Origin of the sequence: Bartonella sp. HY406 (assembly GCF_025449315.1) — a bacterium.
In the GTDB taxonomy this organism is placed as follows: domain Bacteria; phylum Pseudomonadota; class Alphaproteobacteria; order Rhizobiales; family Rhizobiaceae; genus HY038.
The window spans coordinates 1-55,674 of record NZ_CP104895.1; the positions used below are offsets into that span (position 1 = coordinate 1).

Below are 55,674 nucleotides of genomic sequence, written 5' to 3' on the forward strand. Positions count from 1 at the left end.
TAAGTTTGATTGAGTGGGTTCCGGCTAGTTCTTGATGATCATTAGTTTTTAATGGTTAAAAACTTATCCACAGGGTACTGGTGTTAAATATTGAGTTAAATATAGTGTTAAGGGGAATCTTAGTTTTGTTAAGTTTTTGTTTTTAATGAAGAAAAAGGCGTTTTATTTTGCGGTATGGTACCTAATACCACGAACTTTGGTACCTAAAATCTTGCTATTGGCACCTGATAACACGAATCTTGACAACGGTACCTAAAAACACGAATATAGGCTATGGAACCTGATAACACGAATAGATTCTCTCAGCTTATACCCGATCGTCATCCGCAACATGATTTGTTCATTTGTGATGTGTCTGATGCTGTTTTAAAAGATGTGATGCAACATTTGGAGCATCCCTTTTATTCTCTATCCAAAAAGCCAGAAACCTGTGTGCGCCGTTATGAGCATAATGGCCATTGGTTGGAAATTACGCCAAGTGTTAAAGGCCTTGCGACTATTTATGATAAAGATATCCTGATTTATTGTATTTCGCAGATTATGCATAAGATCAAACAAGGAAAGCCGGTTTCACAGCGCGTTCGGATTAATAGTCGTGATTTATTGATGTTTACCAATCGTGGTACATCGGGGCGTGATTATATGGCACTGATTGAAGCCCTTGATCGGCTTGAAGGCACCCGCATTCGCACGAATATTGTAACAGGTGACGAAGAACAGATTGATGGTTTTGGTTTGATTGATGCTTCCTCTATTCGGCGTAAACACGGTCTTGATGGCCGTTTATTATGGTGTGAAGTTAAATTATCCGATTGGGTTTTTAGTGCAATTGAAGCACAAGAAGTTTTAACCCTGCACCGCGATTATTTCCGGTTGCGAAAACCACTTGAGCGGCGTGTTTATGAAATTGCCCGTAAGCATTGCGGCCAACAAGATAGCTGGAAAATAAGTCTTGCTTTATTGTTAAAGAAAACGGGTTCGCAAAGTTCAGAAAAGCGGTTTCGTCAAATGATCCGCAATCTTGCCCAACATGATCATTTGCCAGATTATCATGTTGCTTTTGAAGCTGAGCATGACATGGTAATGTTTAAAAACCGTGGCACGATGAAAATCACCCATCATGTTGAAAATCGACCAATATGGACTGGGCAACTTAGTAGTGCTGTCTATGTTGATGCACGCGAAGCGGCACCTGGTTGGGATATTTATATGTTAGAAGATGAGTGGCGGGCTTGGCTTGCAGAAAATGAGATTACGCCCAATTATCCAGAAAAGCATTTTCTAAAATTTTGTTCAAGTTGGTTTTCAAAAAGAGGAAAGCCGGCTTAAGCCCCCCTGCTCTAGGGTCAGGACCTAACGCTTGATCTTATCATTGCTAAAAATATTCTTTTCTGCTATGTAAGTATATATAATTATATATAATACAGGTGATTTATGCCCCGCACAACAATTATGACCGTTCGCCTTGGCGAAACATTAAGTGATTATGTATCCTCACAAGTTGGCGGTCATGGGTGCTATGATAATATAAGTGAATATGTACGTGATCTTATTCGTAAAGATAAGGCACAGCATGAAGCCCAAACCTTTGATCGCTTAAAAAGTGAATTACAATTGGCTTTTGCAGCTCCCGATGAAAGTTATTGTGCACTTTCAGCTGATGATATCATAAAGCGTAATCGCACGTAAGATGGCTCATTATCTCATTCAGGAAGCGGCAAGCTATCGTCTTGACGAGATTTACCGCTACAGCCAACATGTTTGGGGCGACACACAGGCAGAGGCTTATATTCGTGGTCTTTTTGATGCCTTTGATAAAATAGCCAATCAAACTCTTATATCGCGGGTTATTCCTGCAGAATTTGGTGTCAATGGCTATTTTTGCCGCTATCAGCATCATTATATCTATTGGAAACGACTTTCTTCAGGCGATGTTGGTATTGTGACCATCTTACATGAAAAGATGCATCAAAGTGAGCGGATACGAGAACTTTTTGATACGCCTTAGAGTGTGTTGTTTGATTGATTGTTGAAACAATAAAGCGCTTTTTTATTTTTTAATTTGTCGCACATCCAGCCCAAAAATTGAAACAACTTTTGGCAAAAATGCTTTTTAAAAAAAGCCCCCTGCCCTATTTGGCTTTATATTCTTTTTCTAGCAAGGCAACAGCTTTTTCCAATGTTTCACCAAGTCCCCATTCTTGACTATCGGCAATGGCACAAAAGGCTGAAATGGTTTCTGGTCGCGCTTTAAGATTGAACTGGGCATTGCGTCCAGTACGGCGGCGGCGAGGCAAAGCCACCTCTTCTTTTATGATTGGCGCTGCTTTTTTAGGTTCACGGCTTTTAAAGCCTGCAGCTTTTGCAGCTTGACTTGCTATTTCACTGGCTAGCTGTTTGGTATCTTCTTCTTGACCATTTGATGAAATATCTTTCGCCTTATCCGCTTTCTTTTCTTTAGGCGCCCATTCATCAAGATTGAAATCATCCAAACTATCAGCAAAGCCAAGACTTGCTCTTTGTTTTGTCATTTATGCCCCCTGCCCGCTTTCATTGACTTGCTTTAATTTAGCTATAACTTCACCAGTGAATTCTTGCGCATTGATACGGGCTTTTTCAATATTATTAACTTGCTCATTGGTTAAGGCAGATAAAAGCCCACCATAATCAAAAATATCACGATAGGCAGCGCGTTCGACAATTGAAGTTTGAAAAACATCAATGCCGGCTTGATTGAGTTGATCGCGTACATTTTTAAACGAACGGGATATAACAGCTGCACTTGTGCGCGTGAATAAGATACTATGGGGAATGGGTCTTCGCGCGAGACGCTCTTGATTGCGAATGAGCTTAATGGTTTTAGCCGCCCCTCTTGCATCCATAGAAGCGCCTTGAGCTGGAATAATCACTAAATCTGACATACCAATAGCATTAGCTACCATCAAGCTAGCCGTGCCTTCCAAATCGACAATAACAAATTGCGCTTTCTCTGCCGCCTCTTCTATGGCATCAACAATGCTATCTTCGCTCACATCAGCAATAATGGTAATATTATCGGGCTTGCCATCCAACTTACCCCATTGGGAAATCCACCGTTCAGGATCTGCATCAATGATGGTGACTTTTGCTCCTCGGCTAGCAAGTTCGCTGGCAAGAAGCAGCGCAGATGTCGTTTTTCCTGCCCCGCCCTTTGGATTTGCAAATGATATGGTTGGCATAATCATTCCCTTTTTTAATAATATTGACGCATAACTACATCATAGTAGCTAACAAATAGCTAACTGATATTAAAAAAGTATCAAAATCCTATCAATATATTATCAATAAGATATCTGATAGCTATCTAGTAGCTACTAAATAGCTATCAGATATCTTATTGGTCTTTACAAGATATTTGGTAAATATGTTTAGTCATGACAGTTAGAAGCAAAGCATAAGTTAGCACGAATTGATAATGATCCAATTGCTATCCATCATTTTATCATCACATAAATATAATCTTAGCCGTTAGCCAGTTTACTGTATTTGACACTTCTTCAAAGCGTCTGAGATCAACCTACCCAATTCCCCATCATCGGTAGTAAATGCGTGTGAATAATTTACGTCTCGATACGTCGTTTCAAATTTAACTGTTTTAGCTGTTTGTAAATATCCTATAAATTGACGAAATTTTTGGGCTTCAACGACTTTATCAGTAAACACGGCATATACCGTTTGGCTTCCTGGGTTTAATTCAATGGGTATGATCAAACTATTCATCTCGTCAAAAGTAACCTTTATATCTGTGGTACCACTTTTAAAACCGCCAAACTCCCATATTCTATACATAAACCGTCCACTATCACCAGGTGTACAATCAAAATAAATATCGGAACCACCAAAACCATCTACACCTTCTAAAACATTGACATTTTGAACAACATATACTGTTTTCTTAAATTCGTCATTATAGCGCGAATAAGTTTGGTAAAATTCTATTTCAAGATCATCGGCAGCAGCCAAGAAGGGCAGGTATGTAAATGCAAAGACAGCAGTTGCTATAATTTTAGCTATCATAATTCTTTCAACTTTTCTTTTTACGCTGATGCTTACTTAACAAGTTATATAACTTTTAAAAGCGACTGGCGAATAGTTTCACAATATATTTTAATTGAATTCCATAATTGATATCTAGTAGCTACTAGATAGCTATCAGATATCTTATTGATAATATATTGATAGGATTTTGATACTTTTTTAATATCAGTTAGCTATTTGTTAGCTACTATGATGTAGTTATGCGTCAATATTATTAAAAAAGGGAATGATTATGCCAACCATATCATTTGCAAATCCAAAGGGCGGGGCAGGAAAAACGACATCTGCGCTGCTTCTTGCCAGCGAACTTGCTAGCCGAGGAGCAAAAGTCACCATCATTGATGCAGATCCTGAACGGTGGATTTCCCAATGGGGTAAGTTGGATGGCAAGCCCGATAATATTACCATTATTGCTGATGTGAGCGAAGATAGCATTGTTGATGCCATAGAAGAGGCGGCAGAGAAAGCGCAATTTGTTATTGTCGATTTGGAAGGCACGGCTAGCTTGATGGTAGCTAATGCTATTGGTATGTCAGATTTAGTGATTATTCCAGCTCAAGGCGCTTCTATGGATGCAAGAGGGGCGGCTAAAACCATTAAGCTCATTCGCAATCAAGAGCGTCTCGCGCGAAGACCCATTCCCCATAGTATCTTATTCACGCGCACAAGTGCAGCTGTTATATCCCGTTCGTTTAAAAATGTACGCGATCAACTCAATCAAGCCGGCATTGATGTTTTTCAAACTTCAATTGTCGAACGCGCTGCCTATCGTGATATTTTTGATTATGGTGGGCTTTTATCTGCCTTAACCAATGAGCAAGTTAATAATATTGAAAAAGCCCGTATCAATGCGCAAGAATTCACTGGTGAAGTTATAGCTAAATTAAAGCAAGTCAATGAAAGCGGGCAGGGGGCATAAATGACAAAACAAAGAGCAAGTCTTGGCTTTGCTGATAGTTTGGATGATTTCAATCTTGATGAATGGGCGCCTAAAGAAAAGAAAGCGGATAAGGCGAAAGATATTTCATCAAATGGTCAAGAAGAAGATACCAAACAGCTAGCCAGTGAAATAGCAAGTCAAGCTGCAAAAGCTGCAGGCTTTAAAAGCCGTGAACCTAAAAAAGCAGCGCCAATCATAAAAGAAGAGGTGGCTTTGCCTCGCCGCCGCCGTACTGGACGCAATGCCCAGTTCAATCTTAAAGCGCGACCAGAAACCATTTCAGCCTTTTGTGCCATTGCCGATAGTCAAGAATGGGGACTTGGTGAAACATTGGAAAAAGCTGTTGCCTTGCTAGAAAAAGAATATAAAGCCAAATAGGGCAGGGGGCTTTTTTTAAAAAGCATTTTTGCCAAAAGTTGTTTCAATTTTTGGGCTGGATGTGCGACAAATTAAAAAATAAAAAAGCGCTTTATTGTTTCAACAATCAATCAAACAACACACTCTAAGGCGTATCAAAAAGTTCTCGTATCCGCTCACTTTGATGCATCTTTTCATGTAAGATGGTCACAATACCAACATCGCCTGAAGAAAGTCGTTTCCAATAGATATAATGATGCTGATAGCGGCAAAAATAGCCATTGACACCAAATTCTGCAGGAATAACCCGCGATATAAGAGTTTGATTGGCTATTTTATCAAAGGCATCAAAAAGACCACGAATATAAGCCTCTGCCTGTGTGTCGCCCCAAACATGTTGGCTGTAGCGGTAAATCTCGTCAAGACGATAGCTTGCCGCTTCCTGAATGAGATAATGAGCCATCTTACGTGCGATTACGCTTTATGATATCATCAGCTGAAAGTGCACAATAACTTTCATCGGGAGCTGCAAAAGCCAATTGTAATTCACTTTTTAAGCGATCAAAGGTTTGGGCTTCATGCTGTGCCTTATCTTTACGAATAAGATCACGTACATATTCACTTATATTATCATAGCACCCATGACCGCCAACTTGTGAGGATACATAATCACTTAATGTTTCGCCAAGGCGAACGGTCATAATTGTTGTGCGGGGCATAAATCACCTGTATTATATATAATTATATATACTTACATAGCAGAAAAGAATATTTTTAGCAATGATAAGATCAAGCGTTAGGTCCTGACCCTAGAGCAGGGGGGCTTAAGCCGGCTTTCCTCTTTTTGAAAACCAACTTGAACAAAATTTTAGAAAATGCTTTTCTGGATAATTGGGCGTAATCTCATTTTCTGCAAGCCAAGCCCGCCACTCATCTTCTAACATATAAATATCCCAACCAGGTGCCGCTTCGCGTGCATCAACATAGACAGCACTACTAAGTTGCCCAGTCCATATTGGTCGATTTTCAACATGATGGGTGATTTTCATCGTGCCACGGTTTTTAAACATTACCATGTCATGCTCAGCTTCAAAAGCAACATGATAATCTGGCAAATGATCATGTTGGGCAAGATTGCGGATCATTTGACGAAACCGCTTTTCTGAACTTTGCGAACCCGTTTTCTTTAACAATAAAGCAAGACTTATTTTCCAGCTATCTTGTTGGCCGCAATGCTTACGGGCAATTTCATAAACACGCCGCTCAAGTGGTTTTCGCAACCGGAAATAATCGCGGTGCAGGGTTAAAACTTCTTGTGCTTCAATTGCACTAAAAACCCAATCGGATAATTTAACTTCACACCATAATAAACGGCCATCAAGACCGTGTTTACGCCGAATAGAGGAAGCATCAATCAAACCAAAACCATCAATCTGTTCTTCGTCACCTGTTACAATATTCGTGCGAATGCGGGTGCCTTCAAGCCGATCAAGGGCTTCAATCAGTGCCATATAATCACGCCCCGATGTACCACGATTGGTAAACATCAATAAATCACGACTATTAATCCGAACGCGCTGTGAAACCGGCTTTCCTTGTTTGATCTTATGCATAATCTGCGAAATACAATAAATCAGGATATCTTTATCATAAATAGTCGCAAGGCCTTTAACACTTGGCGTAATTTCCAACCAATGGCCATTATGCTCATAACGGCGCACACAGGTTTCTGGCTTTTTGGATAGAGAATAAAAGGGATGCTCCAAATGTTGCATCACATCTTTTAAAACAGCATCAGACACATCACAAATGAACAAATCATGTTGCGGATGACGATCGGGTATAAGCTGAGAGAATCTATTCGTGTTATCAGGTTCCATAGCCTATATTCGTGTTTTTAGGTACCGTTGTCAAGATTCGTGTTATCAGGTGCCAATAGCAAGATTTTAGGTACCAAAGTTCGTGGTATTAGGTACCATACCGCAAAATAAAACGCCTTTTTCTTCATTAAAAACAAAAACTTAACAAAACTAAGATTCCCCTTAACACTATATTTAACTCAATATTTAACACCAGTACCCTGTGGATAAGTTTTTAACCATTAAAAACTAATGATCATCAAGAACTAGCCGGAACCCACCGATAAAGGGTAGGAACTGAAACGCCAAGATTTTTTGCTACATCTTTTGGTGGAATACCACTAGCTAAAAGGCTTTTGGCAGATTTGAGCTTACTATTGGTCATTTTGCGCGGACGACCACCAACACGACCCATTTGTCTTGCTGTCGCTAAACCTGCCCGTGTGCGCTCAATAATCAATTCTCGTTCCATTTGTGCCAAACTTGCCATAACATGGAAAAAGAACCGACCAGAAGCACTACCCGTATCAATCGAATCCGTTAGACTTTTAAAATTAACACCTTGTTTTTGTAACTCACCAACAAGATCAACCAAATGCTTCACTGAGCGGCCTAAGCGATCAAGCTTCCATACAACAAGCGTATCACCTTCACGCAACATCTCCATAGCTTTGGTTAAACCTGGTCGCTCCGATTTGCTTCCACTCATTTTATCTTCATAAATTCGCTCGCAGCCTGCTTTCAACAAAGCCTCTTGTTGTAATTCTAAATTTTGATCTTGTGTTGATACCCGGGCATAACCAATCAGCATGCTCTCTTTTCCTTCAAAGCCAAATTAACATTCTTAAAACTCAATTAAACTTACTAAAAAGAGAATAATATTTCAAGAATGGTTTTCAAGAATAAAAACTGCTAAACCATCCGCATAAAAGCTAATTAAATTAATTTTTCTCAAAAACGCTGATTTATCATAAGCAAAATTTAACTTTGCGCCGTCAGCATATTGCGTTGCGATAATGCGATCTGCTTTATCATAGCTATAATTTTGAACAAGTCCGGCAAAGTCTATTTCTTTAATGACGCGGCCAGCCGCATCACGTTCAAAAAGCCATTTTTGCCCTAACTGATTGCTTAGGATTGATCTTACTCATGGCGCAAAAATATCACGCCATTATTCAAATGCAAAGTTATTCTGGCAATGCCCTTATTTAATTATTGCCCATTCCCAATTACTGGAAAGAACATCTTTTTTTGTAACATGAAACTTGGGGTCTTGATTATCACCGAACCAAATGCCGTTAGATACTTTATCATTGGCTGTAAATTCAAAACCACATTTTAAACATTTAAAATTTGACTCGTTTACAACTTCTTTTATATTGTCGGGGTTAAAGAAAAAACTTCCCCCATCATATTCATATAGATATATTGTTTTGCATTTAGGGCATTTAAAAAAATAAAAATCACAGCAATAGAGTACTTCGCCTATTTTTTTCTCTAATTCTTCATAGTTAAAGTTAATATCATTATTGAACATTTAAAAATCCTTTTTGGCCTTGTCGCAAAGTTTAAATTTGATGCATTTACGCCCTTGAACGCCTAGTTTTTAGGTATTGTTAACTTGTCTGATTACAAATATATCGTGTAGCAATTGTTTTTTCTTTAATTTTCATACACCTTGTGACCCAAATGCTTTTAAAAACCAAAGCATCACTTCGTAGCCACTTATCGTTCGCTTAGCTGTCCTGAATGATTAAAAGCCATCACTGCGCGACATTGGTCTTTTAAGCCGAGAATGATCGCTTTCAATGCCTTATTGTAATATCTTGGTCGCATAATGGATGTGCTTTTTAAAAACACATTATCTCCAGTTAATGACTGCAAGGCACTAGGAAAAGCCTTTGCTTTATCTGTTCCAATCTTGCCAAAGGGGATTAAACTGCAAAGAGCCTATCATCTTTGAACGCTTTGCGGAAAAAGCGCATAGTAGCACCTTTATCCCTCGATGATTTTGTCAAAAAATCAATGGAAACGCCGTGTTTATCATGAGCTAAGATAGAGATATTTCCGCAAATTTAATCCTAGGCCTTTAACCTTGATGTAGGTCTCATCAATGCGAACAGAACCGTAATGGGGATATACTCATTAGAAAAATAGAAAAATTATTAAAAGACAATAAAAATAATAGCCTTTATGTATTGCCTAATAATTCAGTTTTTTCACGATTAGAATTTTATAGTTTTTGCGAAAATTTTTCAAAAAACTTAGAAATATTCTCTAAAAACATCGATATAAGTGTATTTAACAATCTTAAAAAAGGATTTTGGCGTGCAACGAATAATGAAGATGAATTCTTAAGTACAATTAAAAGTAAAAAATTTATTGGCGGAGGCGTAAGTGATTTTATTACAGATACATTTTTTTATAAGTTATTTGATAAAACACTTAGCAAATCTGACACAATATGTAGTTGTCTCTATGACGCATTATATTCTCTAACAGCGTCGAAAAATATTACCATATTTTTGATGCAAGAAATGATTGATTACCAAGTTGATTTTACGCCTTATTATAAGATATGGCAAAGTAGCGGTGATATCTGGTATTCTGCTAACGGTTGGTATGTTTTAGAAGGCAATATCATTAATTAACCGTTAGTTATAATGATTAAAAACTTAGTTTCAATGCAGCGACCTTTAATCGCCGCGACGATCATATTGGCCAACACCATTTAGAACATCATCAAGCCACATATCTAACCAGTCTGCAAAACTTGTATTTGCACCTTCATTTAATGGATATATACCACTTCGCCTCATGCGATCATCGCGCCAAATATCGCCACGCCGCATTCCATTGACAATTAGTAGTGCAATTTCTCCACATCCAAAAATACCAATTGGTATAGAACCGCTAATTTTTTTTATAGCCCAATAATTATCAAATACATCGTTGGGCAATCTATCGTCATATTTTAAAACACTATTATCATTCCAAGCACTCTCAAATGGAAAGTTTGCAGCCAGATCAATCTCAGACGATTCACCATCATCAATTATTCGCGGATCTTTTACACCATTTAAATCAAGTGCGATCATTTCCATGCTTGGTCCTAAACCACCATTGGCGATATTTGTAAGATAAAATATATAATCTTCTGGCAATTCGACACTAAATTTTTTTTGAAAAAATATAATATCTTTTTCTGACAAAACGGGATTTAACGTGCGCGGTGTGCCAACTATATCAGGCACAAGCTTGCGTGAATTAACTTCTTCAAATTTTGCTTTTACAATTTCCATATCAGCCATATTTAACACTCCTTATTATTGGCAACACCTAAGGAATTTTCCAGTATTACCCCATATATACGTAGTTTTAAGTCCTGTATTTTTATCATAAATCTATACTCAATATTCATACCATATTTGGTGGAGAAGTATTTAATTCCTTGTGAATAATATTTGCAAGCTGCTAGTTCTGCTCTGTATGCTTGAAGCATTACTATTTTAATCTCCTAAGGTATCATTTTTCAAAGTACTTGCAGATAATTGTTCAAGTGTATAGTTATTGACGAGATATTATAATATTTTTGCTTCACTATCACCTGCATGCTCAAAGCCATTAAATGAATTGTTTCCTGAGCCTGGTGTATTTTTCCAAATGATTGGTATTGATAGCATTCTGCACAAGAGAACGCCAATATAATGGTTAGCACTAATGAAGATAGCGTTGAACAGGTGACAAAAGAGCTTCAAACTTTAAGTGTCAAGGCTAAGGTGGTCATTTGTGATGTTGTGGACAAGGAAAGTGCGCGTACGCTTTTTGATGTTGCTGAAAAAGAATTTGGTGCGTCAATGTTTCAATTCACAATACCGGTGTCATTACCATTGCTAAAGTAGAAGATATGAGCGATCAAGAATGGGCTAAGGTGATGGCAGTAAAGAGCATTTTGCTTATGATTATATAATCGATATTGCCTATTTCAACGTGGAAAAGATGATATCAAACGTTAAAATGCCCTATTGCAGCAGATATACCGATGGTTGATTTTATCAATGATTGGGTATAAAACTTGAAGATTATAATCAGGTATATTATTGAAATCATCAATAGGTAGCGGCATGGAAATTATCGAAACTGCCGGATTAACGATCATGTTTGACACAATGAATGTCAAGCGCGACTATAAATGGCGCTCGCTTATGGATGAAGGTATTTGGCTGGGGGTCGTGGTTGAAGGATTGGTTGAGGTGGACCACACTGAATTTGGCAATCATATTTGGCAAAAAGGCCAAATGACCATATTTAAAAGCGAAGAACCTTCAGAAAGTTGTCATCGCTCGCTAGCTGATGGTGCTTTAAGTGCGGTATTTTTGCACTTTGACCCTTTAAAAGCACAAGTACAATTTGGCGAACAAACCGTTTCCAGTATAATGAATGCGGTTGGCAAAATGCAACATACTGCTTCCCATATAGTCAATACAATCTCGAGCCAAATATTGCTTTGCCCCCTTAAAGGGCAATCGCGCCAGCTTTATATGACAGGCAAGGCGCTTGAATTAATGGCTTATTTATTACCAGAAGCTGGTGATAATATGGATAAGCAAACCAAATGGTCACTGCGGGATATAGAATGTTTTCATGCTGCCAAAGCAATTTTATTGGCAGATCTTGCCAATCCACCAACGGTTATAGAGTTAGCACGCATGGTTGGCACCAATGCCCGCAAACTTGGTGCGGGATTTAGTGATATTTTTGGCATGCCAGTTTATAGCTATGTCAAGGCGCGCCGTTTAGAAGAAGCGCGTCAACTTTTAGAGGCAGGCGAAACCTCTATTTCACGCGTTGCCCATGATATGGGATATAACCCTGCCCATTTTACCACCGAATTTCGCAAAAAATTTGGCTTTTCACCATCGCAAATTAATCGGTCTTGATGGCTGAGATAACCGCGTTAATCTAGGGTCAGGACGCGGTTTCAAATTTGGCTAAAAATATCTTTGATAGAAAGACAAAGAAAAATGGACACCCCATACAAAGATATTGATCTACCAAATTGCGATAGTATTATAATGGTGGATGACATTGTCGCTCGCCACGAAAACTGCGATCCATCCGTTGATTTTTCAAATAGTGGTGATTTTGAGGGACGTTATCGCGGCAAGTTACTAACTCCTAATATTCAATATTTTGATTGCGACCTTACCACAACAAAACCTTTCCAAGCAGCAATGGATCTTAAGCCAGGTTTATTTATCGGCCAAACCATTAAGGGTAATTGGGTCAGCTATGCCGAAGACCAGCCGATAATCATGGACAATACCAATGAGCTTACCCTATGTGGTTGCGGTAAAATATGTCAGCATCATGAAAGACAGGAAATTGGTCAGCATGTTAAAATGACTTCATTTTATATTAATGCGGATTTCTTTGAACAAATAGCCAAGGATGAACCTATACCCGATGAATTACTTAAACTCATTGCTGGCAATGCGCCATGCTTAAGCAATTTGCCGCTAACCAAAACCATGCAAACAATTCTTGAGCAAATTTATGCCTCACCTTTAAATGGCTATGTTACGCAAATAGAGATCACCGGACTTGCACTTGCCCTCATTGCAGAATGTATTACAGCTCTAAGTGCCCAGCCAATAAAAAGCAATTTTAACCGCCGCCATCATGAACTTGCTTATGAGGTTAAATTCTATCTTGATGAGCATCTTAATCAACGGCACTTAATTGGCGATATTGCGAACCGTTTTGCCACCAATGAAAGCACATTAAGGCGGGCTTTTAAATCAACCTTTGGTGTATCTATTACCACTTATTTGCGCGGCAAATTATTGGAAATGGCCCGTATGCAAGTGCGTTTAAACCAATTGCATATTGCAGAAATTGCCTATCAATGTGGCTTTTCTGATCCAGCAAATTTTACCAATGCCTATCGCAATTATTTTGGCCATGCACCAACAGTTGATCGATTTAAATAGAGCTATCATCTTAAAAATCTATAAGCATGAGACTGCTTAAATATAAAGTTGATCGAATAACACAAGAATTATCCCGAAATCCACAAGCCGACTTTCTATATCCATTGAAGTAAAGATGTTACTCAACAAAGATATTAAAAAATCGCAAGCGGTTTCATCCTTTGGAGGACGGGGATTATCGTGTTTCAATCAATTGCAAAATCAATTGCGCCCACAGATGCGCCTACAAATGCGCCTTATGGGCAACGACGTTTGCGCTATTTATGCTATGGCGCATTTTATATTGTTACCGCCATTCCCATGTCTTATATATTTTATCTTTTGCCAGCATTGCTGCGCGAAGCTGGACATTCTGCCGCTTCTATAAGCCTGCTTTCACTAGTTTATTTACCCTATGCTTTGCGCGTTTTTTGGGCGCCCCTTATTGATAGCTATGCAAAAGGCGCACCTAATGCTTATCGCCATATTATTTTGCTAACTGCGTTCATTGCAACATTTACTTTATTGGCATTTTTATGGGTTGATCCGAGTGCTAATTTTGCGCTTTTAATGGTGCTTTCAAGTTTGCTTTTTATCATTTTGGCCACAGGCACCATTGCACTTGATGGCTTTGCGGTTATTACCGAAGATGAACAAGGCTATCGCTATGCCAGTATTTGGCAAGTAATCGGCTTTACCATCGGTGGTATTATTTTAGGGTTGATTGCCTTTTTCGCCAATGGTCAAAGCTGGTTTATCATTCTTAGCGCAATTATTATTTGCACGGCGCTTGCAACCGGCTTTTTATTTTTAGTAATCCCAGCAAGGCCGGCATTAGCAATAGAGCTGAATAGCCCTAAAGACGCAAAAAGCCACGGAGAAACCCAGTCTTTTTTGGAATTTTTAGCCTTTTTGCGCCATAAAACCATTTGGCATTTTATCCTCATTGCGCTTTTTGCTAAAATGGGCTTAGGCTTAGTCACAGCCTATCTTCCAATTATGCAAGTAGATTTTGGCGTTTCTGCTGGCCTTGCTGGATTTTTTGGCGCATTTGGCAGCAATGCTTTGGGGCTGGGTGCTGCCCTTATCAGCGGCCATATATTATTGCGCTATAATGGCTTAAAGCTTATCGGGTGGATGAGCCTTGCCACCGCAATCATATTTTTAGGAACAGCAATCTGTGTCAATCAATGGCAAAATGCGCCTTTTGCTATTTTTATATCTCTTATTTATATGGCGCTTGGCTATGCCTTTATAGCCCCTTTAAAGGCACTATCATTATGGTTAAGCCAGCAAATCGGCGATAGCCATACCGCCGCTAGCCGTGTGTCTATGCTTGCTTCAATTGATCTTACTCTTTCGCTATTAACCGCATCAATGGCTGGTAGCATTGTTACCTTTATCGGCCTATCGGCATTTTTTGGTTTGGCTTTTTTATTAAGCCTTATTGCCATGGTGCTGGTTTTTCTTAATCCGGCCAAAAATCTCGCAGCCCTCTATTCTTGTTTAACCCGTTCCCTTTAGCCATGAAAGGTTTTCCATGTCTTTAACGAAGTCTTTAACGATGTCTTTATCCTTGAAAAATCTTATAACCTATAAAATGGCTGGACGATTATTATTAGCAAGTTGTTTGGTGTCCCCTGCCCTTCCACTTATATCGGCGAAGGCTCAAGATGGGGGACAAATTCAAGATGGGGCGCAAAGCCAACATCAACGACAAGATGAAGCAAGCACCACCCTTGAACCAATTATTATTACCGCCCGTAAGCGCGAGGAAAATATAAAAGACGTACCCGCATCAGTCCATGTTGAAACCGCCGAAAGTTTAGAGGAAAAACGCATTATTGATGGCGCATCGGCATTGCGTGATGTTGCAGGAGCAAGTGCTGGTATTTTTGGCGATCGGTCTAATTCATTTGTGGTGATGCGCGGCGTTGGCCCAATCTTAACCCCGCTTAGTCCCGATGACAGCTCGGTCTTAACCTTTGTTGACGGCGCACCGCTACCAATTGGCGCATCTTTTTCTTCCTATCTTGATTTAGCACGGGTTGAGGTTATGAAAGGACCGCAAAACACCCTTTTTGGCCGTAACACCTCCGGCGGTGCCATTAATTTAATTCCAGCAGAACCAAGCCACGAATTTGCCGCGACTATTCGCGGTGAATTTGGTAGCGATGGCATTTATCGCGCTGAAACCATGGTGAATGGCACGATTATTCCTGATGTTTTAGCCGGTCGCATCGCAATTCGTCGAAATGGAGAAAATGGCTTTATTGATAATCTTGTTGGCGACAAACTTGGCAAGGATAGTAGTTTTGTTGGCCGCGGCTCGCTGCTTTTCACCCCCAATGCGGAAAACCGCTGGTTAATTAGTATTCAAGGTGAAAATAGCAAAGTTACCCCCATCACTTATATTGCCTATCATCCTTTTGCACATAAACTTGGTGCACAAAATCTTGGTAAGGATGACAGCAAGATTTATTTAATTAATTCACGGTTTGAGCATGATTTTGAAACGGTAACTTTTACTGCACAAACCAGCTATTCAAAAGTCACTAATTACAATATTTATAACTATCCCGATGCTTTGCTTGCTGCCGATATTAGCGGTTTGTCACCGCAAGATTTTCTTGATCCCAAGACAAATTTTAGTAGCTATGATAAGCGTGACACACGCTTTTCTCAAGAATTTCGCTTAAGCTCCATGCCGCAAGCAAATATAAGCTGGCTTACGGGTTTTGTATTTTATCAAGATAAAGCAATGCGCGATAATAGCAAAGAAAATTGGTATTATGGCCCAAGCGCCACTGGTACGAGTATTTATAATACAACCACAACTGGCCAAGCCATTTTTGGCGAAATGACTTATCCAATAGCTGAAAAACTAAAATTATCGGTTGGTGGACGCGCTACCCATGAAAGCAAGAAATTCGATAGTCAATTCTTTAGTGATGGCTTAAATGGTGCCATTCCCTATTTTGAAGAGCATGGCAAGGAAGATTATAAATTTTTAACTGGACGTGCTGCCTTATCCTATGATTGGACAAAGGATATAATGAGCTATGCTAGCATTTCACGCGGCTATAAAAGCGGCGGCTTTGGCCAAGAAAATGCGTTAAATTGGCAAGGCGTTGCCCGCAAGCCCTATGGCTCATCTAACATTATAACTTATGAGCTAGGTAGCCGCGCTGCTTTGTTAGAAAATCGTCTTGAATTAACCGCAGCTGCATTTTTAAATGATATGCATGACGAACAAATCATGGTATGGGATTATCAAAATGTAAGCGGTTACAATGTCAATATTGACGCGCAAAGTGCGGGCTTTGAGCTTGATGGTAAATATTTGCTTGGCAAATATTTTATTTTAAGCGGCGGTGTTGCTTATACAACCAGTAAATTGCGCAATGTTTCTCAACAAATTTCTGATTTACAAGAAGGAATACGCAGCGGTAATAAGTTGCCAAGTGTGCCATTATGGTCGGGGAAAGCCGCTGTTGAATATAATGTTTTTGGCGAAGATCTTGGGATAAACGGCTTTTTTGCCAATAAGGAATTTAATGCGCGCCTTGGCTATAATTATTTAGGCACTCGCTATACCAATGCGACAAATACCGGCAAACTCAATCCAGCCCATATCGTGTCTGCCCGCTTTGGTTTAGATTGGGGATCAGGCGAATTTTATGTCTTTGGTGATAATCTTTTAAATAAGCAATATTTAAATATTAAAGAATATTTTGGCACCAATACCGATGGCCAATCTATCTTTGGTGTTTCCTATGCCCGTGGCGCAACCTATGGCGCCGGCATTGCAGTGCGGTTTTAAATTGTTGCAGCTATCTTAAAAAAAATTGGGCCAAAGTGCAATTTGGCTCAATTTAACGCGATCCCTAAAATCTTTGACGCGATCCCGAAAGTCCACCTGCTTGTTATCAAAAATAAACTATTTTAAAAAATATTAAACTTGAGGGGAATTATCATGATTAAGAGCCGGTTTAGATTTTTATGGCCAAATAGTTTAATTGCGGCGCTTTCTGCCGTTTTTTTGATAGATGGCGTGGCGGCGCAACCAATCAGCCATGCGCCCATTGCAGAGGATAATAATATGGTCTTAGAACCAATTATTATTACCGCAAGACGACGCGAAGAAAAAATTCAAGATAGTCCTGTGTCGGTAAGCGTTATACAGCAAGATCAATTGGTGCCGGGCCGTGTCTCCAATCTTGAAGATGCAGCCTTTCATGCACCAAATGTCAATTTTAACGACCAAGGTGGGCCACTTACCATACGCGGTGTTGGTTCTCTTGGCATATCAGGCGGTGTTGATCGCTCGCCGGCGATTGGCCTATTTATTGATGACGTCTTTGTCGCACGCCCTTTAGGCTATCCCACTTTGCTAGATGGATTGGAACGGGTGGAAATTATACGTGGTTCGCAATCGGTTTTATATGGCAAAAACACCTTTGGCGGCGCGGTTAATCTTTTAAGCCGTTTGCCGGGAGATAAGCCGGGCGCAGAACTTGATATAACCTATGCCAGCAATCACGAAAAACGCGTTAGAACCGCATTTGAAACACCGATAAAGAACACTGGCCTTGCCATGCGGGTTGATGCCTCATGGAGCTTAAATGATGGCTATATCGTCAATAATTATAATCATCACCATGTTAGTGATGTGGATTACTTTACTGGTCGCATTGTGGTTGCAGGAGAGATTAGCGATGCAACACGCATAAAAATTATTGGTGATTTTTCGCAAGATAAAAGTGATGGTGGCCTTTGGTATGCGCCGGTTGACTTCGCGTTAAGACATAAAGCCGACCATGATTTTACCCCTGAAAATAATGTTAAATCCGGTGGATTTTCTGCCCGAATTGATCATGATTTTGATGCCTTTGAATTGACTTCAATCACCGCCATGCGCGGTCATAATTTTTCGCAATATCTTGATGGTGATTTTACCCCATCGCCATCAATTATCCAAGCGCAGGTGGAAAAGCAACGCCAATTTAGCCAAGAAATCCGTTTGACATCGAAAAATAATGAGCGATTGCGTTGGATGGGTGGCTTATTTTATATGCATGAAAAATTTGAAGGCACGCAGTTTTTTGATTTTGCCTATTTACCGCGTAATCTGTTAAGCCGCGATGTTTTTGAACAAGCAAATGATACCTATTCGGCCTTTGGTGAAGTGGGCTATTTTATTGTGCCAAAGCTTGAATTATCAGCCGGTGGTCGTTTAACCTATGATCGTAAAGATACAACATCTAAAATTTCAACGCCAAGCGGTACCTATATGTTTGGTAATCCGGGTTTTGCCGCCGATGATGTTTCCTTTACCAATTTTTCACCAGAGATAAGCGCGTCTTGGCATTTTTCACCCGGCAATATTGCTTATGCAAAAATAAGCCGTGGCTATAAAGCTGGTGGCATAAGCCCCTATATTGAAGCCGATGGTCGCGCTAATAGTTATGATCCTGAAACCACAATGAGCTATGAAATTGGTGCCAAAACCACCATGCTGGATGGACGTTTAACCCTATCGGCCGCAACCTTTTATATTGATTGGAAAAACCAGCAAGCGGTTATTTATACAACGCCATTTACCCGTGTTTATCGCAATGCTGCTGCTGCAACCTCGAAAGGCTTTGAAATAGAGGGTACATTTGCAATAAATGATGAAATATCGCTAAGCGGCGGTTATGGTTATACAGATGCAAAATATGATGATTTCATTGATGAAATTTTAAAGCAAACCTATAGCGGCAATCCCTTGCCTTTTGCTCCCAAACACAGTTTTAACACTAGTTTAAATTGGCAGCACGAATTGCATAATAATTGGCTTATCCATGCTGGGGTCGATTATAGCTATCGCAGCTCTTATTCCTTTACTGCCAATAATGAATTTAGGCAAAAGCCAACCAATATTATAGACGCCCATATTGGCATTGAAAAAGATTGGTGGCGTGCAATTCTTTGGGGCAAAAACCTAAGCGATGAAACCTATCTTAAAAACTATTTCAACTATGCTGGCACCGATATGGGGGTTGCCGCTTTAGGGCGTAGCTTTGGCTTCACTTTAGCGGCTAAGTGGTAAATAAAATGATGAAAGAAGGCGCAAATAATACTATCAACCAAGATAAAACAGTTAAGAGCAAAACGGGGGAAAATAACCTTTTGCTCATGACGCTTATTGGTGCTTTATATTTTTCGCAAGGCCTGCCAATGGGATTAGCAATGGAAGCATTGCCGGTCATCATGCGCCAAAATGGTGTTTCGCTTGAATTATTGGCCTTTGTACCTTTGGCAGGATTACCTTGGGTGTTAAAAATATTTTGGGCACCTTTGGTTGATAATCATTGGAGTGCACGGCTTGGACGGCGGCGTAGCTGGCTATTAGCTATGCAAGCAATTTTGATCCTATCGATGATCATCTTAGCCTTTATTCCTATAACAAATGATAATGCTATTTTGATGATGATACTCATGGCGGTTGGCATGAATGCCAGTGCAACCCAAGATACCGCCACCGATGGGCTTGCAGCTGAGCGGCTTCGTGCTGGTGCCTTAAGCCGTGCCAATGCATTGCAAATTGGCGGCATGATGGCAGGTTTCATGGTTGGAAGCGGCGGTACTTTGTTATTTATTGATAGCCTTGGCCAACAAACCCTATTGTTTTTATTAACATTATTTCCAATTTTTGCCTTTGTCCTTGCGCTTATTTGGGGCGAACATTCCGTAGAACCTTTCTTATCACCTGCGGATCATGTGGTTTACAAAGCCCGCCTAAAAGACTGCTTTGCCCGCCGTGGCATCTGGTCTTTATTATTGCTTGCCTTTCTTTATGGCGGTGCTCATGCCGGCGGGGTCAGTGTTACCAAATTATTTCTTGTTGATCTTGGTTGGACAAGTCGCGACACTGGAATTGTTACCACCATGGGTGGGCTTGTTATAATTTTTATTGGTAGCCCAATAGGTAGTAAACTTGCCAACTATCGCTTATGGTTTGGGCTTAGCAGCGGCGTATTTGTTGTTATGCTGGGGCTAGCTTTCTGGGGTTTACTTGCACTTGGCACAGTAAGCGTTAATTGGGGAAGTGTTATTTGCGCAACCTTTTTACTCAATATTGGCAGCGGTATTATTGCCGTTTGTGCATCCACTCTTAACATGGCTTTTGGCGGCTCTGGCAAACAAGCTGGTACCGATGTCACCTTGTTGCAAAGTGTCAATGTCGTTGGCGAAATGATGTTGGCTGGCATGGTTATCAGCCTTGCAGCAATGCTGGGCTATGGCATGATGTTCCTGCTAGTTGCAGCGGGTTGTTTATTTATTTTGCTTGCCGCACGCTTAGTTAAAGCAAGGCTTTCACCAGCCGCCCTTGCACCTTTAAAAACCGGCAATTCTTAAGAGGATAGTGTATTTAAAATGGCAGAAGTGATAAAAGCAACAAAACGACAAACGGATAAAAAACCAGATTATCTCGCAAGTTTAAAACTCATCATTCGCTATAGCCAAAACTCGCGGGTTAAGATAGTTTCATCAGTGCTGCTTGCGTGTTTAGCCGTTGCCTGCGAATTAGTGCCGGTTTGGCTGGTCTATCAACTTGTAAGCGCGGCAATTGCTGGCACTGCTTCCTTAAGCACTTTTGTGCTTTATGCGTTTTTTGCTCTTATCAGCGTTATCATTAGTTTTCTATCACTTGGCTTTTCGATTAGTTTTTCCCATATTGCTGCTTATGACATCATCTACCAATTGCGAAGCAGTCTTGCCCGCCATATTGCCCGTGTACCACTTGGCATTTTTGCTAATCGCCGCAGTGGCGACGCAAAAAAACTAATGATTGATGATCCTGAAACTTTGGAAAAAATTGCCGCCCATGGTTTGCCAGAAGGCATCAGCGCCTTGGTAACTTTCATTGCCGTTTCCATTTGGCTTTTTATTGTTGATTGGCGCATGGCGATTGCCACTATTATCATCACGCCTTTATCTTTTGTACTGCTTACCATGGCGATGATGCGCGGCGGCCGCTTGGCTGGTGCCTATCAAGCTGCAAGCGCCCGCATGAATGCGTCAATGGTTGAATATTTAGCCGCGATGCCTGTGGTTAAAATTTTCAACCGCAGCGGAGAGAGTTTTTCTCAAACAGCAAAGGCAGTGCAGGATTATACCGATATTGAGCTTGCCTCGGCTAAGTTATATTTGCCGCTTGGCAGCACATTTTATTCGCTGGTTCTTGCCAATATAACGGTTATTTTACCCGTCGGCGTTATTTTGCTATATTATAACACTATTGATTTACCAACACTGCTATTTTTCTTAATTTTAGGCGGTAATTACGGCCAATCATTGCTTAAATTATTTAACCAATTTCACACCCTTGCCCATATCAGCATGGGGTCTATGTTAATTGGCGACTTGTTCAATACAGCCGAGCAAAAGGACAGCGGCGCGGTTATTGACTTAAAAAATAGCGATATATGTTTTGATGATGTTTGCTTTAGCTATCAAGGTCGTGAGGTTTTACATCATATAAGTTTCACCGCAAAAACCGGCAGTGTTACCGCGCTTGTTGGCCCATCAGGTTCTGGTAAAAGCACGATGGCAAGCCTTATTGCCCGCTTCTATGACGTTGATAGCGGCAAAATAACCATATCCGGTGTTGATGTGCGTGATATTGGTTTGCAACAATTAATGGATAATGTCGCTTTTGTCTTTCAAGATAGTTTTCTTTTTTCCGATACGATTGAAGCCAATATTCGTTGTGGCAATAAGACTGCCAGCCAAGCCGATATTGAAAACGCAGCTCAAAGCGCCCAAGCCCATGAATTTATTTTGGCCTTGCCACAAGGCTATAATACCCATTTAGGCCAATTGGGGCGGCGTCTATCGGGCGGCGAAAGGCAACGCATTGCCATTACCCGCGCTATTTTAAAAAATGCCCCAATTATTATTCTTGATGAAGCAACCGCTTTTGCCGACCCTGATAATGAAGCCGCTTTACAGCAAGCGCTTGGCGCTTTAATTGCCAACCGCACCCTTATTATGATTGCCCATCGCCTCAGCACCATTATTGCTGCCGATACAATATTGGTTGTTGACCACGGGCAAATTGTCGCCAAAGGCAATCATCAAAGCCTTGTTGATGAAGGTGGCATTTATGCACAATTATGGCAAGACTATAATTATAGCCAAGATCAAAAGGAAAAAGGTGGGCAAAATGATTAATCAAAGCACAAATAATCAACCACGCTCAGACGTGCAGAGCCTAAAAAGACTTTGGCAATTGGCAGGCCCGCTTAAAGGCAAGGTGCTAAGGGGTATTTTTTTTCGCTTTGCGCAATCCTTGGCGCTTGGTTTTGCTTTTGGGGTTATGATTTGGGTGGTAACAAGCCTCATTGATGGCCGTCCTTTAACGGCTGTTTGGATTGGGCAAATTATTGCTTTGATGATTGTGTCGCTTATCGGCCAAATGCTATTTGGCTATTTAAGCGCTGCCAATAGTTGGTCGGCTAGTTACGCATTAGCGAGCCAGTTGCGTATGACCCTTCTTGATCATTTACGTAAATTGCCAATGGGTTTTCACCTCTCGCGCCATAAGGGCGACACGGTAAACGCGCTTACCAGTGATATGCAAGCCATTGAAGGCTTTTTATCCGATGCTTTGCCGCGTATTGCCCAAGCCTTTGGTATTCCGCTGATGGTGTTGGCATTTTTAGCCTGGCGTGATTTTGCTGTGGCTCTTGCCGCCTTTATATCGATTTTACTATCAGTGCCGATATTTTTATGGTCAAATAAACGGCTTAGCGCTCTTGGTATTAAGCGACAAGATGGCCAAGCAGATGCAGCAGCCCATATGATTGAATATGTGCAAGGAATTAGCGTTATTAAGGCCTATAATCTGGTGGAAACGGGGCAACAACGCTTTTATAATGCCCTAAAAGCCTTTCGTGATATATCGATAAAGCTGGTTTTACAACTAACTGTACCGCTTATCTTATTTGCTGGCGTCCTTAGTCTTGGCATACCGCTTATTATGCTTATGGCTGGCTGGCGCTTTTTTAGTGGCGCCATTGACCTTGCAAGCTTGGTGACTTTTCTCATTTTAATTTTTAGCGCCTATGCGCCATTGCTAGCATTAATCAGTGTTATGGAACAAACGCGCATTGCAGATGCCGCCTTAATCCGTCTTGACCGCATTGCTGCTGCAAAACCGCTTTTAGAACCAACCACCAGCAAAGTGCCAACCGATTATGATGTTGCCTTTCAAAATGTTGGCTTTAGCTACATTGCGGGAAATGAGGTTTTGCAAGATGTGAGCTTTAAGGTAAAAGCTGCAAGCACAACGGCAATTATTGGCGCATCAGGTTCTGGCAAAAGCACAATCCTTAATCTTATTGCGCGTTTTTGGGACGTTAACCAAGGCAGCGTGACCATTGGTGGCATTGATGTGCGCGACATGGATGAAGCAACGCTAAATCAAATGATAACCGTTGTTTTTCAAGATGTTTATCTATTTGCCGGCACTATATATGACAATATTGCTTTTGGCCGCGAAGCGGCAAGCAAGGCTGAAATTGAGGCAGCAAGCAAAGCTGCCAATGCCCATGATTTTATTATAGCTTTACCCAATGGCTATCAAACATTAATTAGTGAAGCTGGCAGCAGCCTATCAGGAGGCGAGCGCCAACGCATTTCAATTGCCCGCGCCATTTTAAAAGATGCGCCGATTGTGCTTTTGGATGAAGCAACAGCAGCAATTGACGCCAGTAATGAACGCGCTATTCAACAAGCATTGGCATTTTTAGTAGCCAACAAAACCTTAATTCTTGTTGCCCATAAATTATCAACAATTCAATCGGCTGATGAAATTTTGGTGCTTAATAAGGGTAAAATTATTGAACAAGGTAGCCATCAAAGCCTATTGGCGAAAGACGGCACTTATAGATTTTTTTGGGAAAGGCGCAAACAAGCTGAAAATTGGCACGTTAGAGTTTGACCTAACTTTACCATTAATAATGTTATAAATTGCGTTTGTTTTCGATTTAAAATGTGAGTAATCGCAAACTAAATCCATTTGACTATTATCAGGCCTGCTAATTTATAGGATTAGATTTTTCTATATTCGTAATTTATTATCCTTCAAGGGCAAAGTGAATGCTATATATAAACTTATTTTCAATTGCTTTATGAGCGCTCGTATTTTGATGCTAGCCTATGTCATCAAGCTATTATCTTTTGCTTATCATGTTGCTGAACGTCCCCTACGCAAACGGGCGAAAAACTTGGTTAGAAGAGAAACATTCAATAAGCAAACTTACGCAATCTCCCATAAAATTGGAGATCGTCGATGATATAAAGTATATTCTAATATAATAAATATTAATATAAAAAATAAGTGTTAATTTACAAAATTAAGTTCTTATATCATAATTTAATTTATTAATATATAATATATTACTAATTATAAATTAAATCAATAATTAAGTATAAAGCTATTTTTATTGTTGACTGAAATGACATTGGCAATGTAATATGTATATATTACTTATTTGTAAATTATACTTCTATTGTAAAAGGGTATTTTGTTATAAATTGCTCCTGACTTAGGTGCAATAATTTAAAAGCGGTATTTATAATTATCTTGGAAAGATAATGTTTAGTAAGCATGACGTTCCAATCATAAACTTTAATTGAAATCGGGGTTTTCAATGGCTAGAGGCACAAAAGAGGGTAGTGTTGCACCAAAAGAGCGTGTGAATATAAAATATACGCCAGCGACATTAGGGCAACAGGAAGAAAAAGAACTTCCATTACGTATGGTCTTTGTGGGTGATTTTACAGGGCAAGAGGATCAAACACCAATAGAGGAACGAAAAATTTTATCTATTGATAAAAATAATTTCAATGCTGTGATGGAAGATCAGAAGATCAATATTGCTGTAGCAGTTCCTAATACATTGAGTGCCAATAAAGACGATGAGCTAAGAATTAATTTTGATATTAATTCCTTGGATGATTTTTCGCCGGATGCAATTGCTAAAAAGGTACCTGAGCTTAGTAAGCTTTTAGAATTGCGCGATGCACTTAATGCATTAAAGGGACCTCTTGGAAACTTTCCATCCTTTAGGCAAACAATTCAAAATATTATTGATGACAAAGATAGCCGTGAAAAAATTCTAAAAGAACTTGCTGCCATTGAATCTACCGGAGCAACCAGTCTTACCGAAGAGCCTTCGGATAAATAGTGGGCATTTATCTTAAGTAAGATGTCAACATCTGACTTTTGTCACAGATTCATAATTTTGAAATATATCAAAAGGGTAGTATAATGACTGCAGCTAAAGCACATGGTTCGGAAGAAACAAACGCAAAGTCTCTTATAGTTACAGATGGCTCGCTTCTTGATCAATTACTTGAACAAACAACTTATAAAAAAGACCAAGAAGAATATGATATTGCAAAAAAGGGCGTAGAAGTTCTTATCAATGATCTTCTAAAGTCTAAAAATGTTAATGAAAAAGTCAATAAAAATACTGTTGATCGTATGATCGCCGAACTTGACCGCAAAATTAGCCAGCAAGTTGATCAGATTTTACACCATAAAAAATTTCAACAATTGGAAGCTGCTTGGCGTGGTTTGAAGTTCGTTGTCGATCGCACTGATTTTCGTGAAAATATTAAATTTGATCTTCTATCTGCTTCAAAAGAAGAATTATTAGAAGATTTTGATCAAGCTCCAGAGGTTGTACAATCAGGGCTTTATAAACATATTTATTCTGCTCATTATGGTCAATTCGGTGGCGAGCCAGTGGGCGCTATGATTGCCAATTATAATTTTGGTCCTTCAGCGCCTGATATTAAGTTGATGCAATATGTATCATCTGTTGGGGCTATGGCTCATGCGCCTTTTATCGCCGGTGCATCACCTGAAATGTATGGTATAAACAGTAATATTGACTTGCCAGCAGTAAAAGAACTGGCTTCAGTTTATGATAGCCCACGTTTTCGCAAATGGAATGCTTTTAGAGAATCTGAAGATGCCCGTTATGTCGGACTAACAGGCCCACGTTTTCTCCTTCGTCAACCTTACGACCCTTTAGATAATCCAGTTCGTAATTTCGTTTATACTGAAGATGTTGCTTCTGAACACGAAAATTACCTTTGGGGAAATACATCATTTGCATTAGCAACCAGACTTGTCGAAAGCTTTGAAAAATACCGTTTTTGTGCAAATATTATAGGTCCTCAAAGCGGTGGTGCAGTGCACGATCTTCCTGTACATCTATTTGAATCTCTTGGTCAACTAGATGCTAAAATTCCAACCGAAGTGTTAATAACAGATCGCCGTGAATTAGAAATGGCTGAACAAGGTTTTATAGCGCTTACCATGCGTAAGGGATCTGATAACGCCGCATTTTTCTCAGCCAATAGCGTGCAAGCGCCTAAACGTTTCCCCAATACACGTGAAGGAAAACAAGCTGAGACCAATTATAAATTAGGAACACAACTTCCTTACATTATGATTATTAATCGTCTTGCTCATTATTTGAAAGTTTTACAGCGCGAACAGCTTGGCTCTTGGAAAGAGCGTGAAGATTTAGAACGTGAACTAAATGTTTGGCTTAAGCAATACGTTGCGGATCAGGAAAATCCACCATCAGAGGTTCGCAGTAAGCGGCCATTGCGCTCAGCTAGTGTCGATGTTTCTGATGTAGCTGGTGATCCGGGTTGGTATCAGGTTGCTCTCAAAGTACGTCCCCATTTTAAATATATGGGCGCTAATTTTGAGCTATCGCTTGTTGGTAAACTTGAAAAATCAACAACTGAATCCGATTAGGATTATAAGTTATGAGAATTTATTCCACGTCCCAGAGGAAACCTTCTGGGACACCAGAGAGACAGGTCATTGATGCAAAAACAAGAATTGCAAGTGGTAGCCTGCTTGATCGGTTGATTACAGATGATGAAGGCTTGCCGCAAACTCATTACACCTATGAGATTGATGGCATTATCAGATCTATAAAGAGAAACTTAAATCGTGCTCTCAATGTTCATGCAGGGGGCGCTCTTTCAAATATGGCTCTGGGTATCCCTGATTTTAATCATAGTACAGTGAGCTCCTTTGAAGTTTCCATGCAATTAATTGATGCAATAAGAAAATGCATAGCAACAGCAGAGCCGCGAATTTTTAACGTGGAGGTCAAGTCTCAGTCCGATGTGGATTCGCCTTTGGAATTGAATTTTTTCATTACTGCCATGTTAAAAATTGCCAAGCGTGAAGAACAAATTAGAATAGATATTGCAATGAGAGATGGTCATTTTTACCCATCATAATTATTTGAAATAACTCTATTTTTTAGAATTATTAATATTATTACTTTGATTGATATTATTATAGAATGGGGAATTATATGAGCCGACTATTTCAAGATGAACTAAGTTACTTGAAAGATAGTGGGCGTGATTTCGCACGGCTTAATCCTAAGCTTGCTCGTTATTTAGCCGATACGAGCACAGATCCTGATGTTGAAAGATTACTAGAAGGTTTTGCATTCTTAACCAGCAGGGTTCGTGAAAAAATTGATGACGAGATGTCAGAATTTACTATTTCTGTTATCAAATTATTATGGCCTAATTTTTTACGTCCTTTTCCATCAACAACAATGATGAAATTTACCCCTGCGGACCGTGTTATAACAGAGCGACACATATTACCAAAAGGCTCTGCTATTTTGTCAAATTCAATTCGTGGTCAACAATGCGTTTTCCAAACGATTTCAGACTGCCCCATCTATCCGTTGGAAATTGAAAATGTTGCTTTAGAGCGTTCCCGCGACTCCTCTAAAATCCGCATTGATTTCAAGACATTATCAGGTCTTCCATTAAGTCAAATAAACCTTAAGGATTTGCGTTTGACTTTGTGCGGTGACATGCCTGTGCGCCAAATGCTCTATTTGTGGCTCGGTCGATATTTAAAGAAAATTTCAATTGTTTTTAAAAATGGCAAACGCAAATCTATTTCAAAAAACAATATAGCGCCCATAGGTTTTGCAAGCGAAGAGTCTATTTTACCTCATCAAAATAACGCATTTGATGGCCACCGTTTATTACAAGAATATTTTGTATTTCCAGATAAATTCTACGGCTATGACCTTCTTAAACTAGGGGCAGCCTTTGAAAATACAGAAGAAAGTGATTTTTCACTAGAGATTGATTTTGAGCGAGCAGTACCGTCCGATATGCGGTTAAAAACTGATAATATAAAATTATATTGCGCGCCTGCAGTTAATCTTTTTGAAACGGATGCTGAACCATTAATTATTAAACATACAAAGACGCATTATCGTGTGCGTCCCTTAGGTTTTGATACTGACCATATAGAGATTTTTTCAATTGATGCAATTAAAGGCCAAAGGGCATCTGATGATAAAGAACACTTTCTCATTGAGCGCAATTATCCAGCCTTTGAGTCCTTCAACCATGAAGTAGGCTTTAATCAATTGGCAGAACAAGTATTTTTTTATAGTCGACCTCGACAATCTTTGCGTACAAATGGTTTTGAATATGATGTGTCATTTGTGTTGCATAACAGTGAGCCAGCAGTACCAAGTGAAGAAGTAGTTTCGATCGACATTACGTGCTTTAACAGCGATCTGTGTCAAGAGTTAGCGGTTGGTGATATTTGTATACCAACTGAAAAAGCACCTGTTTTCGTATCCTATTCAAATATTACGCGGCCAACGGAGCCCATTTATCCTCCTCTTGACGGTACTCTTAATTGGAACCTCATCTCCAACCTTTCATTGAATTATATGTCATTGCTAAGTCATGATGCTTTGGCTGCAATGCTATCTATTTATGATTATCAAAGCCTAACCAATCGCCAAGCTGAACGGGCGGCGAAACAACGTATTAATGGTATTGTTGATTTAAAAACCAAGCCAATTGACTTGCTATTTAAAGGGCTTCCCGTTCGTGGTTTGAAATCAATTATGCAAATCAATGAAAGTGCTTTTTATACCGAAGGAGAGATGTATTTATTCGCAGCAGTTCTTGCTGAATTTTTTACTCTTTATGCAACAGTTAACTCTTTCCATGAATTGGAAGTACACGGACTAGAAAACGGAGAAATATACCAATGGCCAGCAAAGATCGGACGTCAGCCGCTGATCTAGGTGGCTTTCTATCACAAAATGCGCGACAATTTTCGGCGTTTGAAGCAATTGAGCTTGTTGAAAAAGCAATCGATAATGGTATCGAAGTGGGAACTCATGAATTAGCTTTTGAAGAGAAAATTCTTTTCGAAGTTGACTCAGCATTGGGGTTTCCCACGTCTGACATCGTGCGGATAAAAAAAATTGATGACGGCTCTGATCTAGAAAGATATAAAATGAAGGTCACATTTATGGGGCTTCATGGGGCAAGTACCGTCCTACCATCTTATTATGCCGAGCAAATTGCTCATTATGAGCAGGATAAATCGGTTACCAAAGATTTTTTTGATTTCTTTCATAATAGGCTTATTGGTTTACTCTATCGAGCATGGCGCCAACCACGATATTTTAGACGTTACCAACCTGGTGGTGAGGATAAATTTTCCACTTGGATTTATTCGATGTTTGGGCTTGGTAGTGGTGAATCTCGTAAATTTACGAATATTTATTGGCCCAAACTGCTATGCTTTGCCGGTTTATTGTCAACGAGAAACCGTTCACCAGCTTTATTTTCAACGGTTATTTCGCGCGCCTTTAACCTTGAAACGGTTAGGATTGAAGAATGGACGCCGCGAAAGGTAAAAATCGCTCCGCATCAATTAACTAGGCTGGGCCAAAAAAATTGCGTTCTAGGCCAAAACATGATTTCGGGCACATTCGCAACAGATATTCAAGGAAAAATCCGCATTGTCATACAAGATCTTGATTTTGAAAGATTTCAGGATTTTTTACCTCATGGCAAAGATTTTAATAGCTTACGCGGTCTCGTTGAGTTCATGTTTCGCGATCAGCTTAGTTACGATTTAAAATTAGGCCTCAAAAAGAAACAAGCCTATCCAATTACATTAGCCAAAAATAGTCCAAGTCGTTTGGGGTGGTCAACATTCTTAGGGGATAGAAAATTCGACGAAGTCCGTGATGTGATTATTAAGGTGAGGAGTTAAACGCAATGCATTTACGTCTTGTCATTAATAATACCGATGATTTGAGTGGTGGCTATAGCGCTATTAGAGATTTTAATGAAAGCGGTGGTATCATTGGCGCGGCCGACATTGCTGATTGGCAAATTGTTGATCGCGATGGCAGTATTGCACCAAATCATGCTTGTATCCATTATATTGACCATCAATTTTGCCTAGAATCTCTCGTTGTCGATGGCCTTTCCATTAATGGTGCAAAGGCACATTTGCCAGTAGGTGAACAAATTCAAATTACCGATGGTGACACGATAAAAATTGGCAAGTTTTCAGTCACTGCTTTTGTTGAGATGACATTAAATGAAGCGGATCGATTGGAAACACGCGGCGAGCGTTGGGCAAAACGATTTGTTTCCGTTGGTACGTTAGTAGATCAACAAGAAGACGAAGATATCACTGCACAGAATTTTTTTGAAAGTAAAGCCATGAATAATGGTGGAAGCATTAAAATGCGTGAGACAGTGAAGCGTGCTCAAGATGTTGATCCAATCAATCTCATTGAGGAAAGCGTTGATAGTCGTTCTACCCACGAAATGGATCCAGTAAAATTATTCGATAAGGTCGAAAAGGCAGATAAAAATTATATGGCGAGTAAGATCGGTGATCTTATTGATGTGCAACCTGAAGATGCTGGATTTGCTGAGATTCCAGACGATTTACAACCAGGTTCGGCCTATATGAATATGCCAAAAGTAAGGGGCGAAAAAATGTCGGGGCAAACATCCTCAAAAACTCAGAATGATGATGATTTAGATTCATATCTTGAAAAATTGGCTGGGGCTGCAGTAACAAATGCAGAAAATCATCACAATATCGGTGATGTCTTTACTCGCGATCGATATCTTGCTGATGTATCGGTTGAAAATGGCACTGAAGAATTGGTTGATCATGTCCTTTTACGCCCCTTATGTGCGGCATTAGGATTACCTATACAAAAAATGTCTGTTCCTCAAGCAAATCGGCTGATGGGCGATGTTGGTGAAGCTTTAAAGGCAGCAATTTCTGGGCTGATGGAAAGCTATCAGCGAGAATTATCCGATAAAAGTCATCTGGCTGAAACCCATCTTCATGCTATTGAAGACAATCCATTGCGCCTAAAAAAATCAGTAGAAGAAGTTATTCAAGATCTTTTATTAGTTCGCAGTCCCGTTCACCTATCGGCACGCGCAGCAATAGAAGAAAGCCTTCAGCTGATCCAATATCATCAAAAGGCTAATGAAAAAGCAGTTGAAGAGGCACTTGACATGGTCTTGCGCTCACTTGGTCCAGTGGCTTTGGCAAAAAGATTTAAGAAATACAAAGGCCATGCGCCACGCGCCGGCGATCTAGATGCTTGGCATTGGGAAATGTACCAGCATTATTACAAGGAAATGCGCTCAGAACAGCAAGGTGGCTTATCGCGTATGTTTTGGGAAGTTTATAGTCAAGTTTATGATCGCCAAATGCGCGAACAAACATTGGAAGGTTGAGGCATGCGCGTTAAAACAGTTTTTTCAATTATATCTATTGGTTTATTAGGAGTTGCAGCAAGTGCATGCACTCCATCCCAAAGTGCGGAAGCTATGAAAAAAATGGGGCAAATTATGGCCGACCCTAGTTTGCCAGTGGGTGAACAAAAATCGGATAAGCCATCAACCGCGCTCATTACAGTTTATGCAGATAAAAAAGCTAATACATCTGAATATGGAGACGCACCAATTGATGTGTGGGTTTTCCAATTAAGCGATCCTGATGAGTTTGAAGGTGCCGATTATTATTCACTTTTTGAAGATCCCAAAAAGGCTTTGGAAACATCCTATATTCGCCATGTCAAAAAACAAGTGAAGCCAGGAGAGTCAACAGTATTAACGCCATTTAAATTTACCGATACAACGAATTTTATCGCTGTTGTTGCAGCTTATGCCAATATGGACAACGTAACTTGGAAGGCCGTTGAAAAGGTGAATGCAACTGGAGAACAATATAAAATAATGGTTCCAATTGTACACACTGGTGTTGCAATTCAGGTTCATAGATAGGGGCTAACGGTGTCATTACGCAATCCTCCCATTTGGAAAGATGGGCAATTTATTCGGCCAAATCATTTTCAACAGCAAACACGCTATCACGAATATATTACGCGTCGGCGTAGCGATGCTATTAATGCCTATCAATATGGACTTGAATCAATTGAAATAAATCAAGAAAATCTCTTGCATGGACGTATATCTATCGTTCATGCAATGGGCATATTTCCCGATAGAACAGTTTTTGAAATTCCTGGTGAAACACCTGCACCGCAAGCATTAGATGTGAGTGGTACCAATATCGTTAATGAAACTATTTATTTATGCTTGCCATTATGGACAAGTGGTGTTGCAGAAATCTTAACTGAGGAAAGCGCCAAGGAATCCGCACGGTTAAATATTTATAACCAAGAAACACGCGATGTTACCAGTGACGACGCTGATCCATGGGATATCGAGGTTGGTCAATTACGTCTAACACTTCTAACCGAACGTGATGACCGCAGTTCATATAGCTGTATTCCTATTGCTCGTATCAAAGAAAAACGTAGCGATGGTAGCGTTATTTTAGATGCAGATTTTATGCCTGTTGCTTATGATATTCAAGCATTACCGCAATTACGCCGCGTTTTGGATGACTTTACAGGATTACTCAATCAACGCTCCCAGCAGATTGCGCAACGTCTTGGTGGCTTAACTCAAGGCGGCGTTGCTGATGTTGCAGACTTTATGCTTTTGCAAACAACAAATCGTTTAGGCCCTACATTTAAGCATTTAAGTACCATCATGCGTATTCATCCAGAGCGGCTGTTTGAGCTTTTTGCTGGGGCGGCTGGCGAACTGGCGACCTTTACCCATGAAGGACGCTTACCTGAAATTTGGCCAGTCTATTCGCATGAAGAGCCACATATTTGTTTTCATCCGCTTATAGCGTCCTTACGCCGTTCACTTTCTGTGATGCTTGAGCCAAATGCTATCGCACTACCATTGCAAAAACATAAATATGGTGTGCTTACCTCGCCTATTAGCGATAGTGAACTTATTGAAACATGTTCCTTTGTCTTGGCGGTTCGAGCAGCAATGCCACTTGATCGTCTTGCAAAAACATTTCCTTCGCAGGTTAAGATCTCTTCGATTGAAAAAATCAGAGAATTGGTTCAGCACCATCTTCCAGGTGTGGTATTGCAACCATTAGCAACTGCACCACGCCAACTACCCTATCACGCGGAATATACTTATTTCTTCCTTGATCACCACTCAAGTGGTTGGAAAAATATTATAAAATCGAGCGGTTTTGCTTTCCATATTGCTGGTGAATTTCCTGATTTGGAAATGCAGTTCTGGGCTATTCGTGGACGACGGGATAATGGAGGCATAGCATGAACGAAATAATAGATAATTCAAATGTGCCAAAGGTAAAGGACCCAGGCGGCTTTTATCTTGGTAACGGAATTACAGATATTGATACCATTGACACCGAGATAGCCAAACCAAGGCCACTTTCTTCCTCTGTCAATAAAGGCAAAAATTTCGCCTTTGCCTTGCGGGGAATGACGCTTAATAAAATTGTTGATTGCGCATCTCCGTTGATTGCTTTGATTATGCGCATTTCTAATCTTGGTAATTTTGACGATGTAGAAGATTTACATAAACGCTGTTGCCATGAAATTGATGCTATCGAATTGGAACTACATAAATTTGGCTATGACCGCGTAACTATTTTGGCGTTTCGATATTGTTTATGCAGTGTGATTGATGAAGCCGTCCTTATCACACCATGGGGAGAAAATAGCCGTTGGTCGCAAAATAGTTTGCTTGCCTTATACCATCAGGAAACTTGGGGTGGTGAAAAATTCTTTGTCATTGTTGATCGGTTGATGGATGAGCCTCATCGTTACATAGATATTGTTGAATTTCTCTATTTATGTATGATTTTAGGATATGAGGGAAAATATCGACCTCAGCATAATGGTAAACTTAACCTTGAAACGTTCATTAAAGACGTTCATGACGCTATCCGTAAGGAACGTGGCTATCCAGACACGTTGCGCCTTTTTGAGGCTGACCATGTTGTGATCAAAAAACATGAAATTAAATGGCAAACTCCAGTTATTGCAGTTGTGTTAATCGCGCTTGCTTGTGCGATTTTACTGTATTTTGCATTTTTTATTTATACTGAAGCTTACACGGGAAGTATTATTAGGGATATCTCGGGTGTCCTAGCCAAGTAATTCTTCTTCACTATCAAAACAATTTATACATAAGATTAAAGCGGGTAATTATTATGGCAAATATCGATATCAGACGCCAATTGGTTGATCGTCTTAACAAAGCATGCCATACGGCGTTGTCAGAGGCATCTAATGTCTGTGTTGGAGCGGGCCATCGTGAAGTTGTCATCGAACATCTTTTAGTTTCTTTATGTGAGCAAAATAGCAATGATATTAGGCTAATTTTCCGCAATTTAAATCTTGATTTTGATAAATTGAGTGATGAATTACGCAGTTGCTTTAACCGCTTTCGCGTGAGCAATGGCGAAATGCCATCCCTATCGCCTTTGATCTTCGATTTATTAGAAGCGGCATGGTTAATTACATCGTTAGAACTAAATGAACAAAAAATCAGAGGCGGTGCTATTTTGTTGGCGCTTGTTCGAGATCCTGCCCGTTATTGTCGTTATGAATATATTGATATTTTAGAAAAAGTTTCACCTATAACATTAATGAACAGATTTTTTAGCTTAACAAGTGGTTCTGTTGAGCAAATTTTTTCAAATGATAATGATCGCAGCACAAAAGTGGAAAAAACTGCTGTTAGCGAAAGTGCTTTAGAAAAATATGCTGAAAACTTCACACAGCAAGCCAGAGAAGGTAAAATCGATCCTGTTTTTTGCCGTGATAATGAAATTCGCCAAATTATTGATATTTTAGCACGCCGCCGTAAAAACAATCCTATTTGTGTTGGCGATGCAGGCGTTGGTAAGACTGCAGTTGTTGAAGGACTTGCTTACAAAATTGTTAATAATGATGTACCTGAAAGCCTTCAAGGTGCTGAGATTTATGGTCTTGATATGGGCGCATTAGAGGCCGGCGCTTCAGTAAAAGGTGAGTTTGAAAAAAGATTAAAAGCTGTCCTTGATGAGTTAAAGAATGCCGACAAACAAACGGTTTTATTTATTGATGAAGCCCATACCTTGATTGGTGCAGGCGGAAATGCTGGGGGTAGCGATGCTGCTAATCTTTTAAAGCCCGCATTAGCGCGCGGGGAAATTAAAACTATTGCTGCAACAACATGGTCTGAATATAAAAAATATTTTGAAAAAGATCCTGCATTAACGCGTCGTTTTCAACTTGTAAAGCTTGATGAGCCAAGCGTAGAGCAAGCCAGCATCATTATTCGTGGTCTTGTTCCTGCCTATGAAAAGGCGCATGAAGGTATTTATATTAGTGATGCAGGGGTGGAAGCTGCAGCGCGATTATCTTCGCGTTATATTACCGGCCGCCAATTACCAGATAAAGCTATTGATGTGCTTGATACTGCCTGCGCTCGTGTGAAAGCCGGCGCCACTGGCATGCCTTTACAAATTGAAAAATATATTCAAGAAGCCAAAGCGTTAGAGCGTGAAAAAGATAGTATCGAGCGCGATATTGCTGCTGGCCATCATGATAAAGCATTGCAAGAACGCATTGACCTTATCCATGATAAGCTCGTTCATATTAATATTGAAAAGGATCGATTAACTGAAATTCTTGGTGAACAAAGAACCCTCATAAATGAACTAAAGACCTTAAGAGACGAAAAATTAGCCGAACAAACTGATGATGGAAAGGCAATTTTACAAGAAAAAATAGTCCTTGCTCGTCAAAGGTTTGAAGATGCACGGCGTGAATATTCCCTGGTTAGTTTAGAAGTTGGCCCACAAGAAATTGCCGCCGTTATTTCTGATTGGACCGGAATTCCTGTTTCGTCAATGGCACAGGATGAAATTGATAGTTTATTGAATTTAAAAAATAATATTGCAAATGTTATTAAAGGCCAAGACTATTCTTTGCAAATTATTCAAGAGCAATTGCAAGCCTCTCGTCTGGATTTACACAAATCTGGCCGACCATTAGGGGTGTTTTTATTGGTTGGTCCATCGGGTGTGGGTAAAACTGAAACTGCAATAGAGGTTGCACGCAAACTCTTTGGTGGTGAGCAATTTATGACAACCATCAACATGACCGAATTTCAAGAAAAACATACCGTATCACGTCTTATTGGTTCGCCTCCTGGTTATGTTGGTTATGGTGAAGGTGGTATTTTGACTGAAGCTATTCGCAAAAAACCCTATTCAGTTGTATTGTTAGACGAAGTCGAAAAGGCCGATGCTGATGTATTGAACATCTTCTATCAAGTTTTTGATAAGGGCATTTTATCTGATGGCGAAGGCAGAGAAATAGATTGTAAAAATGTCGTTTTTTTCCTCGCCTCTAATCTTGCAAGCCATAGCATCACCGAAAGTGCCTTAAATTTCCCTGAAAAAACATCTGATGATATATTAAGTGAAATTAAACCTGCCTTAACCAAGCATTTTAAGCCAGCCCTTTTAGCACGTATGCAACCCACGGTTTATATGCCGCTTAGTAAGGAAGTTATGCGCGATATTATCGCGGCAAAATTAACGCAACTTGCAGATATGTTTATTGAGCGTCAAGGGCTTATTTTTGAAATCAGTAGTAGGGCCATTGAGCATTTAGAAAGTCTTTGCAATGAAGCCGCAAGCGGTGCACGTCTCATTGATCAATTAATTCAAAAGCGTATTTTACCCGAAATATCACGAACTATTCTTGAAAGCCGGTTAACTGAAAAAAACCTAATCAGCGTTTTAGTCGATATTAATGAAGATGGGTCTTATAATTTTACATTTGCTGAGCAGCCCGAAGAGATAAACGAGGCTGCGCAATAATGATTGCTTTGACAGATTTTCTGCCAAAATATACCGATATTTTACATATTAGGCAGACGCCTGATATGCGTTTATTCATGGTTGAAGCATTAAGCCAATTATTTGATGCAAGTGCCGTTTGTTTATGTGGCCGAGATGAAACCAATGAAAATCTCATCGAGCTTGCAGCTTGGCCACATAAACAAAACTATATAACCCTTGGAATTGATGAAGCTGAACGCGCAGGATCGCCTTTATATTGGGCTTTTCAGCAAGTAACACCACTTTCGATAAAATATACAGATTTACCGATTTTAAGACGTTTAAAACAGGAGCTTTTCCCAGTTTTAAATTTTGATGGCTTTGTTGTCGTGCCTGCGGTTTATAAAGATAATCAATATCCTGATCTTGTCTTTTTTGTAATTGGTAATGACCTATCTGTTACGCAAGAAAATTTGGCAATTGCTCAGAGCTTTGCCAATCATTGTGCTGTTTTTACACGAATGAATTTTAGCATAGAAATGATAGGCTTTCGTGAAAAACAGCTTTCAAATTCAATAAAAACATTGAATTCAACACTTGCACGTCATGACCAATTAAAAAATCAGGAATTGGCCAACACCCTATTGGGAAGTTCTACAAATATTGTAAAGGTTCGCAATGATATAAAAAAATTGGCGCCAACACACTCATCTGTTTTGATTTTAGGTGATACAGGTACAGGCAAAGAATTAGTTGCTCATGCTTTACATAATTTTTCTGATCGTCGCCTTGAGCCATTTATTGCCGTCAATATGGCTGAAATAAATGCTAATCTTATTGAAAGCGCTTTTTTTGGGCATGTGAAAGGCGCATTTACGGGTGCCGATAAAAATAAGGAAGGCTTTCTAAGTCAAGCTAAGAATGGAACATTATTTTTAGATGAAATAGGTGATCTACCGCTTGATTTGCAAGCAAAATTATTGCGCGTTTTACAAGAAAAAAAATACAGGCAAGTGGGATCAACTGAAGAGAGTTTATTTTCAGCCCGTATTATATGTGCAACTCATAAGGATCTAGGTTCTATGGTTGAACAAAAACATTTTAGGCGCGATTTATATTATCGAATTGCTGAAAGCCGTATCCTTATTTCACCCTTAAGTGATCGCATATCTGATATTGCGATGTTAGCTCAACACTTTATTGAAATTTATAATCAAACTTATAATACCGATTATTATTTTGATGATGCAAGTGTAGCGGTGCTTAGTAAGCTACATTATCCAGGAAATGTCCGGCAATTGCGTTCATTGGTTCAAAATATTTGTCATAGCGCTGAAGAGGTTGGTAATATTACCGCCCAACTGGTGCAGCAAACTTATGATGATAACTCTATCGATACATACCATCCAACCGTGTTTGAAGAGACAAGTTTAAAAGATGGCTTCCAAAAAGCATGCGATAACTTTGAAGAAAAAATATTAAGCCAATTTTTACAAAAATTTAGAGGGTCTAAACAGGATATGGCAAAGGCTTTGCAAATATCTGAGCGCACATTGTTTTATAAATTAAAAAAATATGACTTGGAGGTTTTAAGAAAATGAACAGGCAATATAGGCTTATTGCATTCAAGTCATTGTGTTTTCTTTTTGCAGGGTTCGCACTTCAAACACAGGCTAATGCACAAAACATCAATGAAGAGGCGATAAAATGTCGCGTTATTGAGGATCGCAATCAACGACTTTTGTGTTTTGATGCAATCTTCGAGACACCTGTTGCTATTAAACCGCCTGTTACAGTCACAGAAGAAATACTCAAAGTCGATGGCCCACTTCGAACTATGGCAAAGACCTTAGAAAATTTGCGTGAAGCAAATGATGTAAATTGGGTATTGCGCATGCGACCTTGGCAAGAAACCATGCTTTTAACTCAGATCGATTATGAAAAGGTCATGTTAAGCCCAGCCAACAGGCCAGAGCGTAATGAAAATTCTATTCAGCATCAATGGACACCACAAACAGTAGATGTTTTTATGACCATGAAAGAGACCGATATCCCTACAGATCGCGCTATCGAAGATCAGGCAATTATGATGCTAAGTTGTGAAAATGATATTTCAACTTTAGCGGTTCTTTTACCAAAACCTATAAAAACACTACAAGCCAATATTTCACTTTCATCGGGTACTGGCAGCGTGTTTCACCTTAATTGGCGTGATGTAGAAGATGGTAAAGTGATAATTGCGGGGCGCGGTTTAGAAAGTATCGATACGATAAAGACATTAGCCAATTATAAACGGTTGCAATTACAAGTTAACTATCCCGATGGCCCCAGAGCATTTATCTTTGATATGAATGATATTGCATCAAGATTAAAGCCGCTTAGAACCGCGTGCCATTGGTAAGGGAATAAACGATCATGCAAAGCTCTGGTTTCACTTCACTCCTAAGCCGTATTAACAGCACATTTAAAATGATTGCACGTAGTTTTGGTTCAGGTTTATTTATTAGCACAATTATTCTTGTTCTATTGGTATGCTTCGTCTGGTTTTATGGGCCAGGCTTTCAATATTTAGAATATACACCGTTAAAGCCAACGACCAATCGTATTATTGTTATTGGCGTATTAATTATTCTATGGGGTTTAAATAATTATTTCTTGGCACGCTCTGCTGCCAAGAAAAAGCCTAAAAAGCAAGTGGAAGAAGAAATAAAGCCCCGCGACCCGGTGGGTGAACTCATCTCTATTTTAAATGCATCCTTTCGCACGACTATGAAAACCATCAAAGATAAATGGATGGGAAAAGATAAAGGCGCGCGCACTCTTTATGCAATGCCTTGGTATTTAGTTATTGGACCGAGCACATCAGGCAAAACATCGTTAATACAAGACTCTGAGTTAAACTTTCCGCTCACCCATGAATTAAAGCAAGCGCATATAAATAAAACCATTAGCGATGAATTGCCGCAATATTGGGTAACGCGTGAAAGTGTTTTGTTCGACATTCCTGGTTCTTGGCTTGATATGAGGACGCCAATTTCCTTTGATGGGTTGGACAATGACGACATAGATCCCAATATTCCAGTTGTGCGAACAACTGTGAAAGACAGCCGTAAGCGTTTATGGCAGGCATTTATGAGCCTTTTAAATGAGGCTCGCCCACGCAGGCCAATAAACGGTGTCGTACTAACTTTTGATGTTGTTGATCTAATTCGTATGGATAGTGAAACACGCAATCTAATGGCGCAAAATATCCATGCGCGCCTTGTTGAAATTGCTGAAAAGCTAGGCACACGTTTTACCGTTCACATTGTTATGACTAAACTAGATCGATTGGCGGGGTTTAGAGATTATTTTGCACAATTGTCAAAGGCTGAACGGCAAGAACCTTTTGGTTTTTCCTTCGCTATTTTTGATGAATTACAGGCTGATGAATGGGCGAATAATTTTGAAAAACTATTTAGCAGTTTTCTTACCGAGGCCAATGATGATTTAGTTGACAGGGTCAATAATCAACGTGAAACTGAAATTCGTAAAAATATATATACTTTTTTGCGCGAATTTGCAGCATCTGGCCCAATCATTGCAGACTTTTTTAAAAAAGCACTTTTATCTGATCGCTTTTCAACTCCGCCAATGGTCAGAGGTATTTATTTTACATCCACCGTTCAAGAAGGTGCGCCATTCAATGCCTTATTAACTAAAATTTCAAATGACTATCATATGACCTTGCCGGTAATGCCGGCATATTCTGGTAATAGTACACCATATTTTACAGGCAAGCTGTTTACAAATGTCATTTTTAGAGAAGCCGGTCTTGCGGGTGACAACCAAATTGTTGAAAAACATAAGCGCTTTGTTTTACGTGGGACAATATTGGTTAGTTCCATCAGTATTTTAGTATTGTGCTTTATTTTGGCTGAAACGAGCAAAGATAATATTACTCGCGCTAATAATGTTTTAAGAGCTAGTCAAAATTTTATTAATTTACCCCATGATGCGAGCGCTTATGGAAGTGAAGTACAGCTTTTACCAGCTTTAAATGCAATTTCTGCTGCAAATAGTGAATTCCCCCATTGGCAAGAAAAGGGGGAAATTCGCCGTTATGCCGCACTTTACCAAGGTGGCAGGGTGGGACCTGTCGTAAATAAAGCTTATGAAGATTTATTGCGTGATCGCTACCTGCCGAGTATTGCCGAAAAAATTAAGGCTGAAATCATTAGGCTTGGTCAAGATCCCAACACTTATAATAGTGATGAACGTCTTGATGCATTGCGCGTATATTTACTACTTGGTGATATTCAACGCCGTAAAGAATTGGATGCAACAGATAGTACGAATTCACGAGGTAAAGCAACAGTAATAGCCTGGTTGAAAAATGATTGGCAAAGGCGTTTTGAAGGTGAGGAAGATAAACAAGTAGGCCTTTTGCAGCATTTAGATTACGCGCTTTCGACCAATCACATTGCTGCTCCTATTGATCAGCCACTGGTTGAAACAACACAGCTTGCTTTGCGTGAAGTGCCGCGTGATGTGCGCCTTTATCGTAACTTGAAAACTCTCGCGCAACGTCAAGTTCCAAATGGGCTTAATTTAAGAAACCAAATAGGAGCATCAAGTTTCGATATTGTCTTTAAGCATAGCGCGAATAATGAAGCTTTATCACAAGATTTTTCTGTTCCCTATTTTTACACCAAACGCGGTTTTTTAGATTTCTTTGTTCCTAAAAGTCAGGATTTATCTGTCATTGCTATTGAAGATGCTTGGGTTAGTGGAGAACGTAAAGATATAAAATATTCAGAAGAAGATCTTCAAGCTTTCATTGAAAAAATACGTCATGCTTATGCTACAGATTATATCAATTATTGGAAAAATATGATTAATAATCTCAATATCTCCGATTTTAGAAATATTGATGATGCAGGGCGCGTTCTATCTGAAATTAATGGATCTTCTGCACCATTTGGAAGACTGCTTAATTTGATAAAGGCAGAAACTGAAATCTACCCTGCTGAACCGACGCAAACTAATGCAGAGCAACCTAAAACCCAAATTTTGTTTGACAAAAATCGTGAGCATGCTTTGCGTATTACCCGTGCTTTTGCTGATCTTTCAGCATTGGTCACTGCAAAAGAGGGGCAAACTCCGCCTCTTGAAGAAACAATGGCACCACTTTCTGGTTTAGAAGCTTATATGCGTGCTATTCTTAGTGGGCAACAATCAAGCAAGCCGGTGGCTTTGGAAAAAGCTCAAGAGCGCGCCAAGTTGCAAGGGGATGATCCTATATTTATCATACGTCGAACTGGTAGCAATATGCCAAAGCCGTTTGATAAATTTTATGCACAAATAGCTGATAATAGTTGGAAAGTTATTCTTGATGCCGCCAAGACAGATTTACAATCTGTTTGGCAAAATAGTGTTTATAGAACCTTTAATGTAGAATTGGCAGGACGTTATCCATTTAACATTAACAGCAAGGAAGAAGTATCCCTTACCGAGTTTCAAAGATTTTTTGGGCCAGAGGGACAGTTTGATAAATTTTTCAATGATCATTTGAAAACATTTATGAATCCCAATAATGGTACACCAATTATGATTGATGGGCAGAGCTTAAGTGTCAGCGAAAATTTCATAGCTCAAATAGCAAAAATTCGCGCTGTACGTGATATTTTCTTTAATGCTGATGGTGTTCCAACATTGCGTTATTCGGTTGAACCAGTAACAATGAGCGGCAATATTGCTCGTAGTGTCCTTAATATCGAGGGACAATTAGTTCCTTATAGTCATGGGCCGTCACGTCCGATAAGTATATTATGGCCAAATGCACTATCTAGTAACCAAGATATTAGCCAATTATCAGTAGGTAATAATGGTTCAATAACTTATTCTGGTCTTTGGTCAAGTTTCCGTCTTTTTGATCGTGCGACAGTGGCAAATGTTTTACCCGATAGCGCTGAATTAAATTTCAATATTGGTAATGGTCAAATAAAATATAAAATTAAGATGTCAGCGACTGATAAGAACCCATTTGTTCTAAAGCCACTTATATCCTTAAAACTCCCAGAGCAATTATAATGAGTGTGAATGATTTTCCAAACAATGGTATAACGAATTTGGATTGGATCAATACAAATTCGCTTTTTCTCGCCGTAGGCGCTCAGTTAGACAAAGAAGCCCCTGTGGGAGTGGCCATTGATGAAAATGATGTCTATGATTTAATAGACACTGAAATGATGAAACGTGGCACCCTAAACCACTCAACAATCCGTTGGGAATGGGTTTGTGAACAAAGTGAAATATTGTTAAAGACGGAAACCAAGGATTTTCGTCTTATCTTATTCGTACTGCAATCATTATCAAGCCTAAAAAAATGTGAAGAACCTTTAACGCTTGGGGCAGCAATTTTTGCGCGCTTCATCAACCTTTGGGGCGATAATGCTTATCCCGTTGCCAAAAAACGCTTGCCTGTTTTACGTAAATTAGTCGATGCGATAGACCAACTTTATGATTATTCATTGCGGATAGGACTAAACGATGATCAAATTAGCCTCATAACTCAAAGTTTTAGATCGACCTCTGATTATCTTAAATCTTTTGATAGTGATCTTGAACTAAAGATATTGTCGCTTGCGAATAAGGTTGAGGCGCTTTCGATCGCTCAAGATGAAAATGGGCTGCCTTCTTTAGAACGAATGCTTAAAGAGCCTGTCAAAGCAAAACCGATTGTTGAGGTTAAAGAAAAGACGCAGGCTAGCCAGCCCAATATTGAAATTCATCCTGAAAATTTGGTGCTGGATGGAAAGAATGAACGCGCGTTAAAGCAAAGCCTTGCTATTGTCGCAGATTTTTTGTTAAATGTTGACATTACTAATCCCTTATCTTATCGCTTGCGTCGGTTTGCAACATGGTATGGAATCCATAATCCACCAGAGTTAAAACGTAAAGATGATGCTAAAACTGTCATCATGCCTGTATCCACCAATGCAATTGATGAATATAAAATAGCTGTTGAGCGCGGTCAAATTGATCATGAAATAGCGCAAAAATTAGAGCGAAGCTGCCATTTGCAACCCTTTTGGATCGAAGGGCAATTTTTAGCATATAAATTAGCACTTGTTTGTGAACGAAAATTGGCTGCAGATGCTATTTATCAAGAAACGGCGCAATTTGTCGGGTCTCTACCGTGGCTTTTTAAATTACAATTTATGAATGGCGACCCATTTATCTCACAAGATGTAAAGGCGTGGATTGATGAGTTTAAAAACCTTCGAAAGACATCTGGAAGTAACAATAATAATGAAATGATTGGTGCAGATTTGCATACACTTATCCGTGTAGCGCGCGAAAAGGCCAATAATGGTAAGGTTGATGAAGCTATCAAAATTTTGGAAGATGCTGAACCAACTGCAGATAGCCCACGCTCTCATGCATTATGGGAAATGCTAATGCTTGAATGTTTAAGCGAATGGGGAATGCAAAAACTAGTATCAGCGCAGGCTAATCGATTGCAAAATGAAATAAGTAGTTTGTTTGTTAAAGATTTTGAACCAGATCTAATCGCACGTATTACTCAGCTTACAAAGGTTTAGGGTTTACCGCAGGGCGCTTCATAAGCGAAACCATCTTCATCATAATAGTTACAATAGCGGATTTGATTTTTAGTTTTACTAAAAACGCTATTACCTGGATTATAGTTTGTTCGCTCGCCTGATCTAAAAGGATCTTCCTCAACGTAATTATTAGATGACTTTTTTATATTCTCATCAACAGTGGAGCAAGCGGATAAAGAGAATAGTAATAATATAATTAAAAAAGATAAAGATAATTTTATCATTTTTCACCCTTTGATAAGATCAATATAAATTTAGATATTTAATAATATAATCCTCTAGCATGGTGAATTGAAAATTCAAAACAAAAAATATTTATTATTTAAATAATTTTTCTATTATTTAATATGGAAATATTTAAACATTATAATATTATAATTATTGCAATATTAATATTATTTCTAATGAAATAACTCTATGATATTTCAAATATACAGGATGTAAAATTGGTGGAGCTCTTCGACTTGTCAATTAAAGTTATTTTTTTTAAGAGACAGAAAATTACCAATAGGTTTTGCAACAAACATTGAAAATATTTATATTGATTAGCGTTTCTTGATTAAAATCATTAGGTCTGCCGCAAATTGTAATTACGGCAGGCCTAGAATTTTTTTGATTTGATTAAATTTGCTGTTCCCAAGAATTTAGGAAAAAGCATGTCATTTCTATTGAACAAATTTACAGCTAAATTTGCGCCCTAGCGTTGCTGTTGTTTTAAAGCTTTACGAACAGCATCGGTATCGTCAAGAGTTAAAATATTTTCTGCCAATTTCTGGCAATCTGATAAGCTCCACCGAGAAATAATCGCTTTGATCTCTGCTATGACCGGTGTACTACAAGAAAGTTCCTTTACACCAAGTCCTAATAATAAAGGCGTTGCAAGAGGTTCAGAAGCAAGGCCACCACAAACACCGACCCATTTGCCGTGTTGTGCTGCACCTTTACACGTTACATCAATCGCCGTTAATACAGCTGGATGTAAAGCATCGGCATAACGCGCCAATTCGGGATGCCCCCGATCCATGGCTAGGACATATTGCGTCAAGTCATTGGTGCCAATTGAAAAGAAATCAACTTCGGCAGCAAACCGCTCGGCTAAGAATGCGACAGATGGTACCTCGACCATAATGCCCACTTTAACGTCACTGACACCAAGCTTTTCGCATTCCTCCTCGACAATTTTTTTAGAAGCCCGCAATTCAGCAATCGAGGTAATCATGGGGAACATAATATGTAATTTACATAAACCCGCAGCTTGCAAGATAGCTCTAATTTGAATACGCAATAAATCAGGTCGTACGATGCCAACGCGAATTCCTCTTAACCCCAAAAATGGATTATCTTCAGCAGGTAGCGGCAGATAACTCAATGGTTTATCACCCCCCACATCAAGGGTACGAATGACCAAGGGTTTATCTTTGCCTAGCGCATTGGCAATTGCGCAATATTCGCGCTTTTGCTCGACTTCATCAGGTGCTGTTGCCTTATCTGCAAATAAAAACTCCGTACGTAAAAGACCAACACCTTCAGCACCATGCTCAATAGCTTCGCGTGCATCATTTGCATTTCGAATATTAGCAACAACCTCAACCCTGCAACCATCTTTCGTATAGGCTTGCTGATGGGCCACAGCTTGATCTGCCTTTTGGCGCGCAGCGATACGATCTTGTTCATCATGGGCTTGTTGAATATCTTGTTCACTAGGATTAATATTTAAAAATCCTTGTGAAGCATCCATCATAACCAATAAATCATCAGGTAGAGATAAAGCGCGTTGAGAAATTCCGCAAATAGCCGGTATTCCTAGTGAGCGAGCAAGAATAGCAACATGACTGGTTGCACCGCCAGTACGAGTACAAAAGCCAACCACCCGTGCAGGATCAAGGGCAACAGTATCCGATGGTGTTAAATCTTCTGCGACAAGGATTGATCCTTCAGGAACTTCAATTTTCTTTAAATCTGTACCTGCCAATATAGCCAAAACCCGCCGCCCAATATCGCGAATATCCGTCGCACGTTCGCGAAGCAAATTATTTTCTTGGGATTCAAGCTTAGCAGAATAAGCACTAAATGCCGCCCGCCACGCAAAAGCTGCTGTTTTCTTTTCCGCCAAGCCTGCATAAGTCAACGCTAGTAAATCTGGATCTTGCAATAATTCTTGATGGGCACTTAAAATAGCTTGTTTGGCACTGCTACCAAGAGCGGCTTTTATAACTTCAATTTGTCCAGAAGCTTCCACCAAAGCATCTTCAAATAATTGTTGTTCTTTTTTTGAGTCCTCGGCATATTCGTGAATATCGAATTGCTGCAATTTATATTGAAACACTTTGCCAATTGCTATGCCGGGTGAAGCTGCAACACCAGTTAAGATTGTTTTTGTTTCTGCTAAAACTGTTGTTGCAAGATCTGCAATAATTTCTTCTGGTGCTTCCTCGTCATGTTCACCACAACGATCGTTGATTAAATTAGTCAAATCATCAATAGCTTGGCTTGCATCATCGCCTATGGCTTCGATTTGGATTAAGTCGCCTTTGCGTGTTGAAAGCCCCATAATCGCAACAACTGATTTGCCATTCACTTTCTTATTATTGACAATCAAATTAATGGCAGATGCAAATGTTTTCGCTTTACTGGCAAAAACAGCGGCAGGGCGCGCATGCAAACCCGCAGGATTTAAAATGTTAAGTTCTGGCGAAATAAGTTTTTCACACATTATGGTGCCCTTTTTAAATAAGCGTGAAGCGGTTGATCTTATTACGTAAAATAAAAACCAACATTTAAGAAATATCAGGAACTAAAACTGATAAAGCGTTTTTTTTAAAACATTGAAAATCTTTGCATTGAGCTAAAATTGCTGCAGCTCGGTCGCGAAGTATTGAGATAAAAATGTCGTAAATTGACAATACTTTTTCATATTCCGCCTTACTAATAGCAATGAGAAATATTAAACGAGCAATTTCCCCGCCCCCCCACTCAATGCCATGTGGTGCTAAAACGGTGTAAATTGTGGTTTTTTGTGCAAATAGTCCCAATGCGTGCGGCAGCGCAATGCCATCACCCAGCATCGTGCTAACTATCGCTTCACGTTCCTGCACAGATGATAAAAACCGCTCATCAACATAGCCCTCTTGTGCCAATTGTCCGCAAATATAAGCAAAAAGCTTATCACGCGTCATAGTTTTATCCGCGACCAAAAAATGTTTTTCGGAAAAATATTGGTCTAATATATAGGGGCGAGTACGGTCGATTTTTGCCAATTTTGCCAATTGTTCTATTTGAAAAGAAGTTGGAAAGTTTGATATAACCACCACTGGTGCATTCTTATTTTCAACTTTTGTATTAGCGATTACAAAATCTTCCTTAACCACATCAAGATGATTATAATCTTGACAATTCATAGAATTTCTAATTTCAACTTGCGGAAAATGGCGCTGAATTAAAGCCTCGAGGTTGCGTAAAGTTGCATTGCCGCTGTCACAAACTAAAAGAGCTCGTGGATAGCGCACATAGCCAATTTGATAGTGGCGTTCCAATCCAACCCCAATATGTAAAACGAGAAACCCCATTTCGTTTTCTGAAATAGTATAAGATGAATGTTTTGACCAATTTGAAATTGCCAATAAGGTCATATCATAAGCAAGAGCATAGTTTTGTTTAATATCATCTAACACCGGATTAGGGAGATCAATTTGATAACGAACCCTTGTTATCATTGGACGAATATGAGTGACTAAATCCTGCAGCAATTGCTCATCATGACGTAAATCATAGCTGTAATGCTTATTGATGTAAGCTAATATAAAATGAGCCAAATCTTTAGCATCATCGCCATTAATATCATCTGGTAGTGTTTGGGCAGTTGCACGCCCCGCAATATTTGCTTTTAAAAATGCAATTTCTGCAACAGACAATTTCCGGCTTGTCAAAGTGGACAAAAATTCGCCAATGGTTTGTGCTGCGCGGTTGATTTCCTCGCCCATTTCACCAACACTAAAACTTTCGATAGGAAAGCCCTCTACTATTCTTTTGGCAGCAACAGCACAATAAAGTGTCAAAAACTGCAATCCTTCATCCGTTAAGCGCAAGGTAGCAGTACTTAAAACCTGTGAAATTTTTGAACGTGTTATTTCTAATGCATCCGCTAAAACAATATCATAGGCTAAAATCGGGTGGTCGCTATTAATACGCGAAATAGAACGTAGAATATCGGTCAAACATAATCGAATTGCGGTTTCAGCCCCTACCAATTTCATGCCATGCCTTGGGCGGATTTCTATAACTAAACCATAATCACTAAGTTTTTGTCTAACATCAGCAAGATCTGTTTGTAAGGCGGCTCGGCTACAGCCCCATTTATCAGCAAGGCTTTGCAAGTTTAATGAATAAGATGATGTTAAGAACGTCACCAGTAAATACATAATCCGCTCGCTTGCACTGCGCGGTATATATTTATTGAAAATTTCTTGTTGGTTCATACCTTCAAAAATAGAGACATCATCAGTTTCTAGATGATACCCTTTATTCCGTTGTAAAATGAAACGTGCACCATGATCCGCCAAAATAGAATTAATTATATCAATATCATTACGTATGGTGCGGGTTGATACCGACAGACGGCGGGCAAGTTCATCTTGCGGTAAAACAGTATCACGCAATTCTTCAAAAAGTTTTTCAAGTCGCAGATAAGGAAACTTAACGGCACCGGGCATAGAATCCTCCTCTCACACTTCATCATTTGACGCAAAATTGCAGACTGGTTTAACCGTAAATATTGTGTTACCTAGCCTATTATTAGAATATTCTAAATAACACAATAGGATGTTATTAGCTAAGAAGGTCTTTGGTCATAGCCAATAATTGGCGCACATCTTCAGGCCGTGTATTACCTGTATCTTTATCAATAATAGAGCTATAAATATGCGGGATTATCTTTTTAACGCCAGCTTCTAGGGCTATGCGTAATATTTCGCTATAATTATCAAGATCAATACCGCCCGTTGGTTCCAATATAAAGTCTTTTGCTGCACATGCTTTAGCAACAACTTCAAATTCATCGCGGCTCTTTAACCCACCCATCGGAAAATACTTTAATGAGCTTGCGCCCATATCTTTAGCCATAGCAATTGCTGTTTCAACATCAATAATTGCTGGGGTCTCTTTTGAGCTAAGCGGACCGGTTGAAACACATACTTTGCCCACAATACCTGTTGGCGAAATAAGCGAGTTAACCAAGGTTTCATTTTGACGCAATAGTTGGCGGGTACCCGATACGCCGGTAAAGACTTGATTAACATGCTGCGGCTGCAATTGTTCAGCAATAAGGCTAACTATGGTTGACTGGGCTGGATCACCTGCGCCAAGCCCTACTGATACGGCATTATCGATAAGGGCCGCATAGTCACGCATATCGCTAAGGGCTGCTTCTACTGTCGGATAATTTTTTGATAAAACACCAACAAGCACATAGGTTTCGCCAGCTTCATACACTTCAATTGCGTTTTGTTTCGAACCTGCAAGGACATTGAGGCACACACGATCTTTATAATAATTTGCGCTAAGTTTCATATTATTCTCCTGATGCAAAATCTTTAAATATTTGAGCAAGCCAAGCCAACTGTTCGTCATTTACACTGCGAACATCGACTTCTAAGCGGCCTTCATTGGCGTGATATTCACGGAAATAAACTGCTGGGCTGGCTTTTTGAAAAGCTTTGGCAACGGCAAGCGCATTATGGCCGTAAAGATCTGGATCAATGGTAATTTCTGCTCTAACAATGTCTCTGCCTGCATCATCGCGTATAATGGCGGCATGCAATCCGGTCACGTCATTAATCGCACTTAAAAATGGTTGTAATCTTTCGCTCATTTGCGCACCTGTTTCTGGTGTTTCTTGCAAATAACGTTCAATAGCAACAGTAAGACCAATAATGCCTTCTTTGCCAATTTTCATGGCGCGCCCAATACCTTGGGATTGTAACTTTACCCAATCGATATATTGTTTTTTGCCAAGCACCAAACCACTGGTTGGCCCCTCAATTGCTTTTGCGCCGCTATAAATAACCAATTCCGCACCCATTTCATAATAAACGCGCAAATCAACTTCTGCTGCCGCATCAACAATGATTGGCACATTATTGGCTTTAGCAACCGCAACCGCTTGTTCAGCACTCAACACACTTTTTTGTAAAGAATGAGCCGATTTAACAAACATGATGGCTGCAGTATTAGGTGTAATTGCCATGGCTAACTGCTCAGCTGAGCATTCATTGCCCCAACCAGCTTCAACAACTGTACCGCCGCCAAGTCCAATCATTGTGCCAACGGGTGCGCCAAAATTGACATTATGTCCTTTTGGAATAACAATTTCTCTTGGTACGGATTGCTTATTACTGTGTAGATTAAAAACCAAATTTTTATTGTCTTTGGTAATTACGGCTGCAACCGTTTGAGCAATACCTGCCGAAGCACACGATACAACAAGTGCCGCTTCAACATTTAATAAACTTGCGATATATTCGCCGGTTTTATCAACCAAATCAGCCATTTCAAAATATTCGCCCAAGGCATGAGATACGGCATCACGCACTTGTGGATGGGGAGTTGAAACGCCAAGCTTGGTCATACGACCTGACACATTAATAACAGGCTTTACATTATATTTTTCATAAATCGATGTCATGATTGCTTTCTCCCTCGCGTGTTGGGAATAATTCACCTGCAACCACAGCGGCAAGCGGAACAAAATTTTGTTGGCATATCTGGCTAACGCCCTCGCTATCAAGTGCGTTTTGCGGTTGATTAGAAATATTAAAAAGGGTTAAATCCGCATCATAACCAACTTCTAAACGCCCTTTATTGGCAATTTTAAAGGTAGTACTGACATTGCTCGTTACGCTTGTAATAATTTTTTCTAATGACATGCCAAGCATTAAAAACTTAGACATAACTGCGGCCAAGCCATAAACGGGACCATTTATTCTATTCTTACAATAAATATCAGAGCTAATAGTATTAGGATAAATATTTATATCCATTGCCTGCTTGGCAATTTTAAATGAAAAACTAGCGCCGCCATGGCCAACATCAAGTACCATGCCGCGATCAAGCGCCGCTTTAGTTGCGTTGCGCAATTGGCCTTCAGGCGTTAAAATACCGTTGGGTTTGCCATGATAGCAATGAGTTAATATATCTCCCTGCCCTAAATATTCAAGAATATTATCAACCATTGGTGGCTTGTTACCAAAGTGCACCATTAAGGGAATATTATTGTTTTCTCTTTGGATTTGCTTTGCCATTTCTAATGGTTTTAAACCATTATCGCCAATGACGCTACCGCTCATGCGTGCCTTTATACCAAGAATAAATTCGCAGTGTTTACAGATGGTTTGCCCTGCCAATGGAATATCTATATCATTAAGATTAGCTAATTCGTGTTGTGTAATTAAGCCAATACGAGAAATATTAAGAAGTGCTTTTACATTGGTTTTATATTTTTTGCATAACAAGCGAAAAGCGTCAATATCATCAGCACCAGTACTACCTGCATCAATAACAGTGGTTACACCACCAGCAATGCCAATAGCATCAGGGTCATCAAAGTAAATAGGAGAATTTGGATTACAATGAACGTGACTATCAATCCAGCCAGCACTTAAATAGGTTTGACCTTTCAGATCTATTACACGTTTTGCCGCTAAACCATTTTCTTGATGAATAGAAGTAATTTTTTTATCTGTAATAGCAATATGTTTGATTTCACCATTTGCTAAACGCGCATTTTCGAACAATATATCAAACATTGACCTACCTAAGATTTTTTTTAAAGAAATTTAAAAAGGCTGAAAGGCGCCGTTATAAAACGTGCCTTTCAGCTTCCCCCTATCCAAGAATAGTAATTGGAAAGAACCAACCAAAGAGCATAGCACCTAAAATAGCACCACCGGTGATAGGTTTATTCCAAAGATGGAAAATAAGTGCACCGATGAGAGATCCAACGCCAATGGGAATAGATGCCTGCATGGCAGCAAGAATAATCAATGGCCCAAGAAAGCGACCTGAAGAATTACCTGCCCCCATCATAACATCAGCCCCATAGGTAGAATTGCCTTGACCAATGGTGAATTTACGCGCGAAAATAATTATCCCACCGATGACAAGACCTAAAATAAAACCTGTTAGCAAGGAGGGAATAAAATTTTCAATAGGCCAAACAAAACCAAATGATAGAAAGAGGGCTGGAATTCCAAGGCCCACGCCGGTCATAATAGCGCCGCCAATATCAAGAATACCAACAAGTGAGCCTTCAATGATACGGGCAAACAAAAAGCTTGCACCAAAGGCCGCAACTGCACCATATACGCCGGTATTTATGCCGTCGGCAAGCATGGCAACGAAAGCAACTTCATTAAATGCGCCCACCTTATAAACATAATACATATGAGTGCCTGCAAAAACTCCCGCAGATAGCACACCAACAAGAATAGGAAATAACCATTCGCTAAACCAAACATTTGATTTTACTTCAGTATGAGTAGCATCTTGCATCATAATTCTCCCTATTTACCGCTGATTTTACCGTGAACATCGGATAGCCATTCAGGAACGGTTAAATGGAACTGCGTTAATAGTTGCATATCAAAACCACGGAAAAATGCACTTAATGCAAATAGACAAATAATGGCCGCAAACATGATTTTAACCACATGGTTCCAACCGCCGTCATCAATACCTTTTCCAAGTAAAATACCAAGCACTATACCTGGCACTGCATTACCCATAATCATATGAGCAAGCCCCCCAAATAAAGTACCCCAAAAACCCGCCCGCTTACTTGCGCCAATTGCTGCAAGCCAGAAAATAACCGGCATTGCAATATTAACGAGAGTATTGGCAGCAGGCACAAGCACCTTAACCGCAGTAATACGCAATTCTTCAGGCACTGCCGCAGCGGTTGTATTCAAAAAAGCAATAACAATTGCGCCAATGATACCGCAAGCAATAGCCATCTTACGCGGATCATGCATTGTTTGTGCAACATTACGATTTTTCATTAAAAGAACCGCAGCCCCCCAGTTTGGGATGATACGATGATCAACATCTTGTGTCGCTGCACCAGAGGCAACAATTGATGCCCATGCATTAAAGAAAAAACCTAAACCAAATGAAAAATGGGCAGCTGGATCTCCCTCGCAGGCATTCATTTCACCTAATGTGCGAAATGCACCCATACCTTGTACTGTTGGGGCATGAAACATACGAGCAGCGCCGGCGCCAACCGCAGTACCAATAAAGCCACCTATGATCAGCGACTTTATAAGAATTATGAAATCCATTATTTTGATCTCCCTCAGCAAGACCGATCAATTATCTTTTAAATTCAATATGATCCGTCTCAATTACGCTTACCTGAACGGTCACCTTCAATTTGACGTAATATTGCTTGCGTTCACGTGGTAAAAATATGAATAGAAAACGATCTACGCGCGTCATTTCGCGTGCTTCTAATACGTAAACATCTTGTGGTTGAATACGAACAAGAACGTTATCTCCCTTCTTTCCAACCGCACGTTGTGTACCCGAAAGGGCTGCCGCAAATGCATGTTGCTTGGTCTGCCCTTTGCCAGATACTTCTACGTCTAATTCGAAGGTTTTTAGCATGCTCTAAAGTCCGTGCTTTTTCTTATAGGCTTCAACAAGCTTTTCACCTAGTTCCTCTGTGTCCATAAAACCAAAGCCAAGAACGACAAAGTCTTCATTTATGGCAGATACACCATCTTCAACTGAGCGTAAGCTGTGTTTTGCCTTATAGCCATATTTAGATTGAGCTGTAATTGCGCCGGCTCCACCGCTACCACAAAAAGAAATACCAAGGGTTGCTTGCTCTGCATTCATGACATCGCCAAGCTTCATGTCAGCTGCAATACCAGGGATAACAATAGCCTTTGCCCCAGCAGCTTCTGCACCGGCAGCAACTTTTTGACCTTTTCCTAAACGATCGCCTATAACAATAGTGATTTCTGACATGAGTGACGTCCCATTCCTAATGAATTGAAAAATATGTGTTTATTGTTTTAAACAAAGCCCAGAATGTATTTTTTTATATATTTTGAATTAGTCGGATAATTAATATTAATGATCCAGCCCTTTTGCACTTTAAAGGTCTTGCGCAACCTCAAAATGAATGGATAACAAGTAAGTTTCGTCATCAGACAGACCATCAAACAGGCCAACAATTTCACGCGCTGTAGAAATAGATTTTTCAGAAACTTCGTCAAAAAGACTTTTATCAAACTCAGGTAAAGTTTCATTGGTTAAAGCGCGCCGAGCCATTGCAAAGACATGAGCGGATAGCTTTTCTATCTGCTCATCATCCATAGCTTTACCATTCCTTTGTAGAATGTCCGGAATTTTTACCATGGCATTTGTTGCCAAAGTTTGAATTTGTGTAGCTATCGTTTCAGTAGCATTTGTCTGTAGTTGGTTTGACATGGACACTTCCATTTTTTAATTTATCGACCTATCAAAACACAGCTGAAAATATCTTCAATTGATTTTTTTTCCGCTACAAAACGGAAAAAAGGCAAGCCATACAACTATCTATTTGTTTTGAATTAATTTTTAAAATTGAAAAGAGGAAATTTAGTGTCAAAAATAGGGCATATTGCAAGCCTATATAAGCCAATGATAAAATGATTTTATTGTAAAATTAGATGTGCCGCTTATCTTGGATAATAAAAATTGCTGTAATAAGATCATGAAA

Annotated in this window: 49 protein-coding genes; 29 read left to right on the forward strand and 20 right to left on the reverse strand. The window is 39.6% G+C overall.

From position 1 onward, the window contains the following. The first annotated feature begins 273 nt into the window (after positions 1 to 273). The 3 genes from N6B01_RS14665 (at position 274) to N6B01_RS14675 (ending at position 2,008) form a co-directional block, all read left to right on the forward strand. The gene (locus N6B01_RS14665) at positions 274 to 1,329 is read left to right on the forward strand and encodes a replication initiator protein A (RefSeq protein WP_262080949.1); all 1,056 of its coding nucleotides are present in this window, start codon (positions 274 to 276) and stop codon (positions 1,327 to 1,329) included. Positions 1,330 to 1,434: 105 nt separating this feature from the next. Continuing rightward, positions 1,435 to 1,689, forward strand: a complete 255-nt coding sequence (locus N6B01_RS14670) for a ribbon-helix-helix domain-containing protein (RefSeq protein WP_262080950.1) — start codon at positions 1,435 to 1,437, stop codon at positions 1,687 to 1,689. 1 nt (position 1,690) lies between these two features. Beyond that, positions 1,691 to 2,008 (forward strand): type II toxin-antitoxin system RelE/ParE family toxin, encoded by a 318-nt coding sequence (locus N6B01_RS14675; RefSeq protein ID WP_262080951.1) that lies wholly within the window; start codon positions 1,691 to 1,693, stop codon positions 2,006 to 2,008. Between the two features lie 124 nt (positions 2,009 to 2,132). On the opposite strand, the gene N6B01_RS14680 is transcribed toward N6B01_RS14675, so the two are convergent. From N6B01_RS14680 to N6B01_RS14690, 3 genes are all read right to left on the reverse strand, one after another. Further along, positions 2,133 to 2,531: a stability/partitioning determinant gene (locus N6B01_RS14680; RefSeq protein WP_262080952.1), complete on the reverse strand. Its 399-nt coding sequence runs from the start codon at positions 2,529 to 2,531 to the stop codon at positions 2,133 to 2,135. Beyond that, positions 2,532 to 3,218: a ParA family protein gene (locus N6B01_RS14685; protein WP_262080953.1), complete on the reverse strand. Its 687-nt coding sequence runs from the start codon at positions 3,216 to 3,218 to the stop codon at positions 2,532 to 2,534. Between the two features lie 298 nt (positions 3,219 to 3,516). After that, on the reverse strand, positions 3,517 to 4,056 hold the full coding sequence (locus N6B01_RS14690) for a hypothetical protein (protein WP_262080954.1): 540 nt from the start codon (positions 4,054 to 4,056) through the stop codon (positions 3,517 to 3,519). 253 nt (positions 4,057 to 4,309) lie between these two features. On the opposite strand from N6B01_RS14690, the gene N6B01_RS14695 reads away from it, so the two are divergent. Further along, positions 4,310 to 4,996 (forward strand): ParA family protein, encoded by a 687-nt coding sequence (locus N6B01_RS14695; protein WP_262080953.1) that lies wholly within the window; start codon positions 4,310 to 4,312, stop codon positions 4,994 to 4,996. After that, positions 4,997 to 5,395, forward strand: coding sequence for a stability/partitioning determinant (locus tag N6B01_RS14700; RefSeq protein WP_262080952.1), 399 nt, complete (start codon positions 4,997 to 4,999; stop codon positions 5,393 to 5,395). It abuts the gene before it with no gap. 124 nt (positions 5,396 to 5,519) lie between these two features. Here N6B01_RS14700 and N6B01_RS14705 read toward each other — a convergent pair whose 3' ends face one another. From N6B01_RS14705 to N6B01_RS14725, 5 genes are all read right to left on the reverse strand, one after another. Beyond that, on the reverse strand, positions 5,520 to 5,837 hold the full coding sequence (locus tag N6B01_RS14705) for a type II toxin-antitoxin system RelE/ParE family toxin (RefSeq protein WP_262080951.1): 318 nt from the start codon (positions 5,835 to 5,837) through the stop codon (positions 5,520 to 5,522). 1 nt (position 5,838) lies between these two features. After that, positions 5,839 to 6,093 (reverse strand): ribbon-helix-helix domain-containing protein, encoded by a 255-nt coding sequence (locus N6B01_RS14710; RefSeq protein ID WP_262080950.1) that lies wholly within the window; start codon positions 6,091 to 6,093, stop codon positions 5,839 to 5,841. A 105-nt stretch (positions 6,094 to 6,198) separates the two neighbouring features. Next, positions 6,199 to 7,254, reverse strand: a complete 1,056-nt coding sequence (locus N6B01_RS14715; protein ID WP_262080949.1) for a replication initiator protein A — start codon at positions 7,252 to 7,254, stop codon at positions 6,199 to 6,201. A gap of 238 nt (positions 7,255 to 7,492) precedes the next feature. Continuing rightward, a complete protein-coding gene (locus N6B01_RS14720) occupies positions 7,493 to 8,044 on the reverse strand; it encodes a recombinase family protein (protein ID WP_262080955.1) in 552 nt (183 codons plus the stop codon). 393 nt (positions 8,045 to 8,437) lie between these two features. Next, the gene (locus N6B01_RS14725) at positions 8,438 to 8,770 is read right to left on the reverse strand and encodes a hypothetical protein (protein ID WP_262080956.1); all 333 of its coding nucleotides are present in this window, start codon (positions 8,768 to 8,770) and stop codon (positions 8,438 to 8,440) included. Between the two features lie 661 nt (positions 8,771 to 9,431). Between N6B01_RS14725 and N6B01_RS14730 the strand changes: the two genes are divergently transcribed. After that, positions 9,432 to 9,884 carry a hypothetical protein gene (locus N6B01_RS14730; protein ID WP_262080958.1) on the forward strand — a complete coding sequence of 151 codons (453 nt, stop codon included), beginning with the start codon at positions 9,432 to 9,434 and terminating at the stop codon, positions 9,882 to 9,884. 45 nt (positions 9,885 to 9,929) lie between these two features. Here N6B01_RS14730 and N6B01_RS14735 read toward each other — a convergent pair whose 3' ends face one another. Then, on the reverse strand, positions 9,930 to 10,544 hold the full coding sequence (locus N6B01_RS14735) for an SMI1/KNR4 family protein (RefSeq protein WP_262080959.1): 615 nt from the start codon (positions 10,542 to 10,544) through the stop codon (positions 9,930 to 9,932). 396 nt (positions 10,545 to 10,940) lie between these two features. Between N6B01_RS14735 and N6B01_RS14740 the strand changes: the two genes are divergently transcribed. From N6B01_RS14740 to tssA, 23 genes are all read left to right on the forward strand, one after another. Further along, positions 10,941 to 11,135, forward strand: coding sequence for a hypothetical protein (locus N6B01_RS14740; protein WP_262080960.1), 195 nt, complete (start codon positions 10,941 to 10,943; stop codon positions 11,133 to 11,135). 198 nt (positions 11,136 to 11,333) lie between these two features. Next, complete coding sequence (locus tag N6B01_RS14745; RefSeq protein WP_262080961.1) at positions 11,334 to 12,173, forward strand: helix-turn-helix domain-containing protein; 840 nt, start codon at positions 11,334 to 11,336, stop codon at positions 12,171 to 12,173. An 84-nt stretch (positions 12,174 to 12,257) separates the two neighbouring features. Next, positions 12,258 to 13,226, forward strand: coding sequence for an AraC family transcriptional regulator (locus tag N6B01_RS14750; protein ID WP_262080962.1), 969 nt, complete (start codon positions 12,258 to 12,260; stop codon positions 13,224 to 13,226). A gap of 180 nt (positions 13,227 to 13,406) precedes the next feature. Next, the gene (locus tag N6B01_RS14755; RefSeq protein WP_262080963.1) at positions 13,407 to 14,729 is read left to right on the forward strand and encodes an MFS transporter; all 1,323 of its coding nucleotides are present in this window, start codon (positions 13,407 to 13,409) and stop codon (positions 14,727 to 14,729) included. A 16-nt stretch (positions 14,730 to 14,745) separates the two neighbouring features. After that, a complete protein-coding gene (locus N6B01_RS14760; protein ID WP_262080964.1) occupies positions 14,746 to 17,028 on the forward strand; it encodes a TonB-dependent receptor in 2,283 nt (760 codons plus the stop codon). Positions 17,029 to 17,181: 153 nt separating this feature from the next. After that, entirely contained in the window at positions 17,182 to 19,299 is a 2,118-nt protein-coding gene (locus tag N6B01_RS14765) for a TonB-dependent receptor (protein WP_262080966.1), read from the forward strand. Positions 19,300 to 19,304: 5 nt separating this feature from the next. Beyond that, positions 19,305 to 20,609 (forward strand): MFS transporter, encoded by a 1,305-nt coding sequence (locus N6B01_RS14770; protein ID WP_262080967.1) that lies wholly within the window; start codon positions 19,305 to 19,307, stop codon positions 20,607 to 20,609. Between the two features lie 18 nt (positions 20,610 to 20,627). Continuing rightward, on the forward strand, positions 20,628 to 22,427 hold the full coding sequence (locus N6B01_RS14775) for an ABC transporter ATP-binding protein (protein WP_262080968.1): 1,800 nt from the start codon (positions 20,628 to 20,630) through the stop codon (positions 22,425 to 22,427). Beyond that, complete coding sequence (locus N6B01_RS14780) at positions 22,420 to 24,198, forward strand: ABC transporter ATP-binding protein (RefSeq protein ID WP_262080969.1); 1,779 nt, start codon at positions 22,420 to 22,422, stop codon at positions 24,196 to 24,198. The genes N6B01_RS14775 and N6B01_RS14780 overlap by 8 nt, the downstream gene beginning before the upstream one ends. 712 nt (positions 24,199 to 24,910) lie before the next feature. Further along, entirely contained in the window at positions 24,911 to 25,447 is a 537-nt protein-coding gene (gene tssB / locus N6B01_RS14785) for a type VI secretion system contractile sheath small subunit (RefSeq protein WP_262080970.1), read from the forward strand. An 83-nt stretch (positions 25,448 to 25,530) separates the two neighbouring features. After that, positions 25,531 to 27,039, forward strand: a complete 1,509-nt coding sequence (tssC, locus tag N6B01_RS14790) for a type VI secretion system contractile sheath large subunit (protein ID WP_262080971.1) — start codon at positions 25,531 to 25,533, stop codon at positions 27,037 to 27,039. A gap of 11 nt (positions 27,040 to 27,050) precedes the next feature. Beyond that, complete coding sequence (gene tssE, locus N6B01_RS14795; RefSeq protein WP_262080972.1) at positions 27,051 to 27,536, forward strand: type VI secretion system baseplate subunit TssE; 486 nt, start codon at positions 27,051 to 27,053, stop codon at positions 27,534 to 27,536. A gap of 77 nt (positions 27,537 to 27,613) precedes the next feature. After that, complete coding sequence (gene tssF, locus N6B01_RS14800) at positions 27,614 to 29,377, forward strand: type VI secretion system baseplate subunit TssF (RefSeq protein ID WP_262080973.1); 1,764 nt, start codon at positions 27,614 to 27,616, stop codon at positions 29,375 to 29,377. Continuing rightward, a complete protein-coding gene (gene tssG / locus N6B01_RS14805) occupies positions 29,341 to 30,360 on the forward strand; it encodes a type VI secretion system baseplate subunit TssG (RefSeq protein ID WP_262080918.1) in 1,020 nt (339 codons plus the stop codon). Before tssF ends, tssG begins: the two co-directional genes overlap by 37 nt. A gap of 5 nt (positions 30,361 to 30,365) precedes the next feature. Continuing rightward, on the forward strand, positions 30,366 to 31,862 hold the full coding sequence (gene tagH / locus N6B01_RS14810) for a type VI secretion system-associated FHA domain protein TagH (protein ID WP_262080919.1): 1,497 nt from the start codon (positions 30,366 to 30,368) through the stop codon (positions 31,860 to 31,862). Between the two features lie 3 nt (positions 31,863 to 31,865). Then, the gene (gene tssJ / locus N6B01_RS14815) at positions 31,866 to 32,411 is read left to right on the forward strand and encodes a type VI secretion system lipoprotein TssJ (protein ID WP_262080920.1); all 546 of its coding nucleotides are present in this window, start codon (positions 31,866 to 31,868) and stop codon (positions 32,409 to 32,411) included. A gap of 9 nt (positions 32,412 to 32,420) precedes the next feature. After that, positions 32,421 to 33,782 carry a type VI secretion system baseplate subunit TssK gene (gene tssK / locus N6B01_RS14820; RefSeq protein ID WP_262080922.1) on the forward strand — a complete coding sequence of 454 codons (1,362 nt, stop codon included), beginning with the start codon at positions 32,421 to 32,423 and terminating at the stop codon, positions 33,780 to 33,782. Continuing rightward, complete coding sequence (gene icmH / locus N6B01_RS14825; protein WP_262080924.1) at positions 33,779 to 34,630, forward strand: type IVB secretion system protein IcmH/DotU; 852 nt, start codon at positions 33,779 to 33,781, stop codon at positions 34,628 to 34,630. Before tssK ends, icmH begins: the two co-directional genes overlap by 4 nt. Positions 34,631 to 34,683: 53 nt before the next feature. Continuing rightward, entirely contained in the window at positions 34,684 to 37,347 is a 2,664-nt protein-coding gene (gene tssH, locus N6B01_RS14830; RefSeq protein WP_262080926.1) for a type VI secretion system ATPase TssH, read from the forward strand. Continuing rightward, positions 37,347 to 38,909 (forward strand): sigma 54-interacting transcriptional regulator, encoded by a 1,563-nt coding sequence (locus tag N6B01_RS14835; RefSeq protein ID WP_262080928.1) that lies wholly within the window; start codon positions 37,347 to 37,349, stop codon positions 38,907 to 38,909. The genes tssH and N6B01_RS14835 overlap by 1 nt, the downstream gene beginning before the upstream one ends. After that, positions 38,906 to 39,709: a type VI secretion system-associated protein TagO gene (locus N6B01_RS14840; RefSeq protein WP_262080930.1), complete on the forward strand. Its 804-nt coding sequence runs from the start codon at positions 38,906 to 38,908 to the stop codon at positions 39,707 to 39,709. Before N6B01_RS14835 ends, N6B01_RS14840 begins: the two co-directional genes overlap by 4 nt. A gap of 14 nt (positions 39,710 to 39,723) precedes the next feature. Next, positions 39,724 to 43,380: a type VI secretion system membrane subunit TssM gene (tssM, locus tag N6B01_RS14845; RefSeq protein ID WP_262080931.1), complete on the forward strand. Its 3,657-nt coding sequence runs from the start codon at positions 39,724 to 39,726 to the stop codon at positions 43,378 to 43,380. After that, positions 43,380 to 44,894, forward strand: a complete 1,515-nt coding sequence (tssA, locus tag N6B01_RS14850; RefSeq protein ID WP_262080933.1) for a type VI secretion system protein TssA — start codon at positions 43,380 to 43,382, stop codon at positions 44,892 to 44,894. Before tssM ends, tssA begins: the two co-directional genes overlap by 1 nt. Here the strand turns inward: tssA and N6B01_RS14855 are convergent. From N6B01_RS14855 to N6B01_RS14905, 11 genes are all read right to left on the reverse strand, one after another. Further along, positions 44,891 to 45,139 (reverse strand): hypothetical protein, encoded by a 249-nt coding sequence (locus tag N6B01_RS14855; RefSeq protein WP_262080935.1) that lies wholly within the window; start codon positions 45,137 to 45,139, stop codon positions 44,891 to 44,893. The two genes, tssA and N6B01_RS14855, sit on opposite strands and share 4 nt — an antisense overlap. Before the next feature lie 473 nt (positions 45,140 to 45,612). Continuing rightward, on the reverse strand, positions 45,613 to 47,628 hold the full coding sequence (gene ptsP, locus N6B01_RS14860; protein WP_262080937.1) for a phosphoenolpyruvate--protein phosphotransferase: 2,016 nt from the start codon (positions 47,626 to 47,628) through the stop codon (positions 45,613 to 45,615). A gap of 64 nt (positions 47,629 to 47,692) precedes the next feature. Beyond that, the gene (locus N6B01_RS14865; RefSeq protein WP_262080939.1) at positions 47,693 to 49,624 is read right to left on the reverse strand and encodes a BglG family transcription antiterminator; all 1,932 of its coding nucleotides are present in this window, start codon (positions 49,622 to 49,624) and stop codon (positions 47,693 to 47,695) included. Between the two features lie 115 nt (positions 49,625 to 49,739). Next, positions 49,740 to 50,480 carry a 2-dehydro-3-deoxy-phosphogluconate aldolase gene (gene dagF, locus N6B01_RS14870; protein ID WP_262080940.1) on the reverse strand — a complete coding sequence of 247 codons (741 nt, stop codon included), beginning with the start codon at positions 50,478 to 50,480 and terminating at the stop codon, positions 49,740 to 49,742. A 1-nt stretch (position 50,481) separates the two neighbouring features. Continuing rightward, a complete protein-coding gene (locus N6B01_RS14875; RefSeq protein WP_262080942.1) occupies positions 50,482 to 51,594 on the reverse strand; it encodes a DgaE family pyridoxal phosphate-dependent ammonia lyase in 1,113 nt (370 codons plus the stop codon). Further along, positions 51,578 to 52,714, reverse strand: a complete 1,137-nt coding sequence (locus N6B01_RS14880; protein WP_262080943.1) for an EF_0837/AHA_3915 family putative deacetylase — start codon at positions 52,712 to 52,714, stop codon at positions 51,578 to 51,580. Before N6B01_RS14880 ends, N6B01_RS14875 begins: the two co-directional genes overlap by 17 nt. 79 nt (positions 52,715 to 52,793) lie before the next feature. Beyond that, a complete protein-coding gene (locus N6B01_RS14885) occupies positions 52,794 to 53,462 on the reverse strand; it encodes an EF_0833/AHA_3914 family membrane protein (RefSeq protein WP_262080944.1) in 669 nt (222 codons plus the stop codon). Positions 53,463 to 53,470: 8 nt separating this feature from the next. Continuing rightward, entirely contained in the window at positions 53,471 to 54,247 is a 777-nt protein-coding gene (locus N6B01_RS14890; RefSeq protein ID WP_262080945.1) for a DUF4311 domain-containing protein, read from the reverse strand. A 31-nt stretch (positions 54,248 to 54,278) separates the two neighbouring features. Then, the gene (locus N6B01_RS14895) at positions 54,279 to 54,572 is read right to left on the reverse strand and encodes a DUF4312 family protein (protein WP_262080946.1); all 294 of its coding nucleotides are present in this window, start codon (positions 54,570 to 54,572) and stop codon (positions 54,279 to 54,281) included. A gap of 3 nt (positions 54,573 to 54,575) precedes the next feature. Beyond that, on the reverse strand, positions 54,576 to 54,938 hold the full coding sequence (locus N6B01_RS14900) for an SFCGS family glycine-rich protein (protein WP_262080947.1): 363 nt from the start codon (positions 54,936 to 54,938) through the stop codon (positions 54,576 to 54,578). Between the two features lie 129 nt (positions 54,939 to 55,067). Next, positions 55,068 to 55,403 (reverse strand): PRD domain-containing protein, encoded by a 336-nt coding sequence (locus tag N6B01_RS14905; RefSeq protein ID WP_262080948.1) that lies wholly within the window; start codon positions 55,401 to 55,403, stop codon positions 55,068 to 55,070. Positions 55,404 to 55,674: the final 271 nt, after the last annotated feature.

Coding starts and splice junctions, on each gene's coding strand:
- tssE (WP_262080972.1), top strand. CDS start 27,051: ATGAGAATTTATTCCACGTCCCAGAGGAAACCTTCTGGGACACCAGAG.
- N6B01_RS14675 (WP_262080951.1), top strand. CDS start 1,691: ATGGCTCATTATCTCATTCAGGAAGCGGCAAGCTATCGTCTTGACGAG.
- tssF (WP_262080973.1), top strand. CDS start 27,614: ATGAGCCGACTATTTCAAGATGAACTAAGTTACTTGAAAGATAGTGGG.
- N6B01_RS14725 (WP_262080956.1), bottom strand. CDS start 8,770: ATGTTCAATAATGATATTAACTTTAACTATGAAGAATTAGAGAAAAAA.
- N6B01_RS14690 (WP_262080954.1), bottom strand. CDS start 4,056: ATGATAGCTAAAATTATAGCAACTGCTGTCTTTGCATTTACATACCTG.
- N6B01_RS14720 (WP_262080955.1), bottom strand. CDS start 8,044: ATGCTGATTGGTTATGCCCGGGTATCAACACAAGATCAAAATTTAGAA.
- N6B01_RS14905 (WP_262080948.1), bottom strand. CDS start 55,403: ATGTCAAACCAACTACAGACAAATGCTACTGAAACGATAGCTACACAA.
- dagF (WP_262080940.1), bottom strand. CDS start 50,480: ATGAAACTTAGCGCAAATTATTATAAAGATCGTGTGTGCCTCAATGTC.
- N6B01_RS14695 (WP_262080953.1), top strand. CDS start 4,310: ATGCCAACCATATCATTTGCAAATCCAAAGGGCGGGGCAGGAAAAACG.
- N6B01_RS14835 (WP_262080928.1), top strand. CDS start 37,347: ATGATTGCTTTGACAGATTTTCTGCCAAAATATACCGATATTTTACAT.
- N6B01_RS14880 (WP_262080943.1), bottom strand. CDS start 52,714: ATGTTTGATATATTGTTCGAAAATGCGCGTTTAGCAAATGGTGAAATC.
- N6B01_RS14900 (WP_262080947.1), bottom strand. CDS start 54,938: ATGTCAGAAATCACTATTGTTATAGGCGATCGTTTAGGAAAAGGTCAA.
- N6B01_RS14685 (WP_262080953.1), bottom strand. CDS start 3,218: ATGCCAACCATATCATTTGCAAATCCAAAGGGCGGGGCAGGAAAAACG.
- N6B01_RS14780 (WP_262080969.1), top strand. CDS start 22,420: ATGATTAATCAAAGCACAAATAATCAACCACGCTCAGACGTGCAGAGC.
- N6B01_RS14775 (WP_262080968.1), top strand. CDS start 20,628: ATGGCAGAAGTGATAAAAGCAACAAAACGACAAACGGATAAAAAACCA.
- N6B01_RS14740 (WP_262080960.1), top strand. CDS start 10,941: ATGGTTAGCACTAATGAAGATAGCGTTGAACAGGTGACAAAAGAGCTT.
- N6B01_RS14885 (WP_262080944.1), bottom strand. CDS start 53,462: ATGATGCAAGATGCTACTCATACTGAAGTAAAATCAAATGTTTGGTTT.
- icmH (WP_262080924.1), top strand. CDS start 33,779: ATGAACGAAATAATAGATAATTCAAATGTGCCAAAGGTAAAGGACCCA.
- N6B01_RS14760 (WP_262080964.1), top strand. CDS start 14,746: ATGTCTTTAACGAAGTCTTTAACGATGTCTTTATCCTTGAAAAATCTT.
- N6B01_RS14705 (WP_262080951.1), bottom strand. CDS start 5,837: ATGGCTCATTATCTCATTCAGGAAGCGGCAAGCTATCGTCTTGACGAG.
- tssC (WP_262080971.1), top strand. CDS start 25,531: ATGACTGCAGCTAAAGCACATGGTTCGGAAGAAACAAACGCAAAGTCT.
- N6B01_RS14875 (WP_262080942.1), bottom strand. CDS start 51,594: ATGACATCGATTTATGAAAAATATAATGTAAAGCCTGTTATTAATGTG.
- N6B01_RS14750 (WP_262080962.1), top strand. CDS start 12,258: ATGGACACCCCATACAAAGATATTGATCTACCAAATTGCGATAGTATT.
- N6B01_RS14680 (WP_262080952.1), bottom strand. CDS start 2,531: ATGACAAAACAAAGAGCAAGTCTTGGCTTTGCTGATAGTTTGGATGAT.
- N6B01_RS14770 (WP_262080967.1), top strand. CDS start 19,305: ATGATGAAAGAAGGCGCAAATAATACTATCAACCAAGATAAAACAGTT.
- ptsP (WP_262080937.1), bottom strand. CDS start 47,628: ATGTGTGAAAAACTTATTTCGCCAGAACTTAACATTTTAAATCCTGCG.
- tssM (WP_262080931.1), top strand. CDS start 39,724: ATGCAAAGCTCTGGTTTCACTTCACTCCTAAGCCGTATTAACAGCACA.
- tssH (WP_262080926.1), top strand. CDS start 34,684: ATGGCAAATATCGATATCAGACGCCAATTGGTTGATCGTCTTAACAAA.
- N6B01_RS14840 (WP_262080930.1), top strand. CDS start 38,906: ATGAACAGGCAATATAGGCTTATTGCATTCAAGTCATTGTGTTTTCTT.
- N6B01_RS14715 (WP_262080949.1), bottom strand. CDS start 7,254: ATGGAACCTGATAACACGAATAGATTCTCTCAGCTTATACCCGATCGT.
- N6B01_RS14665 (WP_262080949.1), top strand. CDS start 274: ATGGAACCTGATAACACGAATAGATTCTCTCAGCTTATACCCGATCGT.
- N6B01_RS14855 (WP_262080935.1), bottom strand. CDS start 45,139: ATGATAAAATTATCTTTATCTTTTTTAATTATATTATTACTATTCTCT.
- N6B01_RS14890 (WP_262080945.1), bottom strand. CDS start 54,247: ATGGATTTCATAATTCTTATAAAGTCGCTGATCATAGGTGGCTTTATT.
- tssG (WP_262080918.1), top strand. CDS start 29,341: ATGGCCAGCAAAGATCGGACGTCAGCCGCTGATCTAGGTGGCTTTCTA.
- N6B01_RS14670 (WP_262080950.1), top strand. CDS start 1,435: ATGCCCCGCACAACAATTATGACCGTTCGCCTTGGCGAAACATTAAGT.
- N6B01_RS14700 (WP_262080952.1), top strand. CDS start 4,997: ATGACAAAACAAAGAGCAAGTCTTGGCTTTGCTGATAGTTTGGATGAT.
- N6B01_RS14895 (WP_262080946.1), bottom strand. CDS start 54,572: ATGCTAAAAACCTTCGAATTAGACGTAGAAGTATCTGGCAAAGGGCAG.
- tagH (WP_262080919.1), top strand. CDS start 30,366: ATGCATTTACGTCTTGTCATTAATAATACCGATGATTTGAGTGGTGGC.
- tssJ (WP_262080920.1), top strand. CDS start 31,866: ATGCGCGTTAAAACAGTTTTTTCAATTATATCTATTGGTTTATTAGGA.
- tssA (WP_262080933.1), top strand. CDS start 43,380: ATGAGTGTGAATGATTTTCCAAACAATGGTATAACGAATTTGGATTGG.
- N6B01_RS14765 (WP_262080966.1), top strand. CDS start 17,182: ATGATTAAGAGCCGGTTTAGATTTTTATGGCCAAATAGTTTAATTGCG.
- tssB (WP_262080970.1), top strand. CDS start 24,911: ATGGCTAGAGGCACAAAAGAGGGTAGTGTTGCACCAAAAGAGCGTGTG.
- N6B01_RS14865 (WP_262080939.1), bottom strand. CDS start 49,624: ATGCCCGGTGCCGTTAAGTTTCCTTATCTGCGACTTGAAAAACTTTTT.
- N6B01_RS14735 (WP_262080959.1), bottom strand. CDS start 10,544: ATGGCTGATATGGAAATTGTAAAAGCAAAATTTGAAGAAGTTAATTCA.
- N6B01_RS14710 (WP_262080950.1), bottom strand. CDS start 6,093: ATGCCCCGCACAACAATTATGACCGTTCGCCTTGGCGAAACATTAAGT.